A 46,643-nucleotide genomic window follows, 5' to 3' on the forward strand; every position below is an offset into this window, starting at 1 on the left:
ACGTCAAACGTGACTGGGAGATCATCAGCCTGCTGGCCAGCGAAATGGGCTATCCGATGCATTACGACGATAACCAGCAAATCTGGGACGAAATGCGCGAACTGTGCCCGCTGTTCTATGGCGTCACATATGAAAAAATGGGCGATATGAATCACGTACAGTGGCCATGTCCGACGCTCGATCATCCCGGCACGCCATGGCTGTACAAAGGAAACCGCTTTGACACCCCATCGGGGAAAGGCCAGCTGTTTGCCGCACCGTGGCGCGCGCCAGCAGAGACGCCGGATGCCGACTATCCGCTGGTGCTCTGTACCGTGCGCGAAGTCGGTCACTATTCTTGCCGCTCGATGACCGGCAACTGCGCGGCGCTGCAATCCCTTGCCGATGAGCCCGGTCGCGTGCAGATAAACCGCGCCGATGCCGAGCGGCTGGGCATCGCCGATAGGCAGCTGGTGTGGGTGAGCTCACGCCGCGGCAAAGTGATAACCCGCGCGGATATCAGCGACCGTATCAACAGCGGTGCGGTGTACATGACCTACCAGTGGTGGGTCGGCGCCTGCAATGAGCTGACTCAGGACAACCTCGACCCGGTGTCGAAAACGCCGGAAACCAAATATTGCGCGGTGAAGATAGAAGCCATCCAGGACCAGCTCTGGGCAGAGCAGTTTGCCTGGCGCGCCTACAGTGACATGAAAGCACGGCTGAAGGCGGCAGTGAGCGCCTGAATGTAAAGGGAGAGGCGCCGCCTCTCCCTGCCCCTTTGAGGTGGCTGGCAGCCAGGTTTCGCCGCCGGCGTCAGCCGACCGGCAGCAGTTTTTCCACCAGCGCCGTCCACAGCAAAACGCCGTGTTCAATCAGATCGTCGTTAAAATCATAGCCGGCATTATGCAGCGGTTTCGATGGCGTTTCGCCATCGGTGCCAATCCAGAAATAGGCGCCAGGGCAGGCCTCCAGCATGCAGGCAAAATCCTCCGACGCCATCGACGGCGCGATCTGCCCGCTCACCGCCGCCTCTCCCAGTACCGCCACCGCCGCATCGCGCACGTTTCGCGCCTCCGCACAATGGTTTTTGGTCACCGGATAGCCGGGATACCAGAAAATATCCCCCTGCACATCGGAGACCGACGGCTGTGTACTGACATAGTGTTCAATCAGCCCTCTCACCCGTTCGCGCACCCGGTTGCTGAGGCAGCGGAAGGTGCCGCGCAGCACGACTTTGTCCGGTAAAACATTAATCGCTTCACCGCCGCTAATCTGGGTGATGCTGACGACCGCCGACTCCTGCGGCGACAAGCGGCGCGAAGGGATCGTCTGCAAGGCCATAATCAGCTGCGCAGCAGCGACAATCGGATCGGCGCCGCTTTCCGGCATTGCCGCGTGGCAACTTTTGCCGGTCAGGGTGATTTCAAAGGCGTCCAGCGAAGCCATCATCGGCCCGTCGTTAACCGCCACCTGCCCCAGCGGCAGCCCGGGCCAGTTATGCAGGGCGTAGATACCGTCCATCGGGAAGCGGACAAAGAGCCCCTCCTCCACCATTTTGCGCGCACCGCCGAGGTTCTCCTCGGCCGGTTGAAAGACAAAATGCACCGTCCCGCGAAAGCGGCGGGTCTGCGTCAGATGCGCGGCGGCGGCCAACAGCATGGCGGTGTGGCCATCGTGGCCACAGGCGTGCATCACGCCCGGATTACGCGACTTGTAGCTGACGTCACCCAGTTCGGTAATCGGCAGCGCGTCCATATCGGCGCGCAGGCCAATAACCGGCCCGGGGCCGTTCTCCAGGGTGGCCACCACGCCTGTCCCTGCCAGCCCGCTATGCACCTGTAGGCCAAAGGATGTCAATAATTCAGCGACGCGCTGCGAGGTTTTCTGCTCCTGATAGCCCAGCTCCGGGCAGGCATGAAAATCACGACGCCAACGGATGGCCTCGGCGATCGATGAAGGCGATACTGCCATGTGTTACTCCTTTCCTGCACAGCATCAACGCTGAACGAGTATGAAATCGGGATACATTCTATCTATGCATGCGCCCACCGCCGGCGGAATGCCCTCTTCGTTATATCCTTTCACCAGCGCGCTGACAACACTCCCTGGCGACCCGAACACGCGTTTTACCGGGTGCCCGAAGACGAATATCAATATTAATAGTCATTTCAACGGTGACAGCGCGCATCCGATTAATTAATATTCAGGGTCATCGGCACTTTGCCGGATTATCCACCTGTTGACTTCCGTTATCGGGAATAAAATGTTTAACCCAGACCAGAATCGCCTTGCCCCCACGCTGGCGATGATTATGGCCGCGTCATTAGTGGGATTTATCACCGGCTATACGGTGCCTTTAATCAGCCTTGAACTTGCACAGCAACAGACAGACACGGTATATGTCGGCCTGCTGGCCGCGCTGCCGCCGGCAGGCATGATGCTCTCGTCGTTTCTCTCACCGGCGCTGTGCCGGCGTTTTGAGATGGGCACCTTGCTCACGGCCAACTTGATCCTGCTGGCGCTCGCCACCATCGCCTCCTGTCTGACTGTCGATCTGCTGCAGTTACTGCTGCCGCGCTTTCTGACCGGTATCGCCTCCGGGGTGATCATCGTGCTTGGTGAAAGCTGGATAACCGGCGGCGCGGCGGGTAAAAATCGTGCCACCCTGACCGGCATTTACGCCTCGGCGTTCACCGGCTGTCAGTTGGCCGGGCCGCTGCTAATCTCTGCCGGCGCCGATTATCAAATCTGGGTGCTGCTGGCCGTCGTCGGCCTGAGCGCCGCGTGTCTGCTGATGCTGCGCCATCTGCCAGGCGGAAGCCGCGAAAGCCTTTCTGAACGCGCCAGTTGGCGCAGTCTGGGGGCCTTTTTACCGGTTCTGGCGTCCGGCGTCTTCTGCTTCGCCTTCTTTGACGCCAGCATTCTGGCGCTGCTGCCGCTCTACGGTATGGATAAAGGGCTGAACGAAGCGATGGCGGTCCTGCTGGTGACCATTGTGTTAACCGGCGATGCCTTCTTCCAGGCGCCGCTGGGCTGGGTTGCCGACAAATTTGGCATCCGTCGCGTTCATCTGAGTTGCGCGGTAGTGTTTTGCCTCTCCCTGCTGGCGCTGCCTTTCCTGCTGGCATCCCATATACAGCTCATCATCGGGTGTCTGGTCCTTGGCGCGGCGGCAGGGGCGCTGTATACGCTCTCGCTGGTGCGTGCCGGTAAAACCTTCAGCGGGCAGAAGCTCATTATGATCAACGCGCTGCTGGGGTTTTTCTGGTCAGCGGGCAGCGTTGCCGGGCCGGTGGTCAGTAGCCTGCTGATCAGCGTATCCGGCTATGATGGCCTGCTGGTCACCCTGCTGGCCTGCGGGGTGTTGTTCCTGCTGATTCAGTGCCTGGGGAAAACAGAGAGAACGCTGCTGGAAAATGAACACCAGGACCACGACAACGACAATGTGCAGACGGAAACCGCCTGAGAGGCAGCCTTAACCGCGCGGCCAACGGCGCGCGCCATCACGGGCTTGCCCCTGATGGCGCGCCGTCGAAGGGTATTATAACACCTTGCGTAAGCAGGCTGCGGTGCGCGAATTGACCGGGGCGGTAAAGATCTACTCAGGCTTGCCCTCTTCCTGAATAACGCCCTGATCGATGAAGATAACCCGATCAGCCACTTCTCGGGCAAAGCCCGTCTCATGGGTGACGATAACCATCGTTATTCCTTCGCGGGCGAGGTTTTTCATCACTTCCAGTTCGGGGTCCAGCGCACGTCGGTTCATCAAACAGCTCCTGTAACATCGGCGGAGTATTATCGAAACGTTTAATGGAGGTACTGCTTTTACCCAGCACATCAGAGACCACGATATCACCAGTGCTGGCGTTCACTACCCCGACCTTCTCGCTCTTGAGTGTCGCCAGAGAGGTCACTTTGAAATCTGCCGGCTCCACGATGGACTGTGCTCAGCCGGGAACAAAGGAGCAGAAAAATCAACCATCTGCCTGCGTTTATCGGTGATGGTTATCCCGGAGATAATGATGTCGCGGTCACCGGAGCCGGGGGTGGCGAAGATCCCTTACCACGGCGTATTCACCAACTGATATTGAAGTTTTCTGCTTTGGCGTTCGCTTTGAGGATATCGATATCAAAACCTTCCAGCTGCTTCTGGCTGTTTTCATCTTTGAACGGACGGGGTCCCACCAGAACCGACAACGTAGGTTTCCTGTGCCGCCTGCGCGCTGCCCGTCAGAACCACCATCAGACAACTCGCTTTTATCCATTTCCTAATCATGACAACCTCTCTTTATGCATTTATTTTGCATAAAAACACACATCACCACGATTACTCGCAACAGAAAACCTTTCAGTATTTGAACGATCATGTAGTTAACCGCGTTTACCGCCGGACTTCCCAATCGCTTTATGCAGTTCGTTAATCCGCTTCATCGATTTCATAGTCCGCTGCGGCGTGGTCGTCGCCACCGACAGCACCAGCATTTCGAGACACACCAGCACCGTGCCGTGAAGCGGTAACCGGCCGTTATCGCCGCCGCGCGGGATGTCGATCACCACCTGTGACTCCTGGCTGAAACGCGAGTCCACCGCCTGGGTCAACAAAATCGTCGGGATCCCCAGTCGCCGGGCTTCACGCAGCGCGGTCATTCCTTCCCGATGCGGCGATTTCTGTCCCATCATAATCATCACATCGCCACGCTGCAGACTAATCAGCTGCTCGGCAAGGCTGAAACCGGTGCGATTGAGCACGCAGGACGGTAAGCCAATACGGCTGAACAATCTGCCGGTATACTCCGCCAGAATCCCCGATGCCCCGATGCCGAAAATCGCCACCTGCCGCGCCTCGCTGAGTAGCGCCACCGCCTGGGCGATGGCGGCGCGGTTGGCGGGGCGAGAGAGCACTTCACAGACGCGCTGATGGCCCTCCAGCACAAAATCAATACTCGAACTCACATCACAGGAGAGCGAATTCACCGTTGACAGCATTTTCTCCGATGAGGTGATGGAGGGGCCAAACCAGCGCTCCATGGTCTGTTTCAGTTCGCGCAGTCCGGCAAAGCCCAGCGCCTGAATGGCCCGCACGACGGTGGCATCCGAAGTCTGAGTCGCCGCAGCGATCTCCATCGCCGTGCGTTCCAGCACCACTTCACGGTTGTCGTTGATATAGCTGACGACTGCCAGCAGGCGCGGCGAGAGCTGGTGCGCCCGGGCGCGAAAGCGTTCGCCGAACAGGTCGACCCGCCCTTTGTCTCTTTTCACCGGCGTTTTCATTTCAGCCCCTCCGGCAGCGGACGACCGGCAATGTGCGACTGCACCTGTGCCACCATCAGGGTCAGGGCGGCAAACGAGTTGGAGATAACCTCTTCGCGTGGCAGCAGGATATAATGGCCGCTGCGGCAGGCACGCATAAAGTCGCACCAGCCGGGCATCACCCCCTCCATCGCCTGCAACTCCTCCTGCGGTTTACCGCCGGTATCCGAGCGCCAGGTGGCAAAAACAAAATCCGCATCCAGCTCCGGCAGCTGTTCGGCACTGACGTCAATGCGCTGTCCGTCAGGGATTTTGTCGATCAATGGCGGAAAACGGAACCCAGCGTCACGCAGTACCCGTCCCAGCGCGTGGTAGGAGTGGTGAACGGTGATTTTGCCATTGTTGGCCTGAATCACCGACACGGTGATGTTGTGGGTATCCACCAGCGCTTTGAGCTGGGCGATCTGCGCCTGATAGCGGTGCTCAAGAATCGCCAGCCGCGCCCCGGTACCAGTCAGTTGCGCCAGCTTGCTGTAAATTCGCGGCGCACTGCCCTGCAAATGGTCAATGCTGACCGTCGGCGCAATCTTCTCCAGCTGTTCCACGGAGACGTGGCGGCTCGGTTCAGTAATAATCAGATCCGGCTTCGCCACCGCCACCGCTTCCAGGTCAATATCCGCGGTGCCGATAAACTGGATCGTGCTGTTATCAAAATCCACCCCGGTCAGCAGGGCGCTGGAGCGCAGATAGTGGCTACCATCGGGGCGAGTGCGCCCGTGGCTGGCCACCGGCGGCACGCCGAGCTCAATGAGCGGAATCGTAATATCCAGATCGTGCATCGAGACGATACGTTGCGGATGCAGCGGCACCGTCACCACCCGCCCTAAATCATCGGTAAACGTTTGTGTTTGACCCGCAGCGGCGCCGGTAACACCCGCCGCTAACAACAGCAAAGAAATAAGCCAACGCATAGCAACCCTTCAACATTACAGGGCGTCACGACGACGCCACAGCAGCAAGATAAAAAACGGACACCCTACCAGCGCAATAACAATTCCGGCCGGAATTTGCAGCGGCGCGAAGGCCAGACGGCCAAGAGTATCAGTGAACAGCACCAGCAGCGCGCCAATCAACGCGCTGCCGCACAGTAGCGACACCTGGCCACCGCGCAGCAGAAAGCGCGCCATATGTGGCGCCATCAACCCCACAAAGCCAAGGCTACCGACACAGGAGACGCTGGCGGAGGTGAGCAGCACCGGCGCAAAAAAGCGCAGCAGGGTCAGCTGTGGCAGGCGTACCCCGAGCCCCACGGCGGTACGGTCGCCAAGCTGTGCGACATCTGCCGCCCGGACGGTCAGAAACAGAATCAGGGTCCCCGGCAACGCCCACAAAAAAGCCACTGTCAACAGCGACCAGGTTGCCGCATGCAGGCTGCCGGCAAGCCAGATCATCGCCGTTTGCACATCGCGCACATCGGCGGTGGTCATAAAAATGCCGACTGCCGCCGCCAGCGTCCATGAGACGCCGATACCGATCAGAATGAAGCGCGGCCGCGAGCAATCGCGGGCCAGCACCAGCACCAGCAGCGCCACCAGCGCCCCGCCAAGAATGCCCGCCAGCGGCCGCCAGACCAGGCCGACAGCGGGAAAGAACAGAATCAACGCCAGCACCACGACGCTGGCCCCCTCTTTGACGCCAATCAACCCCGGATCCGCCAGCCCGTTTCGGGTGATGCTCTGCATCGCCGCCCCCGCCAGCCCGAGCATAGCGCCGCACAACAGTGCCATCAGCAGCCTGGGAAGGCGAATATCAAACAGGATAAAACGCGGCTGTTCGCCGACATGTTCCGGGGCGAAGAGTGCACGCGCCAGGGTTCCGGCAGGCAGCGGGAAGCTGCCACGCGTCAGGCTAAAGCTTGCCAGAAGCAGAATAGCGATAATCAGCACCGCAGCGGTGCTCAATGCCGCCGGGCGCAGGAGCAGATGGCAGCGCCCCGCACGCAGGGGGCGGAAACCGGCACGGCGTGCCGCGTTATTCATTTAAAAAACCTCGCCGCGATAAAGATAAATACCGGAGCGCCAACCAGCGCGGTCATCGCCCCGGTCGCCAACTCCTGCGGCGCCACCAGAGTGCGGGCGGCGATATCCGCGAACAGCAGTACCAGCGCCCCGACCGGCGCCGCCAGCGGCAGCGCCAGACGAAGATCTTCGCTGACCAGACGACGGATGACGTGCGGCACCACCAGACCGACAAAACCGATCGGCCCGGCTATCGCCACTGCCGCGCCGCACAACAACGCAATGGCGCCCAGCCCCAACAGGCGGGTCTGAACAAGATTCACCCCCAGCCCGAGCGCCACTTTATCGCCCAGCGCCAGAACGTTCAGACGAGGCGCGATAAATAACGCGAGCAGGCCCCCGGCCAGCGCCGGAAGCGCCGCCGCGCGTAAGATTGACCAGTTGAGCCCGGCCAGATCGCCCGCCAGCCATGTGCGCATCGCCAACAGCGTTTGTTCATCCAGTATCAGGATCGCGGCGGTGACCGCCGAGGCAAAGGCAGAGAGTGCGACGCCACAGAGCGTGATGCGTAGCGGCGTCGCCCCACCGCGCCCGGAGGTCGCCAGCAGCATGACGCCACCAAACAGCAGAGCCGCTCCGCCGGCAGCAATCAGCGGGCGACCTGAGGTCATTCCGCTAAGACCCAGCGCCGATGTCCCCACCACCGCCAGAGAAGCGCCGGCATTCAGCCCCAGGATATGCGGCTCTCCCAAGGGGTTACGAATCACCGTTTGCAGCAGCAGACCGGCGACGCCCAACGCCGCGCCGGTCAACAGCGCGGCCACGAGGCGAACCAGACGCAGCTCGACAATAATCCGCTGGTCAAAATTACGCGGGTCATAGTGCAACAGCGCCTGGAGTACCGTCTCCGGTGCGATCCAGCGCGCGCCCAGTCCCAGATGCACCACCGAACCGACAATCAGCAGCAATGTCAGCAGCAAAAGCGCCCGTTTTGGCCGCGCCTGGCGACGGCGGTGCAGCAGCAACAACGAGGAGGCGCTCATTGGGCGTCCCCCTGTCGCGCGCGAAAGGGCATAAAGAAGGGTTTACCCGTCTGCGGGTTGAGCGACATTTGTACCTCAACGTCAAAGACGGTTTTGATAAGCTCCGGGGTGCAACGGGCGTTTTCGTCCACTACGCCAGCAATACGCCCCTGCTTGAGGAACACCAGGATGTCGGCATAGTTCACCGCAAAGTTAAGGTCGTGCAGCACGGTGACCACCGTACGTCCGTGTTCACGGGTCAGGGTTTGCAGCAGTTCGAGGATATCGACCTGATAACGCAAATCGAGCCAGGTGGTCGGTTCGTCCAGCAGGATCGTCGGTGTTTCCTGCGCCAGCGCCATCGCAATCCAGCAGCGCTGGCGTTGGCCACCGGAGAGGCTGTCTACCGGCAGATGGGCGAATTCGGCGGTGCCGGTTAACACCATCGCCTCTTCTACCGCCCGTTCGTCAGCATCAGACCATTGACGCATCAATCCCTGCCAGGGATAGCGCCCGCGAGAAACCAGCTCAAAGACCGTTAATCCTTCGGGAGTGAGCGGAGACTGCGGCAGAATTCCCAGCTGACGCGAAACCGCCCGGGTCGGCATGGAGTGAATCATCTGACCATCCAGACACACGCTGCCGCCAAGCGGTTTCAGCATGCGGGCAATCGTCAACAGCAGCGTGGATTTTCCGGAGCCGTTGGCTCCGGCCAGTACCGTCATTTTACCGTGAGGGATCGTCAAATGGATGTCATTAACAATCAGGGTCTGGCCGTATCCGGCCGACAGGGAATCCAGTACGATTCCCCGCTCTGCAGGCATCACCCGCTGTGGCATAACTCGCTCCTGCGCCGCAACGGCGTGGCATCTGCCAGCACGCTCTGCAGTCAAACAAAAATAAATCTCATTCTCTTTTGATCATGCTGCGGATGAATGTAGTAGTCAATACTCTGTTTCGCCAGACACAAAATACCTTTACCACCCGGATACCCGCCTGAATAAATATATATTTTTAGTATAAAAAACATAATATTATACAAAAAACGCTGGTAATTAACAGCGTCAGAAACGCCGGTATGACGACTGTTGATTTTTTATCTTACATAACATTTACTACTACATCTCCTCGTGATTGAATGATTCTCAATTACATGCCTGAACGCAAATCATCGCGCTCAACAGGCAGATAATATTTTTAAGGGCAATGATTTAATTGGCTTTTTCTGTCTGCAAAGGACAGATTCGTTCACGAGAAACAGATAAATGACGCGATCAACGATCCCTTTCACGACGCTGAAAGGGCGAGCTCTTTTTTCACTAATATTTTTGGGTTCTTTTACCTCACAGGGATTAATTGCAGCAGAAAACAGCGCCAGCAGAGAGAAAAAGGCGGGTGACGAAACCATGACGGTGGTCGCCGGACGTGCCCAGCAAAATGACACCAACGGCTATCAGCCGGTTGCCAGCTCAACGGCGACCTTAACATCAATGCCGTTGCTGGATATTCCGCAGGTTGTGAACACCGTCAGCGACAAGGTGCTGGAAGATCAGCATGCCACCTCCCTTGACGAGGCGCTGTATAACGTTGCCAACGTTGTCCAGACCAACACCCTCGGCGGTACCCAGGATGCCTTTACCCGCCGCGGTTTTGGCGCTAACCGCGACGGCTCAATCATGACCAACGGCCTGCGCACCGTCTTGCCACGCAGCTTTAATGCCGCCACCGACCGCGTGGAGGTGCTGAAAGGCCCGGCCTCCACGTTGTACGGCATTCTCGACCCCGGCGGGTTGATTAACGTGGTCACAAAGCGCCCGGAGAGAACCTTCGGCGGCTCGGTTTCCGCCACTTCCAGCAGTTTTGGCGGCGGCAGTGGCCAGTTTGACGTCACCGGCCCCATCGAAGGCACGCGGATGGCCTACCGAATCATCGGCGAATACCAACGCGAGGATTACTGGCGCAACTTTGGTAAAGAGAAAAGCAGCTTTATCGCCCCTTCCCTGACCTGGTCAGGCGACAGAGCGACGGTGAACGTATCGTACTCCCATCGCAACTACAATACCCCGTTCGATCGCGGCACGATCTTCGATCTCAACACCGGTCACGCAGTCGACGTCGATCGGAAAACGCGTTTTGACGAGCCGTTTAACACGACCGACGGCTATTCCGATCTGGCGCAGTTGAATGGCGAATATCATCTGAACGATGCCTGGACCGCCCGCTTTGACTACAGCTACAGCCAGGATCACTACAACGATAACCAGGCCCGCGTGACAGCCTACGATTCAGCCACCGGCAATCTGACCCGCCGCGTTGACGCCACCCACGGCTCGACGCAGAAGATGCACGCCACCCGCGCAGACCTGCAGGGCGACGTGGTTGTCGGCGGATTTTATAACGAAGTGCTCACCGGCATCGCCTATGAGAATTACGATCTGCTGCGCACCGATATGATTCGCTGCAAGAACGTCAAAGGGTTCAATATTTACAACCCGGTCTACGGCACGATCGGCACATGCAGCACCGTGTCAGCCTCCGATAGCGACCAGCGCATTCAGCAGGAGAGCTACGCCGCCTACGTTCAGGATGCGCTCTATCTGACCGACAAGTGGATTGCCGTCGCCGGGATGCGCTATCAGTACTACACCCAGTACGCCGGAAAAGGACGTCCGTTCAACGTCAACACCGACAGCAGCGACCAGAAATGGACACCGAAATTTGGTCTGGTGTATAAGCTGACGCCAACCGTATCGCTGTTCGGTAACGTTGCGCAGTCGTTTATGCCGCAGTCATCGATCGCCAGCTACATCGGCAATCTGCCGCCAGAAGAGTCCACATCCTATGAAGTGGGCGCTAAATTTGATCTGTTAAGCGGTATCACCGCCAACATTGCGCTGTTTGACATTCATAAACGCAATGTACTGTACACCGAAGCCGTCGGCGATGAAACCGTCGCCAAAACCGCCGGGAAAGTGCGTTCACGCGGCGTCGAGGTGGATCTGGCCGGTTCGATTACCGATAACCTGAGCGTGATTGCCAGCTACGGCTACACCGACGCGAAAGTCCTCGATGATCCTGACTATGCCGGCAAGCCGTTGCCCAACGTACCGAAACACAGCGGTTCACTGTTCCTGAGCTACGACATCCATAACGTCTACGACAGCAATACGCTGACCATCGGCGGCGGCGGACGCGCGTTGAGCAAACGCTCCGGCACCAACGGCGCGGATTACTATCTGCAGGGCTACGCGGTCGCCGATGTCTTCGCCGCCTATAAGATGAAGCTGCAATATCCGGTGACGCTGCAGGTTAACGTGAAGAACCTGTTTGATAAGACTTACTACACCTCATCCATCGCCACCAACAACCTCGGCAACCAGATTGGCAGCCCGCGGGAAGTGCAGTTTACGGTGAAAATGGACTTCTGATGGTATCGCCACGCCCGGACAGCGCCGTCGCGGCCTGTCCGGGCAATTCAGGCCTCGCGCATAATCCACGAGTACTGGAACGTTTTCTGCGCCGGGAAGTGAGTACGCCGCCGGAACGATCCCAGCGACTGAGGCGTACAGTAGGTACAGCTGCCCAGCCATTCAATATGACTTTCCACCACCCCGGCGCGGCGCAACAGCAGTTGGCCAAAGGCCCGCAGATCGAACCACATCGTGTCGTCCCCCGTCGCCCGCGCTTTTTCCGCCGCAGGCTCAGGAACGCGGCGGTGCAGAAACAGCCGATCGCGGTGCTGTCTGACCAGCCCGGCCACGGGCATCGTCAGCAGCGTCTGATAAAATGCCGCCGAAACTTCATAGCAGCAGGTCTGAATATGCGGCCCGATCACCACCACCACCTCGTCCGGCGCTATGCCATGCCGGGCAAAGAGATCGAGGCTATTAGCAATGATTCCGCTCGCCGCGCCGCGCCAGCCCGCGTGTACACTGCAGACAAAGCGCCCGTCGCGGGAGGCCATGAGCATCGGCAGGCAGTCGGCTGTCACCACCCCCACCTTCTGCCCGCTGACGGCGGTAAACATCGCATCGGCGTGGGGTCGCTCCGCCTGCGGTGCCCGATACTCATGCACGATATTGCTGTGAACCAGTTTAACCGGCGCCATTTCGCTATAGGGAAAGGCGGCGGTTTCATGAGCGTCGAGAAAGGCGTAGCGGATACCGGGGATATCGCTCAGTAAGCAAGATGTAAAAGGCATGATACCCGGAAGAATGAATGGATGATAATTTAACGTATGCCAAAGCGGAGGCATGCGCAAGGCGGAGGACAGCGCGCCGGTTCCCCCCTCCCCACTCTCCTCAGGGGGGCAAACATTTAATGACGGTGCATAATTGCCCCGGCTCGCGCTTCGCTTAGCCGGGCTACAAGTCCGATAGCCCGGACAAGACGCGAAAATCCTCAGGCCAGCGCGGCGCGCTTTTGTCGATTCATCAGCCAGAACACCGCCACGCCGGCCAGCAGAATCCCGGGCGCTGAGGCGGCCATCACCCCAACTGTGCCGGTACCCAGCGCCAGCATTTTTCCAGCCAACAGCGGGCCGCTCATCGCCCCGATGCGGCCAATCGCCACGGCGGTTCCCACTCCCGTGGCGCGGATTTCGGTGCGATAAAATAGCGGGGCCAGCGCATAAAGTACGCTCTGCCCGCCGGTAGCAAACAGCCCGGCGACAAAGCCGGAGAAGAGCATTGTGGTAAGCGACGTCGCGGTTCCCAGTGCCAGCAGCGAGGCCAGCATACCGCTGTAGATCAGCAGCGACATCCATAGCGGGCTGAGTTTATCCATCAGAGATCCCAGCAGCAGCGTACCGCAGGCAGCGCCAAACTGCAGGACAAACATCACTCCTGCCGCCTCACTGGGGCTGAATCCCTGACCGACTAACAGCATCGGTAGCCAGTTAATCAGCATGTAAACCACCAGCAGCGTGAAGAAATAACACAACCACAGCAGCAGAGTGGCGGTGGCGTTGCCCGGCGCGAGGAGCATTCGCAGCGGCGCGCCTTGCGCGCTGCGTTGAAAAACCTGCGATTCCGGCAACCAGCGCATCAGGAATGGTACAAGCAACAGCGGAACGATACCGCCGACCCAAAACACCGTTTGCCAGGCCCGGGCCAGACCAAAAAATCCCAGCGCCGCTGCCAGCGCCGCGCCGATAGGCACGCCGCAGTACATCAGGCTTACCGCCCTCCCGCGAAAGCGGGGACCCGCGGCTTCGGAGGTTAAGGCAATCAGATTCGGCAGCGCCGCACCCAGCCCGACGCCGGTTAACAGGCGCGCCAGCAGCAGCGTCGGGTAATTCCATGCCAGGGCGGTGGCGATGGAAAACAAGCCGAACAGCAGCACCGAGCCAAGCAGAATACGTTTGCGCCCATAACGATCCGCCAGAATGCCGCCCACCAACGCCCCGGGCAACAGGCCAAGGATCCCGGCACTGAATATCCAGCCCATCTGCATTTTATCCAGCGCGAACGCCTGCGCCATGCCGACAGCCGCAATGCCCGCAGCCTGCAGATCCAGCCCTTCCATCAGGGCCACCATAAAACAGAGCCCGACAGTTAACATCAGGCGCGAATTGTTTGCAGTAGTTGTCTTGGTCATAGGGTACCTCTGCGATATCCGGACAAACGGAGCAGATGAATGGCGGCTGATTCATTGTCAGCCGCGCGTTTCTTTGATTTATTGATGACGATTAAGCAGGTCCAGCGCGACGTCGACGATCATATCCTCCTGACCGCCCACCATCCGCCGCTTGCCCAGTTCGACGAGAATATCTACTGCGCTCAGGCCGTAGCGCTCGGCAGCCACTTCGCTGTGGCGCAAGAAGCTGGAGTAAACGCCAGCATAACCCAGCGCCAGCGTTTCGCGGTCAACCCGCACCGGGCGGTCCTGTAGCGGGCGTACCAGTTCATCGGCGGCATTCATCAGGGCATAAAGATCGGTGCCGTGGTTCCAGCCGAGCTTGTCGGCGGCAGCGATGAACACCTCCAGCGGCGCGTTGCCCGCACCGGCCCCCATCCCCGCGAGGCTGGCGTCGATACGATCGCAGCCTTCTTCCACCGCGGCGATGGAGTTAGCGACGCCGAGGCTCAGATTATGGTGCGCATGCATCCCGGTGGCGGTTTCCGGCTTGAGCACCGCCTTGAGGGCGCGGAAACGATCGCGAATATCGTACATATTCATCGCCCCGCCGGAATCGACCACGTAAATGCAGGTCGCGCCGTAGGATTCCATCTTCAGCGCCTGCTGTGCCAGCTGTTCCGGGGAGGTCATATGGCTCATCATCAGGAAGCCAACGGTGTCCATTCCCAGTTCGCGGGCAAAGGCGATATGCTGGGCGGAAACATCCGCCTCGGTGCAGTGGGTTGCGACGCGCACCACCCGCGCCCCTGCTTGATACGCGTTTTTTAGATCGTGCAGAGTACCGATGCCAGGTAACAGTAACGTGGCGATTTTCGCCTGGCTGACCGACTCCGCCGCCGCTTCAATCCACTGCAGATCGCTGTGCGCGCCGAAGCCATAGTTAAAGCTGGAACCTTGCAGGCCATCGCCGTGGGCCACTTCTATCGAGTCGACGCCTGCGCTGTCCAGCGCACGGGCAATCTGACGCACATTGTCGAGCGAGTATTGGTGGCGAATCGCGTGCATCCCGTCGCGCAGCGTCACATCCGAGATATAGAGTTTTTTACCGTTCATGCCGCTTCTCCCGCCGCATCGTTCATTGATTGCGCCATTTTTTCCGCCGTCGCCAGCGCCGCCGAAGTCATAATATCGAGGTTGCCCGCGTAGGCTGGCAGATAGTGCGCCGCCCCTTCGACCTCGAGGTACACCGCCGTTTTCAGCCCGGAGAAACGGCCAACGCCCGGCAGATTGACCGGTTTATCATGCGGAATCACGTCAAATTGCACCTGTTGTTTCAGGCGATATCCCGGCACATAGGCCTGTACTGCGGCGGCCATCTCGGCGATCGAAGCTTGTATCTTTTCCTGCGAGGCGTTTTCACTCAGTACATACACCGTGTCGCGCATCATCAGCGGCGGCTCCGCCGGGTTCAACACAATAATCGCTTTGCCTTTCGCCGCCCCGCCAACTTTCTCAATCGCCTGCGAGGTGGTTTCGGTGAATTCGTCGATGTTAGCGCGCGTTCCTGGCCCGGCGGATTTGCTGGCAATCGAGGCGACAATTTCCGCATAGTGCACTTTTGCCACCCGGGACACCGCCGCCACCATCGGGATCGTCGCCTGGCCGCCGCAGGTGACCATATTGACGTTGCCCTGTTGCAGATTGGCCTCCAGGTTAACCACCGGCACACAATATGGGCCGATAGCCGCCGGGGTCAGGTCGATAACGCGGATCCCCGGTTTGGCCTCACGGAGCGCGGCATCGTTTTTCACGTGCGCCCCGGCGCTGGTGGCGTCAAAGACAACATCGATATCGGCGAACTCCGCCATCTGCATCAAGCCGCCCACCCCCTGATGCGTGGTCGCGACGCCCATACGCCGGGCGCGGGCAAGACCGTCGGATTCAGGGTCGATGCCGACCATTACTGCCATCTCCAGATGCTGCCCATGACGCAGAATTTTGATCATTAAATCGGTGCCGATATTGCCGGAGCCGATAATGGCGACTTTGCATTTACTCATGATTGCCTCCCGCTTCGGCGACAAAAGTTGCCGCCACTGAACCTAATCCTTCGATATGGGCTTCAAAACGATCGCCGGCGTTAATCGCCACCATTGGGCCTAACGCTCCGGTCAGCACAATATCGCCCGCGCGCAGCGGCTCGCCGAGGCTGGCCATTTTGCGCGCCAGCCACACCGCAGCGTTGAGCGGATGGCCGAGACATTCGCTGCCCCGCCCGCTGGATACCGCTTCCTGATTACGGGTCATACGCATTGTGCAGTTTTTCAGGTCTAGTCCGGCAGGACGCAGTGCCGGGCTACCCAGTACGTATACGCCGCAGGAGGCGTTATCAGCTACCGTGTCGACAAACCCAATCGACCAGTCGCGGATACGGCTACCGACCACTTCCAGCGCCGGCAGTACCCAGTCAATGGCGGCGTACAGCTCATCAAAGGTGGTATCGGCATGCGGCAGATCGTGTTTCAGCACCAGAGCGATTTCGGCTTCCACTTTCGGCTGCAGCACCCGGGTGAACGGCACGTCGGCGTTATCGCCATAACACATGTCAGCAAACAGAGTGCCGAAGTCCGGCTGGTCAACCCCCAACTGCTGCTGCACTTTCGGATGGGTCAGCCCCACTTTGCGCCCCACCACCCGGCGGCCATTCGCCACGTGGTGCTGGACGTTAATCCGCTGGATGGCGTAGGCCGCCTCCGCGTTATCGACGCCGAGCGTATCGCGCAGCGGTTCAATCGCCTGACCGCGCGTTTCGGCCTCACGCAGCTGCTGCGCAAGTTGTTCAAGAGATAACGTAGTCATCATGGTTCCTCAGTTCCGCGCCAGAAAATCGAGCACCAGTTGGTTGAAGCTCTCCGCGTGTTCCCATTGTGCCCAATGTCCGCAGTCGCGATAGATATGCAGTTCGGAACCGTTAATCCCCGCCAGCAGGCGCAGCCCGGCGTCCATCGGTACAAAACGATCGTTACGCCCCCAGACGATCAGGGTTTGGGCGCGGATTTCGCCGAGACGCGGGCTAAAATCCGGGAACTGTTTCGGGTTGGCTTCCAGACTTTTGACGAAGTTATCCAGATGATCCTGGCGCGCCAGCATATTGTTGAGGCGCGCTTCGAACAGGGCTTCGGTCAGATCTCGGGTGTCGAAGACAAAGATATTCATCATCTTCTTCAGGTTTTCGATAGTCGGTTCGCGGTACAGGCCATTCAGCAGCTTGATGCCTTCTGTCGGCATCGGCGTAAACAGGCTCATGCCGCCGGTCCCGCCGCCCATCAGCACCAGTTTGCCAACCCGTTCCGGCCAGCTCAGGGTGAAGGCCACCGCGCTGTGACCGCCCATCGAGTTGCCCAGCAGATGCACGTTGCTGATATCCAGCTGGTCAACGATGCTTTTCAGCACCCGGGCGTTGAGGTCGGAACGGGAGCCGCGATTGACGATAGAATCACTTTTCCCCCAGCCTGGACAGTCCAGTAGAATCACCCGATAACCCGCCTCGACCAGTGGGTCAATGTTGCGGCTAAAGTTGGCCCAGCCGGTAGCGCCGGGGCCGGAACCGTGCAGCAGGATCACGGTTTCATCCCCCTGGCCGCAGTCATTAAAATGGATACGTAGTGTTTCTCCGCCTTCTTCCACGTTGAGGAAACGGCTGGTGGCGGCTTCGGTTTGCGGTTGGTAGCTCATTATCTTCTCCCGTTAATTCAGTTCTGCGTAGCGGCGCTCAGCGAGCCAAATCCGGCAATCCACTCAGGGACAGGTCGGTAATAACGGCCTTCGCAGCGCCAACGGCCAAATGCGGATAGCGCGGCAAAGGCGGCCACCCAGGTTTTAATTTCGTGTGTTGATTTACCGGCCATTGCCGACAGTTCTTCGTTACTGACGGCATCCAGTTCCGCCAGTCGCCCCTGCTCCAGCAAGCTCATAAAACGGTTGTCCCAGACGGGATTGAGCGGATAGAGCGAGTTCTGGTCCTTGATAAACTGTTTCGCCGCGCTGATGACCCGCTGCTGGCGCAGTTCGCGCTCGTCCGGCGGCAGCTGTTTGCCGCTGCCCAGCAGCCGGTCGCGCATATGGGCATCGGCCTTCGCCAGCTCGGGTACCGGCGGCTGATGCGACAGCCCGCCGGAGCCAAGGATCAATACCCGCTGATTGAGGGTGGTGAGGAAGCGGCCAATGGCTTCGCCCAGCATGCGGGTGCGCTGAAAGCCCGGCAGCGGCGATGCAACGCCGTTGATAAACACCGGCAGAACCGGCAGCGTATCCAACCCACCGAGCAAGAACTCCAGCGGTTGTGCAAAGCCGTGATCCACCTGCATGCAGTAAGACACCGCCAGATCGATGCCGTCCTTCATCACCGCATGGGCGCAGGCCTCCGCCAGCGCCGTCGGCACCGGCAGAACACCACTGGCGCTGCTGAAATCACCGATAGAGGTCGCGCCGATGCCTAAACAGAACGGCGGCATCACATCGTAGAAAAAGCCGTTGTAGTGATCGGGGGCAAACAGCACCACCAGCTGCGGATCGAAGGCTGCAATCCGCGCCCGGGCTTCGGCGATCGTGCGGTTAACCTCGTCCAGTACCGCCTGTTCCGGGTCAACGTAGCCCACCAGCGGTGTATGCGAGAGACAATGTAGATAAGCGTTCATATCAAGCCACCTGTTCAACCGGCGCTGCGGCCTGCGCGGAGGCCAGCTGCATCTTGCTCGCCAACGCGTCGAGCTTAGCACCGAGGGTTTGCGGAATAGCCACCGTGGCCACAAAACGGTCCGGACGCACCACCGCCACGGCGGTCTGATGTTGTGCAAACCAGCTTTTCAGGCGATTTTGCGTATCGCCGATGCGGATGACGCCGGGCACGTTGTCCTGGTCGCAATGAATCTGTACCTCCGGCACCACCTGGATAAACCGTACCCCCACGGCATTCCAGCGGGTCATTTGCTCGTCGTTGAGCCCCCACAGCGGGTTGCATCCCCAGGCGATAATGGCGAAATTCGCGCCAATCACCTCATCCAGCAGTGTGACCTGCCCCCCCTCAAGTGTGACCTTCGGCTGGATAAACATTTTGCCTACCGGGGACGTTTTGCCTTCGCCTTCCGCCAGTAGCGCGCCATCGCGATACTGCGGCATTGGCTTAAAGCGCATTTCAAGGAAGTAGCGTTTAACCGGCGGCAGATAGTTGAGCAACCATGAGATACCGTCGCGTACCGCGCCATGCCAGCGCTTCGCCGGTGCCAGGACGTTACCGGCGGTCACCGACAGGTCAATCATCGCCCTGGCATGATCGCGCCGCTCCTGCTGATAGCTATCCAGCAGCGCTTCTCCGGCTTTGCCGTTCACGACCAGCGCCAGTTTCCACGCCAGGTTGAAGGCATCACGCATGCCACTGTTGTAACCTTGCCCCTGCCAGACCGGCATAATGTGCGCGGCGTCGCCCGCCAGCAGGATGCGCTCTGCGCGAAAACGTTCGGCGATGCGCGCGTTATGGGTGTAGACGCGCTGACGGATCAGCTCGACGTTATCCGGGTCCGGCAACACCTTGCTCAACAGCTGACGCATATTGTGCGGTTCGCTAAGCTGGGCCTCGGTTTCACCGGGCATCACCATAAATTCAAAGCGCCGCACTCCGTGCGGCAGCGCGGCGGAGACATACGGGCGCACCGGGTCGCAACACAGGTAGACGTGCGGGGTGGCGAGCGGGTCGTTAGCGATATCGATAACAATCCACTGATTCGGCGCGGTTTTACCTTCGAAGGGAATATTCAGCGTGCGGCGAATCAGGCTGGCTCCGCCGTCACAGGCCACCAGCCAGTCAGCGCGTACGGTTTCATGTTCACCGTCGCTGCCTTTGAGATTCAACGTGACATTGTCCCCATTTTGGCTAAAGGCTTCGACTTCACGGGAAAACAGGCAACGCACGTGGGGAAAGCGGCTAAGGCCTTCGTACAGTACCCCGTCAACCTGCGGCTGAATAAACGCATTACGCCGCGACCAGCCAAACTCATCGGTCATCGGCTGGATATCGGCGAAGCAGCGCCCTTTCGGCGTCAGAAAGCGCATCGCGTGCCACGGCGTGGTATGCGGGAGAACGTTGTCCACCAGCCCGATGCCCTGTATCGCGCGCAGTGATTCATCGTCGATACCGATGGCGCGCGGGTAATCAATCAGCGCGTCGAGCTTTTCGACAACCAGTACGCTGACGCCCATCTGACCAAGGTAGTTGGCCATCATCAGGCCGACCGGGCCCGCGCCGACGATAGCGACCTGGGCGGTGTGCTGTACAGCGGGTTGAATATCCGGATTCGATGTTGTCATTTCAGAACCTCACGACTCAGACAAGGTGTCGGGCGTGGCAAACTGACACCTGGCACCTTGTTAATTAGATGTGAATATTTTTTTATAGTGAGGTCAGTATAGGGTCGGCAGTATGCGCTACAATCAAAACATCACCGAATGTGCACCAGGTGCACATCATTGTTTATCTGGATATTTGTTGGGGTAATATGCGCGAAAACAGGCAGGCGGATTACAAAACAGTCCGCGGATTGAGCCGGGGGTTATTGTTACTTAATTTGTTAAATAAATTCGATGGCGGGGCCACGGTTGGCACGCTGGCTGAGTTTAGCGGCCTGCATCGCACCACCGTCAGACGGCTGCTGGAGACGCTACAGGAAGAGGGTTATGTTCGCCGCAGTCAATCTGATGACAGCTTCCGTTTAACCCTCAAAATCCGTCAGCTGAGTGAGGGATTTCGTGACGAACATTGGATTTCTGCCCTCGCCACACCGTTGCTGGGGGAGCTGTTGCGCGAAGTTCTGTGGCCGACGGATATCTCCACGCTGGATGTTGACGCCATGGTGGTACGTGAAACCACGCACCGCTTCAGCCGTCTGTCGTTTCATCGCGCGATGGTCGGCCGTCGGCTCCCGCTGCTGCTGACCGCCTCGGGACTCACCTGGCTGGCCTTCGCCGCAGATCATGAGCGCCAGGCGATGATCGAGCTCCTCGCAGCGCGTCCGGAAGAGGAGTATCAGCTGGCGCGGGAGCCGGAAAAGCTGGCGGCCATTCTTGAGCGCACCCGACGCCAGGGCTACGGCGAGAATTTTCGCGGCTGGCAGCAAGAGGAGAAAATCGCCTCCATCGCCGTGCCGATCCGCCGCCAGCAGCGGGTCATTGGCTGCCTGAATCTGGTTTATATGGCGAAAGCGATGAGTCTCGAGCAAGCGGCGCAGAAATATCTGGCGCCGTTACAAAAAGTGGCCACGCAGATCGAGTCAAGAATGACCGAAGAAGAGGTTTTTTACGAGTAAACTTGTCCTGAATGGGTAGACAGGCCGGTATGCATTGCTTCTGCCAACGCTATATATTTTAATATATAGCGATTCTTCTCACATAGCCGAGTCCTCTCATGTCAAAACGACCCCGTTGCTTACCGGGGCTGACGCTGGTCAGCGCCTGCCTGTTTGCCGGTCATGCCTTTGCCGACCGTACCGTCACCGACCAACTTGGCCGCGAGGTGACGCTTCCTGATCACATTACCCGCGCCGTCGTTCTCCAGCATCAGACCCTTAACTTGCTGGTGCAGCTTAATGCTGCCGATGAGATTGTCGGCGTGATGAGCAGTTGGAAAAAACAGCTCGGCCCGGCTTTCGCCCGCTTTATGCCGGGGATTGAACAGCTGCCGACGCCAGGAGATTTAACCCAGGTGAATATCGAAAGCCTGCTGGCGCTGCATCCGCAGGTGGTGTTTGTCGCCAACTATGCGCCGCAGGCGATGATTCAGCAGATTCAGAATGCCGGGATCCTGGTGGTGGCTATCTCATTACGCCAGGACGCCGCGGGTGAAAAAAACAAGATGAACCCGTCGATGGCCGACGAAGAGCAGGCTTATGACGAAGGGTTAAAGCAGGGTATTCGTCTGATTGGCGAGGTGGTCGATCGTAAAAACCAGGCGGAAACGCTGATTCGCGCCGCATTTGCGGCCCGTAAAGAGGCCAACGCGCCGGTCGCCGATATCCCCGACGATCAGCGAGTACGCGTCTATATGGCCAACCCGGATCTCAACACCTACGGCTCCGGCAAATACACCGGCCTGATGATGAAACATGCCGGCGCACTGAACGTCGCGGCGGCCTCGGTCAAGGGCGCACGCCAGGTATCACTGGAGCAAGTTTTACAGTGGGATCCGCAGGTGATCTTTGTCCAGGACCGTTATCCGCAGGTGGTCAAACAGATCGAATCCGACCCGCAATGGCAAGGAATTGATGCGGTCAAACACCACCGCGTCTGGCTGATGCCGGAGTATGCCAAAGCCTGGGGTTACCCGATGCCGGAAGCGTTGGCCCTCGGCGAACTGTGGATGGCCAAAAAGCTTTATCCTTCCCGCTATAACGGCGTGGATGTGGATGGCAAAGCGCAGGAATACTACCAGCGATTTTATCGCGTGAAGTGGACGCCGGATGCTCAGTAATCGTCACCCGGTGCTGTTGCAAGGCGGGCTGGCGCTGGCAACCTTGTTGATTGCTGTCGCCTCACTCTGCGCTGGCCAGTATCACCTGAGCCTGTGCGAAGTGTTCAGCCAACTGGGGCATCTGTCGCCCGCTGATGGCATAGCCGGGCAAATCGTCTGGTCGGTGCGCCTGCCGCGCGTGCTCATGGCGCTGCTGGCCGGCGGCGCGCTCGGTCTGTGTGGCGCCACGTTGCAGGGCGTGTTCCAGAACCCGCTGGTGGATCCCCATATCATTGGCGTCACCTCCGGCTCCGCGTTTGGCGGCACGCTGGCTATCCTGCTGGGGATGGACAACGTGCTGATGATGACCTCCACTTTCGGTTTTGGCCTGCTGGCCTTAATGCTGGTGTACCTGATTGCGGCGCTGCAGGGGCGGGAGAACACGCTGGTGCTGATTCTTTCCGGGATCATTCTCAGCGGTTTTTTCGCCGCTCTCGTCAGCCTGATGCAATATCTGGCCGACACCGAAGAGACGCTGCCGAATATCGTCTTCTGGTTGCTGGGCAGCTTCGCCACCGCCAACTGGCACAAAGTGGCGCTGATGGCGCTGCCGATACTGGTCAGCACCGCGCTGCTGATCGCGCTGCGCTGGCGGATTAACCTGCTGGCGCTGGAGGAGAAAGACGCGCGCGGGCTCGGCGTCTCAGTTACCGCGCTACGCCGCGGCGTGCTGTTATGCTGCGCGGTGCTGGTGGCCGCCCAGGTGGCGGTCAGCGGCAGCATCGCCTGGGTGGGGCTGGTGATCCCGCACCTGGCGCGACTGCTGGTCGGCGCCGACCACCGCCGTCTGCTGCCCACCGCCTTCTGGCTCGGCGGCGGATTTATGATCGCGGTCGACGATCTGGCCCGCTCGCTGACCCAAGCGGAGATCCCCGTCGGCATTATTACCGCGTTGCTCGGCGCTCCGCTGTTCAGCGGGCTGCTGATCCACGCATGTCGTCGGGGAGCGGTCTGATGACCATGTCGCTTCGCCTGTCAGCACTGCGCTACGGCCACCGTCAGCCGCTCTTCCAACCGCTCAGTCTGCAGTGCCTGTCCGGCGAAACCTGGGCGGTGCTCGGTGCCAACGGGCGCGGGAAAAGCACCCTGCTCGACACCCTCAGCGGTGTGCTGCCGCCGCTTGGCGGGAGTGTCCACAGTGAAGGCGGCATCGCGATTGTGCCGCAATCGTTCCGCCCGGCCTTCAACTGGCAGGTACGTGAGGTGGTGTTGATGGGCCGCGCCCGGCAGGTCAATCTGTTTGCCCAACCGGACATTGAGGATGAGCGACGGGTCGAGGAGGCTTTACGTCAGTTGAGCATTGCCGATCTCGCAAACCGCGCGTTTCGTTCACTCTCCGGTGGCCAGCAACAGCTGGTACTGATTGCCCGTGCGTTGGTAGGCGCCAGCCAGAATATTCTGCTCGATGAGCCCTGCTCGGCGCTGGACCTTTGCAATCAGCAGGTGGTGCTGCAGCTTATCAGCGACCTGGCCCATCGCCAGTCGCGCACCGTGATGTTCACCACTCATGACCCCACCCATGCCCTGCAGATCGCCAGCCATACGCTGCTGCTGTTGCCCGACGGCGAGTGGCTGGCGGGACGCTCCGGGGATGTGCTGAGCGAGGCTCATCTGCAACGGGCTTACGGCCTGGTGGTGCATAAAATTGAACACCCCGGTTCAGATATACCGCTGCTGGCGCCGCAGTTTACGATTCGGCGTTAGCCGGCAAAAAACCCGTAGCCTGCAGAGAGTGCTGGCCTTCAGCGCCGAGAATGAAGCGACACAGCCGCTGTGCCCCGGCGCTCTCGTCGAGCGTCGTCAGCAGGTAATCGGCCTGGATATTCCACGGCGACGGAATCGCTACCGTCCGCAGATCGTTAGCCATGACCATCTGACTGGCGTAATGCGCATAGCCGATAAACAGGTCGGTTAACCCTTCGCGGATAAGCCAGGCTCCCGCCGTCTCGCCAGGCGGGACGCTGAGTGACTGCCGTCCCCCGACCAGCGGCTGAGCACGGGCCATCATGGCGCTGCCGACGCCGGGGAAGCGGGCTTCAATCCGCTCAAATAGTTGCCAGGCATAGTCGCCGGAAGGGTCGCAGCCCGGCGTTGATGTTGCCAGACGCAGCCGCGGGTTAGTGAGGAGCGCGAGCCAGTCGGCCATCTCATCGGAGACGGCGCGACGGGCAGTCAACATCAGTTGATTGCGGGCAAACAAATGACATTCCCCCGCTCTCCCGGCCTGGCGCAACGCCTGGGGATGCTGACGGTTGGCAGAGGCGAATACCGAACACGCCGCCCCGGCTTCAATTTGCTCACGCAGCAAACCTGCGGGACCAAAATGGGCCTCGACCAGAATACCGGTACGCTGATGGAAACGTGCCAGCAGCGGGATAAAAGCCCCTTTCAGGCTCCCCGCCGCCAGCAGCACGACTGCGGTGGTCATCGTGATTACTCGCTAAACACCCGGAAACAGAGCGATATAGTAACCTCACCACCGCCGATTCAGTAGCGAATTTCCGCCAGCTCGCGCAGCTGTTCCGGGGTCGCTACCGGCAGGTTGAAGAAACGCAGATAGGCTGGGATCATTTCAAACAACATGTCAGTGCCGCGCTGAACCGGACAACCGCGCGCCTCCGCGGCCTGCAGCAGCGGCGTAACGGCCTGAGTCATCACCACTTCCCCCACCCAGGTGCCGGGCGTCAAGCGCTGAGGGTCCAGCGGCAGCGGATCCCCCGCCTTCATCCCCAGCGGCGTGGCGTTCACCACCAGATCGTGCCCCTGCGGATCGCGCTGCATCAGGCTGATATCCAGCAGCGGATAGTGTTGCCGCAGACGGCTCGCCAGCGCATGCGCAGCATCGGCACGGCTATCGTAAAGCGTAAGTGCGCGCACCCCAGCCGCTGCCAGTGAAGCGGCGATCGCCGACCCCACACCGCCACAGCCGACCACCAGCGCCCGCGCGCCCTCAGGCTGAAAGCCTTTACGCCGGATGCCGAGCACAAAACCGTCGCCATCAAACATATCGCCGCTCAGCGTGCCGTCGGCCTCGCGGCGGATGGCGTTGCAGGCGCCGGCGATAGTCGCCGTGGGGCTGAGGCGCTGCACCAGCCCGCAGGTGGCAATCTTGTGCGGCATCGTGACCAGCGCACCGATAATGTTGGTCAGCGTAAACAGCGCCGGAACCACCGTCGCCAGCGCCTCCGGCTTCACCCCTGTGGGCACCACTTTGACATCCACCTGCTGTCGGGCGAACCACGGGTTATAGATCATCGGCGCCTTAAAGCCGCCGGTCGGATAGCCCAGATGCGCGATCAGCTGCGTATTGCCACTAATTATCATCCTCTGCTCCTTTACTGCGATAGTTCGATGCGTTTGACATCGCCAAGAATAAACACATACGCCACGACACCAAGCATCGCCGCGCCGCCGACATAGATCAGCGCATAGAAGAAGTCGCCGGAAGCCGCGACGATAAAGCCAATCACCAGCGGCGTGAGGATCCCCGCAAGGTTAGTGCAGAAGTTAAACAGGCCACCGGTCAGACCGCCCAGCCCTTTCGGTGCGATATCGGAGATCAACGTCCAGCCCAGGCCGACCATTCCCTGACCAAAGAAGGCGAATGACATCATCAGAATCACCGCCAGATCGCTGCTCAGCCAGTTGGCGGAAATAATGCTGCTGGCCATCAGCAGACCGGCGACGATCGGCAGCTTACGCGCGATGTTGGCCGAGCCGGTGGCTTTCAGCAGCTTGTCGGAGATCCAGCCGCCGAACATCACGCCGCCAGCAGCAGCAAGGAACGGCAGAATGGCGAAGAATCCCACCTTCAGCCACGGCATATGACGCACGGTGGCCAGATAGGTCGGGAACCAGGTGAGGAAAAACACCAGCACCGTATTTCCGGCAAACTGGCCGATGCTGGCGCCCAGAATTTGCCGTTTCCCCACCAGCTGACGCACCAGCGGCCAGCTGAAAGCTGTTTGTTGGTCCCTCGCCGTCACGAGGCCGCCACCGTTGACAATATGGTCTCGCTCCTGCTGGCTGAGGTGCTTGTCTTCATGCGGTTCGCGGTAGCAGCGCCACCACACCAGCGCAAACAGCACGCCGACAGCGCCGACGCTGATAAACAGCGCCCGCCAGCCGAAACTGCCCATAATCCAGAACAGCAGCGGTGAGAAGCAGGCCAGCCCGAGGTACTCCCCGACGGTATAGACTGCCGTTGCCTTAGCCCTCTCCTGTTGCGGGAACCACGCGCTAACCACCCGGCTGTTTACCGGGAAACAGGGCGCCTCGCTGACTCCCAGCCCAAAGCGGCACAGCAGCAGGGTTTTCAGCCCTATTGCCATGCCGTGAAACAACGTAAACAGCGACCACAGCGCCAGCGCCAGGCAGTAGGTCACTTTGTTGCCGAAACGGTCGAGGAACAGGCCGCCGGGAATCTGCGCCAGCGCGTAGGTCCAGGCGAAGGCGGAAAAGACGATCCCCATCACCGCCGGATCAATCCCCAGTTCGGAAGTTAAACTGGGGGCCGCGATCCCCAGCACAGTCCGGTCGAGGTAGTTAATCATCGTGCCGATAGCCAGCAGCGCAAGAATTCCAATCCGCCGCCGGGATCGCGGCACGGCGGTTGCAGCTTGTGCCGCTGCCGTGTGGTTATAGCTGTACGCGTTCATAGTCGTTTTCCTGTCATAGGGTGCAGATGAATGTTGTTATTGTATTGACGATGTTGTACTCAACGAACCATTTGATACATTACTAACTGTATTGCATCGCCGACAGACGAACGGCGGCATTGGCCGCACCGTACAGGGCATAGCCATCGCGTCTTTCGGTCAATTCGAAGAAAAAGCGCCCCGCCGAGAACGGACGGGTATAGAGGTGGAAGAACTCCCCGCCGCGCGGATCGCGGTCATAGAGAATGTGCAGACGTTGCAGCGTCGCTACGTCCACCGACTCGCCATAGCGCGCCAGCAGATCATCATAGTAATTAGCCGGAATCGGCAGCGCGTGAGCGCAGGCCTGCGGCAGGTCGTCAAGGGTCCCCGCCAGGTGACGGCAGGCAAAAGCCGCGTGCTGCAAACCCGCGCCCTGGTAGCAGGCCACCGACCGGGCAATCTGCGTGGCGCGGCTCTGGGAGATATTCAACGCCAGGCGAATATTGCCCTGTGGGCTGTGAACCGCCAGACTGCGCACCAGACCATATGGGTCCGGCAGCGTCTGTTCATGTTCGAGGGTGAAACCGAAGACGGTGCGGAAAAAGATAATCCAGTTATCACGACTCTCCGCCTCCATCCCCAGCGCCAGATGATCGATGCCGCTGTAGTCATCGCGTAGCGCCGGCGCATCATGCAGATGAAAATCGCGGGTGTAGATATCGTCACCGGCTTCGATTAAATAGATCAGGCTGCCATCGGGGGCGCAAATGGCCGGAATCGGGCTTTCATTAGGCCCGGCATCGCCTTGCCAGGTGGCGTAGCCATAAGCGCGGGCGCGCTCAACAATCGCCGCACTGCGGCTGACGCACAGTGCCATCGCACACAGCGAGACCCCGTGGCGCTGGTGAAAATGGTCGGCCCAACTGTGCGGCTGGTAGTTCACAATCGCTCGCGCGCCACCGTTGCGCCACAGCGCCACCTGTTTCGAACGGTGGCAGCCTTCCTGACAGAACCCCAACTGCGACAGACGCTGGCCGAGGGCCTGCGCTTCCGATGGGCTGGCGGCAAATTCGATAAATTCCAGTCCGAGATAGTCCGGCAGTGTCGCGGCGTGAAACAGCGACGTACCGCTGCCTTCCAGCCGTTGGCGGGTCTGCTCTTCCAGCCATTGTAGCGAGCGGTAGCCATCTTTCGCCGTTGCGCCGTTCGGCGAAGCGCGGAAGCCGTCATTAAAAATCTCCAGCGACCACGGGCCGCGGTAACCGCAGCGGGTCAGGTCGCGGGCAAAGTCCACCAGCGGCAGCTGTCCTTGCCCTGGAAAACAGCGGAAATGGCGGCTCCATTCGAGGACATCCATCTTCATCAGCGGCGCATCCGCCAGCTGCAGGAAGGTGATTTTGTTCACCGGAACTTCATGCAACCGCCGTAAATTATCGCCGCGAGCCAGAATATGAAAGCTATCCAGGACAATCCCCAACGCCGGGCTGTTCACGCTTTTCACCCGTTCCCAGGCCTGATACCAGCGGTTGACGTGTGTTCCCCAGGCCAGCGCTTCGTAGCCGATGACGATCTTTTCCTGCTCTGCCAGCGCGGCGAGCGCGGCGAGATCCGCGACCTGCAGCGCAACATCGGCGGAACAGTCCGGCTGCACATTGCTGCACAGGAGCAATGTGTCGCAGCCCAGCTCATGCATCAGCGCGAATTTCCACTTCGCCCGTTCCATATTCGCCGCGAACTGGCTACGGCTGGCGCCTTCAAAATCGCGAAAGGGTTGAAAAAGCGTGATTTTTAGCCCTAAATCAGCCGCCAGATTGCGAATATCCGCCGGCGTGCCGGTATAATAAAGCAGATCGTTTTCAAAGATTTCGACGCCTTGATAACCCGCAGCCGCAATAGCATGGAGCTTTTCGGGCAAGGTGCCGGAAATCGAAACGGTGGCAATGGAGCGCAGCATAGGTCCTCGTGTCATCAACAGACGTGAGCCCTGAATATGAATCATTTGGTTCACTTGTGCCACGCAAGGTTGCTAATTTGTGATCATTATGTGTATTTTTTGTCTCTCGGAAAAAAGGAGTGGTTATGTCTGTCGTGGCTCATGATGAAGCGCAGTCCCTGAAGAAGCGGATTTTCACCGCCGCAATCGTCGTCTTTGCCGAACACGGGCTGTCCGGGGCGCGCATGGAACAAATTGCCACCGAGGCGCAGACAACCAAACGCATGGTGGTTTACTACTTCAAAACGAAGGAGCTGCTGTACCAGGAGGTACTGCAGCATGTCTATGCGCGCATTCGCGAAACCGAACAGCAGCTCGGGCTGGAACAGCTTCCGCCGGTTGAAGCGCTAGTGCAACTGGTGCGCTGGAGTGTGCGTTATCACGCCACCCATGCAGACTTTATGCGGGTAATTTGCATGGAGAATATGCAGCGCGGTAAATGGTTGCAGTCATCAGGGCAGTTGAAACCGCTGAACCGAACCGCCCTGTCGATTCTGCAGGATATTCTGCAACGCGGGCAGCAGCAGGGTATTTTTCAGGAAGGTCTACAGGCGCGGGACGTCCACCGGCTGATCAGCAGCTTTAGCTTTTATCAGGTGTCGAACTTTTACACCTTCAACAGTCTCTTCCTCGACGACCCGCTACCGGCTATCGACGATACAGAGATGGTCGCCCACCACTGCGATATTGCGGTGAAAGCGGTATTGCGTTTTGTGATTTCCTGAGCCTGTGCAATCCACAGCAGGAAGGCTAATCGTGACCAGACAAGGCGTGGATCACCTTCGCCATCGCTTCTTTGGTCAGTTCTGAGCGGGTGATTTTCGGGTTGGCCAGCGAGGTACGCACCACCCCGGCAATCACGATATGTTTTGGCTCTTGACCGAGATCGCGCATTTCAAGCACCACTTTACCTACCACCCGGCACATTTCCTGGTACAACTCGTCGTCTCTGGCTTTATTTCCCATTCTTTACGGCTCACAAATTATCATTATCAATCAAATCATTATTGATATGTTTTCGTGATAAATCAAACCAGCGCACTCTTTTTACACCAGAGCGCTATTTCCAGGGGATAACCGCGAGTAAATCGGCACAATAGGGGGGGTTATTGCTGGCGACTGATGAAAAAATATGTTGCGAAGAAGATTTGAAATGGTTTGGGTTTTGTTACATTTTTATGGGAGATAATGAAACGTCGTTTTCATTTTCCTTTTTTGTTTCGGCGGCGTATAATGCCCCCGATTCTTTCTTGAATGGTTTCAGCGCATTGGACTGCACAACTAAACGCATAAAATACTGCCTCTTTTCATGGGCTGAACCGCCAGCACACTTTCTTCTGCACGCTCTTTTGTTGTCACCTATTCTTAGAGCGTGGCAGAGCAACTTTCGCAATACAGGTTTGACTCCATGGCCGTGCGCCTACGGAGCGAGATTTCCATATCCTTCACAACTTAAAGACTAAAACTTTCATGAAAAAGACCAAAATTGTTTGCACCATCGGTCCGAAAACCGAATCCGAAGAGATGCTGTCCAAAATGCTGGACGCGGGCATGAACGTCATGCGTCTGAACTTCTCTCACGGTGACTATGCAGAACACGGTCAACGCATCAAGAACCTGCGTAACGTGCTGAGCAAAACCGGTAAGACAGCGGCTATCCTGCTGGATACTAAAGGTCCGGAAATTCGTACCATCAAGCTGGAAGGCGGCAATGACGTCTCCCTGAAAGCGGGTCAGACATTCACCTTCACCACCGATAAATCCGTCGTCGGCAATAACGAAATCGTCGCCGTAACCTATGAAGGTTTCACTGCCGACCTGTCCGTCGGCAACACCGTTCTGGTTGACGATGGTTTGATCGGCATGGAAGTCACTGCCATCGAAGGTAAGAACGTCATCTGTAAAGTGCTGAACAACGGCGACCTGGGCGAAAACAAAGGTGTTAACCTGCCGGGCGTATCTATTGCTCTGCCGGCGCTGGCTGAAAAAGATAAGCAGGACCTGATCTTTGGTTGCGAGCAAGGTGTTGATTTTGTTGCTGCTTCCTTTATCCGTAAGCGTTCTGACGTGGTCGAAATCCGCGAGCATCTGAAAGCCCACGGCGGCGAAAACATCCAGATCATCTCCAAAATTGAAAACCAGGAAGGCCTGAACAACTTCGACGAGATTCTCGAAGCGTCTGACGGCATCATGGTTGCTCGTGGCGACATGGGCGTTGAAATCCCGGTTGAAGAAGTTATCTTCGCCCAGAAAATGATCATCGAAAAATGTATCCGTGCGCGTAAAGTGGTTATCACCGCAACGCAGATGCTGGATTCCATGATCAAAAACCCGCGTCCGACCCGCGCAGAAGCCGGCGACGTAGCGAACGCCATCCTCGACGGTACCGATGCGGTAATGCTGTCTGGCGAATCCGCCAAAGGGAAATACCCGCTGGAAGCTGTCACCATCATGGCCACCATCTGCGAACGTACCGATCGCGTGATGACCAGCCGTCTGGATTTCAACAACGACAACCGTAAACTGCGGATCACCGAAGCCGTGTGTCGTGGTGCGGTCGAAACGGCAGAAAAACTGGAAGCTCCGCTGATTGTTGTCGCAACCCAGGGCGGTAAATCTGCGCGCGCCGTGCGTAAATACTTCCCGGATGCCACTATCCTGGCGTTGACCACCAATGAAACCACCGCCCGCCAGCTGGTGCTGACCAAAGGCGTGGTGCCGCTGCTGGTTGACCAGCTCTCCTCCACCGATGATTTCTACATCCTGGGCAAAGAACTGGCGCTGCAGAGCGGACTGGCGCGTAAAGGCGACGTGGTTGTCATGGTCTCTGGCGCATTGGTCCCGAGCGGAACCACCAATACGGCATCCGTGCACGTGCTGTAATCATTTACAGGTTAATTCGTTTTAAAAAGCGCCTCTCGCAGGCGCTTTTTTTTATTCATTCAATAGCTACTCTTAATAAAAATGCAAATCGGAATTTACTATTTAATAAGAGATTATCTAAGATGAATCCGATGGAAGCGTGCTGTTTTCACAAAGATTTTTAAACTAATCCGCCAGATTCGATGTTTCTTTGAGCGAACGATCAAAAATAAGCGTATTACCGTAAAAAAATATTCTCATCCCAAAAAAGTTTGTGTAATACTTGTAACGCTACATGGAGATTAACTCAATCTAGAGGGTATTAATAATGAATCGTACTAAACTGGTACTGGGCGCGGTAATCCTGGGTTCTACTCTGCTGGCTGGTTGCTCCAGCAATGCTAAAATCGATCAACTGTCTTCTGACGTTCAGACTCTGAACGCTAAAGTTGACCAGCTGAGCAACGACGTGAACGCAATCCGTTCTGACGTCCAGGCTGCTAAAGACGACGCAGCACGCGCTAACCAGCGTCTGGACAACCAGGCTACTAAATACCGTAAGTAATAGTACCTGTGTAATAAAAATGGCGCACACTGTGCGCCATTTTTTTGTCCGCTCTTCCCTTGCCCCCGCACTACTGCACTCTTTTCGCTTCGTCCACCGGTGCATTCTGCACAGACATCGTCGTCAGCGCTCCGCTGTTCGCCGCCTCGTTGCCTGCAGAGATCACCACCGGATAGCCCGCGCGTCGGGACAGCGCTTTCTTAAGCTGCGCATCGTCTACGGCCTTATCTCCGGCAAACTGATGGAAGGCCGCTGGCAGCGTGTACGGAAGCGTACGAGTATTGCCCGCTTCATCCTGCGTCAGAGGCCGATGAACTTCGACATAGCGCTTACCGTCCGGCTCAATCGCAAATTTCACCGGCTGGTTGATAACGCGCACCGGCGTCCCCGTTTTTACCTGACTGAACAGCGCCTGGATGTCCGCGGCGTTCATCCGCATACAGCCCGAACTGACCCGCAGGCCAACGCTATCCGGGGCACTGGTACCATGGATAAGGTATTCGCCGTTGCCATACGCCAGACGCAGCGCATAGCGCCCTAACGGGTTATTTGGCCCCGCCGGCACCACTGGCGGCAACTTGATACCTTTCTCCAGCGAACGCGCACGGATGCCCGCTGTCGGCGTCCAGGTCGGATTGGGGATCTTCTGCCCGACGCGCGTGATCATCTCCGGCGTCTCCAGACCTTGCTGACCAATACCCAACGGATAAACCTGAACCAGGTTCTGTCCCGGTGGGAAGTAGTACAGCCGCAGTTCCGCCAGGTTCACGACAATACCTTCCCGAGGAACATCCGGCAGCAGCATCTGTGAGGGAATTAATACCTCAGTCCCGGGTTTGGGTTCCACTGGCGCAAGAGTGTCGTTGGCTTCGAGAATCAGCATCGCCGCCGTATCGAAATGGCGGGCAATCGCCTGCAGATTGCGATCCCCTTCCTGTACCGTCCACCATTGATTCTGGCCAATGAGCCGACTGTTAGCCGGGGGAAGTGGGTAATCTACCGCCCAGGCGCCGTGTAAGACGCTGAGAGCTGTCAGAAGGGCTACGGTGATAAGAGACGCGCGTTTCATACTGAGATTCCTTCTTTCGCTGATAAAACGCCAGGATCTGCTGTCAGGCAGGCATCACATCCGGCCTGACGTAACAGAATGAAATCTACCTGTTTATTCTAGCTAAGATTTTCAGCTTTCGCGCGAATTGCACGAATCATGGCTTCCAGGCCCTGAGATCGTGACGGGGTAAGATGCTGGGTGAGCGCCATTTTTTCAAACCACGGTCGGACATCAAAATCGGTGATATCTTTGGCCGTCATCTGGTTATAAAGGATAAAGACCACGGCAATAAGCCCTTTGACGATCGCCGCATCGCTATCGCCGCGCAACGATAGCCCCCCGCCTTCCCCTTGTTCTACCACGATCCACACCTGGCTCTGGCAGCCCTGAATAATATTTTGCGCAGTATGCTCCTCGTCACTCAGCGGTGCCAGCCGCTGGCCGAGTTCGATAATATAGAGGTACTTCTCTTCCCAGTTCGCGCAACGACTAAAGTTGCGCAGCAATTTGTCTTTATCCGGTAATGCCGCCATGATTGCTTCCTTTAACCCAATAGCGTGTGGATACGCTGCAGCCCTGCGACCAGGCGATCCACCTCTTCCGTGGTATTGTACATCGCTAACGAAGCCCGACACATGGCCGGTACGTTGTAAAATGCCATCAGCGGCATCGCGCAATGGTGACCGGTGCGTATGGCAATACCGTAATTATCCAGGAAGCTGCCCACGTCGTAGGCATGATGCGTGCCAAGATTAAAGGCGATCACCCCCAGACGCTCGTCAGAGCCATACAGGGTCAAATCAGGCACCGCCTTCAGCGCCTGCAAGGCATAACGCATTAGCGTCTGCTCATATTCGCCAATCTGCGCCAGCCCCAGTGAGCTGACGTACTCCAGCGCGGCGCCAAGGCCGATAATCCCGCCGGTATTCGGGGTGCCTGCTTCGAAGCGCCACGGCGCTTTCGCCCATGTCGTCCCTTCGGTCAGGCTGACGCTGGCGATCATTGACCCTCCCCCCTCCCACGGCGGCATCGCCTGCAACAACGCCGCTTTGACATACAGAATGCCAATCCCGGTCGGGCCGTACAGCTTATGCCCGGAGAAAACATAAAAATCGCAGTCCAGCGCTTGCACATCCACCGCATGGTGCATCACCGCCTGCGCCCCGTCCACCAGCACTTTTGCCCCATGCTGCCGGGCAAGCGCAATCAAGGCCGCCAGCGGGTTTTCCGTCCCCAGTACGTTGGATACCTGGGTAATGGCCAGCAGGCGGGTCCGTTCATCAAACAGCGCCGGAATGGCATCCAGCTGCAGAGTGCCGTCCGGAGTGAGCGGTATAACCCGCAGTTCTGCCCCCACCCGGGCGCAGAGCATCTGCCAGGGAACGATATTCGCGTGATGCTCCATGGCGCTGATGATGATGTTATCGCCGGCGCCGACGTTCACGTTCCCCCAACTGTTGGCCACCAGATTAATGCCTTCGGTGGTCCCACGGACGAACACCAACTCTTCCGCTGAGCGGGCATTCAGGAACTTCGCCGCCTGCTGGCGCACCTGTTCCATCCGCGCCGTCGCCTCTGCGCTCAGCGTATGAATACCGCGATGGACGGCGGCATAGCCGTGGCGATAAAACTCCGCCTCAGCGCGAATCACCACCTCTGGTTTTTGCGCGCTGGCGGCACTGTCGAGATAGACCAGCGGTTGACCGTTGACCTCCCGGCTAAACAACGGAAAATCCGCGCGTATCCGTTCAACAGAAAATGTCATGCTTTTTCTCCCGGTAGACGTTGACCAATTCGCGCCAGAATCTGCGCCCTGAGCGCGTCATCGCCAATCGCTTCCGTCAACTCGGCGGCGAAAGCGTACAGGATCATATGCTGTGCCGCCTGGTGGGTAATGCCGCGCGAACGGAGATAGAACAGCTGTTCATTGTCAATGCGCCCGATGGTGGCGCCGTGGCTACACTTGACGTCGTCGGCATAAATTTCCAGCTGCGGCCGGGTATCCACTTCCGCCAGACGCCCCAACAGCAAATTATTGTTCGTCATCTGACCATCGGTTTTAATCGCGTGCTTCGCGACATTAATCAGACCGTTAAACACCGCCCGCCCTTTATCGCTGACGATGGTTTTATGCAACTGGCGGCTATTACAGTAGCCAACGCGATGATCGAGCCAGGTTCGGCTGTCACAGACCTCATTGTTGACCGGCATCGCCAGGGAGTTGATCCGCAGGGTGCCGTTCTCCCCCAGCAGTTGGGTGCTGGTGTGGTGGCGCAATACCGCACCGCCGAGCAAAAAGCTGCTGCTGAAGGCCGAAGCATCACGTCCCAGCAAGAGATCGTTGTGGGCAAAGTGGTTGCTCTGCGCATTTTCAAATGCCAGTTTGATATGCTGCAGATGGGCATTATCCGCCACCGACATCGTCAGACGCGCGCCGGTAAAGTGGCGCTGTTCATCCAGGCTCAGATAGTGCTCGATAATCGTGGCCCCGGCGCCGGTTTCCAGTTCAAGATGATGGCGATAGTGGGCAGTGTTCACCTCGTCGCCCGTCCCCCCACGCGTTACATGCATGAGCAGCAGCGGCCTGGACGGCCGCTGATGACGTTTTACGCGGATTCGGGTCACGGTCTGTGCAAGGCTCTCCGTGAGATGCAGGAAAACTTCCGGCTGCACCGGGTCAGGCAACCCCTGCCGATCGGCCTCCACGCTGACGTCGTAACCGCTGTCGGCCAGGTTGTCGCTTAACGTCTCGCTGAGCAACCCATCGATGAAGACCAGCCGCCATGCGTCCACCGACAGCGCCCGGAGATCCCGCTCTGTCGCCGTTAAAGTACCCGGCTGAAGCGCGACAAACCTGCCTTTGCTCAGCGTATCCAGCGGCGTATATTTCCAGTCTTCATGTTTGCGCGTCGGCAGACCGAGGCGCAGTACCTGCTGGAGATGCTGGCGGGCTTCGGGCGTTCGCCGCTCTCCCAGCGCCTCAAACAGATGATGCCACTGCTGCAACGCGTTACTGCTGTTCGGTAAGCCAGCCATAGCCCTGCTCCTCCAGTTGTTTGACAAGGGTAAAATCGCCGGATTTGACGATTCGCCCCTGATAGAGCACATGGACGTAATCAGGCTTGATATAGTCGAGAATACGCTGATAGTGGGTAACGATAATAAATGCGCGCTTGCCGTCGCGTAACGCATTAACGCCATCAGAGACGATCTTCAGGGCGTCGATATCCAGCCCAGAATCCGATTCATCAAGAATGCACAGGTCCGGCTCCAGCACGGCCATTTGCAGGATATCGTTGCGCTTCTTTTCACCGCCGGAGAAGCCCACGTTCACCGAACGAGTCAGTAAATCTTCCGGCATCTTCAGCAGTTTAATTTTCTCTTCCATGAGATCCTGAAAGTCGAAACGGTCTAACTCATCCTGGCCGCGATAGCCACGGACCGAGTTGAGTGCCGTTTGCAGGAAAAACTGGTTGCTGACGCCAGGAATCTCGACCGGGTATTGGAAGGCCATAAAAATGCCTTCGCCAGCGCGGTCTTCTGGCGCGAGGCTGAGCAAATCTTTACCTTTAAAATCCACGCTACCGCCGACCACCTCATAGTCTTCACGTCCGGCCAGCGTCGCAGAAAGGGTACTTTTACCGGAGCCGTTCGGCCCCATAATGGCGTGCACTTCGCCAGGACGGATTTCCAGATTTAATCCGCGCAGGATCTCTTTGTCTTCAACGGCGACCTGCAAATTTTTGATACTTAACATCTCGTTTCCCTTAATTCGTAAAGCCTGGCGCTTAGCCGACGCTGTGTTCCAGACTGATAGCCAGCAGTTTTTGCGCTTCGACGGCAAACTCCAGCGGCAGTTCTGAGAAGACATCTTTACAGAAGCCGTTGACAATCATCGAGATAGCATTGTCTTCGCTGATGCCACGCTGCAGACAGTAGAACAACTGGTCTTCGCCGATCCGCGAGGTGGTGGCTTCATGCTCCAGCTGCGCGCTGTCGTTGCGACACTCCACGTACGGGAAAGTATGCGCCCCGCAGTCCGGCCCAATCAGCATCGAGTCACATTGGGTGAAATTACGCGCATTGGTGGCGGTCGGCATAATTTTGACCAACCCACGGTAGCTGTTCTGGCTTTTCCCGGCGGAAATCCCTTTCGAGATAATCGTCGAACGGGTGTTTTTGCCGATGTGGATCATCTTGGTGCCGGTGTCTGCCTGCTGATGCCCGCTGGTCAACGCCACGGAGAAAAATTCGCCGATGGAGTTATCGCCGCGCAGAATGCAGCTCGGATACTTCCAGGTGATGGCGGACCCCGTTTCTGACTGCGTCCATGACATCTTGCTGTTTTCGCCTTCGCACAGCGCGCGTTTGGTGACAAAGTTCAAAATCCCGCCGGTGTTGTTATCTCCGGGGAACCAGTTTTGCACCGTGGAATATTTCACCTCGGCGTCTTTGTGAATAATCACCTCGACCACCGCCGCATGCAGTTGGTAGCTGTCCCGCACCGGGGCGGAACACCCTTCGATATAGCTGACGTAGCTGCCTTCATCAGCCACCAGAATGGTGCGTTCGAACTGGCCGGTTTTTTCGGCATTAATGCGGAAATAGGTCGACAGTTCCATCGGGCAACGCACCCCTTTTGGTACGTAGATAAAGGTGCCGTCAGAGGCCACCGCCGCATTCAGGGCGGCAAAAAAGTTGTCATTTCCCGGCACCACGGTGCCGAGATATTGCTTCACCAGCTCCGGGTGATCGTGGATCGCTTCACCAAACGAACAGAAGATAATCCCCTGTTCCGCCAGTTTTTCCCGGTAGGTTGTCGCGACCGAAACGGAGTCGAAAATCGCGTCAACCGCGACTTCGCGCCCTTCGCGTACCGGCACACCCAGCAGGTTAAAAGCCTCTTCGACTTCCTGAGTCAGATAGGCGCCGGGTCCGGTTTGCTGCACGGCGCCTGGCTCTGAAGCGCAGGTATCATCGCAGTTGCCGCAGGACGGCGCCGAATAATAGCTGTAATCCTGGTAGTTGAGCTTTTCATAGTGCGCTTTCAACCAGTGTGGCTCTTCCATCTCCAGCCAGGCGTGGTACGCATTTAGACGGAACGCGAGCATCCACTCAGGCTCATTCCGGCGGGCGGAAATGGCGCGCACCACCTCTTCGTTGATGCCTTTCGCCAGCTCGTCGGTCTTTAAGCGGGTAAAAAAGCCTTCTTTATAATTGAGCGGCCCGTCGGACCAGGTTTTGACATCGTCAGTTGCTTCAGTATTACGAGACATAGTTACTCCGCCTGAACCCCAAAGCTTTCGCCGCAGCCACATTCATGCTGCGCTTTCGGGTTATGAAACTTAAAGATTTCATTTAATCCTTCCCGAACATAATCCAGCTCCGTTCCGTCAATAAACGGCATGGCCTGCAGCGGCGCCCACAGTTTCGCCCCGTCGAGCTCAAACAGCAGGTCGTCTTCTGCCGGCTCGGCAATCAGCTCGAGTACGTAAGCAAAACCGGCGCAGCCGCTGGTTTTTACCCCCAGACGCAGCCCCTGCTTGTCGGGCTGTTGACTCACCAGGCCGCGAACATGAGCGGCTGCCGCAGAGGTCATCGTCAGACCACGCCAGCTAAATTCATCGGGATTGAAGGTTCCTGTCTCTAATTCCATCGCTCTACCTCATTGGTTAGCGCCATAAGGGCATACGACCATGTTAATGATAACGATTATCACTTCAACCCAGCCGGAGAAGGGATATTCCCCTTGCACACCCTTTTATCTCGCTTTTTATAAGCATAGACCCTCGTCTGCAGGTTATCAGGCGACTATTTTGTAATTTAATATATTGATAAATAATAAGTTATTTAGCTTTTTGTGGAGAGATGACGGGCAATGAGAAAGGTGCATCGGAAATACCTATTTTTGAAATCGAAAACAGTCCATTCAACATGATGAGCACTGACAGTCAAATCAATAGCTTGTTCTATGTGCCATTCGACGACAAGGCGCCATTTGAGCTGTTCTTTTAGAATTATCTATAAGTATCCTTCTGGATGGCTATTTGTTATCTGGTAAAGCCGAGCGGTTATCATGTTAAATTCGGACAAAAACCAGGAATAAAGGTTTTTTCTCTACCGGTAAATTGATGTACAATTCCTGCTTAAATTTCCTACAGTTTTCGGCCCTGAGTCGGAGGCAGTGCTTACCTGGAGTTTGTCTGTACAGGATGATAGATATCAGTATTATGTCGATGTGCATGGTGGTACTGCTGGTGATGAGCGTATTGCTGAACTAGGCCAGCCCCTCCCACTGCTTCCCACATCGGAGCTTCACATTCGTTATGAAATGAGGAGTTTTAGAGGATTCGCCCCCAGTGGGATTGTTCATCAATTACGTTGCCTCTAAGATTCCAGCCATATTCCAGCGAGGTAACGAAGATGAAAAGAACAATCATTGCTCTGTTAGCCACCGTGTCAATTGTTGCAGCCAGCGCATTTGCGGCAGATAAAAATGACGACCCTGTTCCCGCCGGAAATCAGGCTGGACAGCCGATGATGGATATGCCGCCAGGACGTGGCCCAATGCCCATGCACCTACCGCCACCATTCCCTCCGGGAAAACCGGTATTATTCTCAGCAACGGTTGCCACCGATACCCCGGCAGAGACTATTACTAAGCTGGCCGCGCTGATTCCGACAAGTAGCGCTAAACATTACGAAGTACGCGTGGAAGTCGTTCCCGTACCCGATCTGCCCTGAGTTATCCCGGCACCATATGCCGGTATCATTGACCGGCAATGTCAGTGACATAAAAAAAGCTGCCAGTTAACGTGGCAGCTTTTTTGCTATTTTGCGTCGGATTTGGCGCTCAATGTCTATATCTTCTTCGCCGACGGCGATGAGGATACCTGTGTGATGACGGTATATTAACTCTTAATCTTTCTGTAGATAAACAGGACGACTAATGCACCGATTACCGCCACGACAAAGCTGCCAAAATTAAATCCATCTACCTTACCGTAGCCAAAGAATGTGCTGATCCAACCACCTACAACCGCACCAATGACCCCCAGAATGATAGTGACGATAAACCCGCCGCCGTCTTTACCTGGCATAATCCACTTCGCCAAAATACCGGCAATAAGCCCAAAAATGATCCAGGAAATGATACCCATAGTTAACTCCGTCCTCTTCGTTACTCACAAGTATTTCGTACTTAAAATAGTAGCATATGTAGCGTTAATAATTCATGAATTATATTTTTAACGCCGATAACTTGCTGCACTGGCCGCTATGGTCTACATATCATGGGGTCGGTGCTAATGCGCAAGGAGTTAAGAATGGGCTATTACGTGATTAAAAAATCTGAGAAAAGCGTTTCACAGCCATGGTATTTCCTGCTAAAAGCGGATAACCATGAAACCATCGCCACCAGTGAAATGTATTCTTCGAAGGAGGCGGCGAAAAAAGGAATTGCCTCAGTACAAAAGAATGGTCCCAGCGAAACAATCAAAGATGAAACGCAATAAAATCTGCTGAATATAAGGGGGAATATATTCCCCCTTATATTTGAACGAGAATAGCCTCAGCCCGCTGCGGCTATCTCAGATTACCGCCGTGGTCAGACGCGAGGAGCAGCATAAACGCCCCTGTTCATCAAAGATTTCAATCTGCCACACCTGATGACGCGATCCGACATGCAACGCTTTACAGACCCCCCTGACCCGACCACTGCGCACCGAGCGAATGTGGTTGGCATTCACCTCCAGCCCTACCACCTTCTGCGCGCCTTCACTGCACAAATAGCCGGCAACCGAGCCCAGCGTTTCTGCCAGTACCACGGATGCTCCGCCATGTAGCAGACCAAACGGCTGATGCGTGCGACTATCCACTGGCATGGTGGCTTCGATGGTATCATCGGTGACACTGGCAAAATGAATATCCAGCAGTCCGACCATATTGCCGTCACCCATGCGGTTAAGCTGTTCCAGCGTTGTCTGACGTTTCCAAATCATCCAATAATCTCCAGCAGCGCCTGCAGCGGATGACGAACACCGCTGCCTTCAATACGCTTCACCTGACTGCGACAGGAGTATCCGGTCACCAGGCAACGGTTGCGCGGTAACCGCTGGATCGCCTGTTGCCAAGAAAGCGCATAGATATCCAGCGAGTTGGCATGGTTTTTTACCTCGTGACCGTAGGTTCCGGCCATCCCACAACAGCCCACGCTGACGTTCTCCAGTTTCGCACCGAAGCGCGCAAAAATTTCTGCCCACTGCTTCGGTGCTGCGGGTAGCGCCGTGACTTCCGTACAGTGACCAAACAGATACCAGGCTTCGCCACCATTCTCCTGTTCACGAGCTTCCGGCAGCGCCTGCGGCAGCCACTCGTGCACCAGCATCACGCGGAAATCACCTCGTTTGTCACCCAGTACCTGGTTGTACTCATCGCGATAGCACAGCACCAGCGCCGGATCGACCCCAACCATCGGCATGCCTAGCTGCGCCACACGGTTGAGAAAGTCTGCGGTTTTCTGCGCCGTACGCGCAAAGCGCGAGAGGAACCCTTTGATATGCTGCGCCTTACCATTTGGTGAGAACGGCAACAGTACCGGCTGGTAGCCCACTTTTTCAACCAGACGGACAAAATCGGCCACCACCTGCGCATCGTAATAGCTGGTGAACGGATCCTGCACCACCAGCACCATTTTGGCTTTCTGCACGGCGCTGAGCGTTTCCAACTGCTCCAGCGTCATGTTTGCCGAGCGATGTCCCACCATTCTCTGCTTCAGTGATGGAGTTGAGAGCAGCGGCAGATCCACCATCCCGATGTGTTTCTCTGACAGCTTGCGCATCCACGGCTGGTTAATAAAGAAATTGAATGTCTTCGGCGCCTGAGCCATCAGCGGCGCATAGGATTCCACCGTCGCCACCAGATGATCGCGAACCGGCCGCAAATAGCGGCTGTGGTAAAGTTGCAGGAAGCGCGAGCGGAATTCCGGAACATCAATTTTAATCGGACATTGGGTAGAGCACGCTTTACAGGCCAGACAGCCGGACATCGCCTCTTTGACCTCATGGGAGAAATCATACTCCCCCTTACGGGCATGCCAACTGTTGCGGGTCCGTGCCACCAGAGTACGCAGGCTGGCGCGTTTTTCCGGCAGATCTTTTTCCAGCTGATTGGGGTCGATACCACGATCCGCCAGCAGACGCAGCCACTCGCGCACCAGCGTTGCGCGCCCTTTCGGCGAGTGGATGCGGTGATTGCTGACCTTCATCGACGGACACATCGGGCTTTTAACATCAAAGTTGAAGCACAGGCCGTTACCGTTACACTCCATCGCGCCGCGCCATGCGCTGCGCACCGCGATCGGGATCTGGCGATCCCAGGTGCCGCGTTTCACGGCGTCCACTTTCATCATCGGAGCATCTACGCCTTCCGGCGGACAGATTTTCCCCGGGTTTAGACGGTTGTGCGGATCGAACGCTGCTTTGACTTTTCGCAGCTCTCCGTAAAGCTCTTCGCCAAAGAATGCCGGACTGTACTCGGCACGGAAGCCTTTTCCGTGTTCACCCCATAGCAGGCCGCCGTATTTCGCGGTCAGCGCCACGACCTCGTCGGAGATCTGTTTCATCAGCACTTCTTGCTGCGGATCGCACATATCCAGCGCCGGACGCACGTGCAGGACGCCGGCGTCAACGTGGCCAAACATGCCGTAGCTCAGACCGTGACTGTCGAGCAGCGCACGAAACTCGACGATGTAATCGGCAAGGTGTTCTGGCGGCACGCAGGTATCTTCTGCAAAAGGAATCGGCTTGGCGGCGCCTTTGGCATTCCCCAGCAGCCCCACCGCTTTTTTGCGCATCGCGTAGATGCGCTCAACACCGTCCAGTTCGTTGCAGACCTGCCAGCCGATGACGCCCGCTTCGTTGGTGGCAATCAGCTCATCAAGGCGCTGGCACAGCGTGATCACTTGGTTGTCGATAAGCGCGGCGTCATCGCCGGCAAATTCGACGATGTTCAGCCCCAACATCTCTTTATTCGGGACATCGGTAATCAGCTCGCTGACCGAATGCCAGACGATATCTTCGCGCGCCAGGTTCAGGACTTTTGAATCGACAGTCTCCACCGACAGCGCTTTCGCCTCGACCATAAACGGCGCGTTGCGCAGCGCGGAGTCAAACGAATCGTATTTGATATTCACCAGTCGGCGGACTTTCGGCAGACGAGTAATATCGAGACGCGCTTCGGTGATAAAGGCCAGTGTCCCTTCCGAACCGGTGAGAATACGGGTCAGATCGAACTCGCTCATGTCATCATTAAAGACATGGCGCAGGTCATATCCGGTCAGGAAGCGATTAAGTTTCGGAAATTTGTCGACGATAAGCTGACGTTGTGCTTTGCAACGCTGAAATACCGTTCGGTAAATCCGTCCAATCGCCGACTGTTCCCGGCTCAGCGTCTCCGCCAGGGCAACAGGCATCGCCTGTGTATCAAGAATATCACCGCCCATCAGCACCGAACGAACGCCCAGGACGTGGTCTGAGGTTTTACCATAGACCAATGACCCCTGGCCGGAGGCATCGGTATTGATCATCCCGCCCAGGGTAGCGCGGTTACTGGTGGAAAGCTCCGGGGCAAAAAAGTATCCGTACGGTTTAAGATACTGGTTCAGTTGATCCTTAATCACGCCCGCTTCGACACGCACCCATCCCTCTTCCGGGTTGATTTCGAGTATGCGGTTCATATGGCGGGACATATCGACGATGATTCCCCCATTCAGCGCCTGGCCGTTGGTCCCGGTGCCGCCGCCGCGCGGGGTAAAGACCAACGATTTGAAGCGCTCTTCGGCGGCGAGCCGCGCCAGCAAGACGACATCCGCCGTCGAGCGGGGAAATAAGATCGCATCCGGCAACAGCTGATAAACGCTGTTATCTGTCGCCATTGTTAGCCTGTCGGCATAGCTGGTGGCGGTATCGCCGGTAAATCCTTGTTGCTCCAGTACCTGCAAAAAAGTCAATACCAGTTGAACAACACCTGGTGCTTGAGAAATTTGTGGGATCATAATGCTTGACCCTGCCTGACTATGTTGTGTTGTAGAGATGTCATCCTTCAGACTGCCTCTTGTTGGCGCATTTGCTGCCGAATCCTTGCGTGAAGCTGACCCGTTACCACGCCGGACAAAAATAGCCTGAGAGCCGGGAGTCGACCGCCGCCTCGATGCGTCCGGAGGATTTTGTGTATGGATAACTAAACGATTGCGTGGCGCAGTCAACTTTTTATCACATTTTTTTCATATGCGCCCACGAGATTTATGTGCAAAATCAGGCCCGTGAAATTACTGATATTATTATCAGTATTGGATCTACGCGGCGCCAGCATTTTGACGCGACTGGAAAGGTAAAATATCTTTATGATTAACGCTCGCCAACCCCGGGATATACCGCAAATTCTGCTGTCGGTACTATTCTTAGCCTTGATAATTATCTCCTGTCTGTGGGTGGTGCAACCCTTTATTCTGTCTTTCGCCTGGGCAGGCACCGTCGTCATTGCCACCTGGCCCGTTCTGCTGCGACTGCAACGTTTGCTGCTCGGTAAGCGCGCCCTCGCCGTGCTGGTTATGACCCTCTTGCTATTTTTACTGTTTGTCATCCCCATTGCACTACTGGTGAATAGCCTGGTAGATAACAGCATTCCGCTGATAAAACTCATCTCCGCCGGGAATGTCACGCTGCCGGATTTAGCGTGGCTCAATAGCGTTCCGCTGATTGGCGACAAGCTGTACGCTGCCTGGCACGGTCTGCTGGATATGGGCGGTGCGGCCATTATGGCCAAAATTCGTCCCTATATCGGTACCACCACCACCTGGTTCGTCGGTCAGGCGGCGCATATTGGCAAACTGCTGGTCTACTGCGGTCTGATGCTGTTGTTCAGCGCCCTGCTGTACTGGCAAGGTGAGAAAGTCGCCTATGGATTCCGTTATTTCGCAACGCGTCTGGCGGCAAAACGCGGCGATGCGGCGGTGCTGTTGGCTGGTCAGGCAATTCGCGCGGTGGCGCTGGGCGTCGTGGTGACTGCGCTGGTTCAGGCGGTGCTCGGAGGGATTGGTCTGGCAATTAGCGGCGTCCCTTACGCCGCGCTGCTGACCGTGGTCATGATCTTCACCTGTCTGGTACAGCTGGGACCACTGATTGTCTTAATCCCCTCGATTATCTGGCTCTACTGGAGCGGAGATACCACCTGGGGTACGGTGCTGCTGGTGTGGAGCTGCGTGGTGGGCACCATGGATAATGTTATTCGCCCGATGCTGATTCGTATGGGCGCAGACCTGCCGATGATCCTGATTCTCTCCGGCGTTATCGGTGGGCTGATCGCCTTCGGGATGATTGGCTTGTTTATCGGTCCGGTGCTGCTCGCCGTCTCCTGGCGCCTGTTTGATGCCTGGCTGCAGGAGGTTCCACCGCCGCCGAAAGATCCCGCTCAGGTACTGGCGGAACTTGAAGCGTTAAACGTCAGTAATACCAGCAGCGAAAAGTAAAAAAGAAGGCGGGGAAACTCGCCTTAATCATAAGAAAAACTGATAAAAATAATTCCGTTCTCCCTCGTTTCCCCCTCTCCGAGGTTAAGCCATCGGCATAATCTTCACATCTGTTTAACTATTGAGATGAATCTGATCGACGCAAAAAAAGGCTGTGTCTACTATTAGGGTACGGTTATAGATCAACATCTTGATTTATAAGCATGGAAATCCCCTGAGTGAAACAACGAATTGCTGTGTGTAGTCTTTGCCCATCTCCCACGATGGGCTTTTTTTTACGTCGAATGCGTGAGCCGCCGCGGCGCTATTTTTGCGGTTTGCAGGTATGGCTGTCACTGGCGGACGGCAAGCGCCGAAAGTAAATAATCCACCTGCGTAGCAGGTGGCTTTGACACAGCCCCCCTAAAAGGGGGCTTAAACACTCCCCTTCCAGTCCGGGCTGTATTTGTCTCTCTTCTTCCTCTTTGGCAACCTTGTCCTGGTACCGGACATATCGTCGCATTATTTCTTCGTTTGCCCCTACCGAGTCCACAAAATACCCTCTTTGCCAGAAGTGATTTCCCCAAAGCTTGTGCTTCCTGAGATAAGGATACTTCG

Annotated in this window: 43 protein-coding genes, 1 other RNA gene and 2 pseudogenes; 15 read left to right on the forward strand and 31 right to left on the reverse strand. The window is 57.3% G+C overall.

What is annotated here, in order from left to right:
• A partial coding sequence (locus tag ACZAHD_RS06505) for a molybdopterin oxidoreductase family protein (protein WP_462456046.1) occupies window positions 1-725 on the forward strand: 725 nt, incomplete at its 5' end.
• 70 nt (window positions 726-795) lie between these two features.
• On the opposite strand, the gene ACZAHD_RS06510 is transcribed toward ACZAHD_RS06505, so the two are convergent.
• Window positions 796-1,953, reverse strand: a complete 1,158-nt coding sequence (locus ACZAHD_RS06510) for a M20 aminoacylase family protein (protein WP_462456047.1) — start codon at window positions 1,951-1,953, stop codon at window positions 796-798.
• A gap of 292 nt (window positions 1,954-2,245) precedes the next feature.
• Between ACZAHD_RS06510 and ACZAHD_RS06515 the strand changes: the two genes are divergently transcribed.
• A complete protein-coding gene (locus ACZAHD_RS06515) occupies window positions 2,246-3,448 on the forward strand; it encodes an MFS transporter (protein WP_462456048.1) in 1,203 nt (400 codons plus the stop codon).
• Between the two features lie 132 nt (window positions 3,449-3,580).
• Here ACZAHD_RS06515 and ACZAHD_RS06520 read toward each other — a convergent pair.
• The 6 genes and pseudogenes from ACZAHD_RS06520 to ACZAHD_RS06545 all read right to left on the reverse strand — a co-directional run bounded on the left by ACZAHD_RS06520 (window position 3,581) and on the right by ACZAHD_RS06545 (window position 9,111).
• Window positions 3,581-4,258 (reverse strand): annotated as a pseudogene (locus ACZAHD_RS06520) (transporter substrate-binding domain-containing protein).
• 95 nt (window positions 4,259-4,353) lie between these two features.
• Window positions 4,354-5,253, reverse strand: a complete 900-nt coding sequence (locus ACZAHD_RS06525; RefSeq protein ID WP_462456049.1) for a MurR/RpiR family transcriptional regulator — start codon at window positions 5,251-5,253, stop codon at window positions 4,354-4,356.
• On the reverse strand, window positions 5,250-6,203 hold the full coding sequence (locus ACZAHD_RS06530; RefSeq protein WP_462456050.1) for an iron-siderophore ABC transporter substrate-binding protein: 954 nt from the start codon (window positions 6,201-6,203) through the stop codon (window positions 5,250-5,252). Before ACZAHD_RS06530 ends, ACZAHD_RS06525 begins: the two co-directional genes overlap by 4 nt.
• Window positions 6,204-6,218: 15 nt before the next feature.
• Window positions 6,219-7,271 (reverse strand): FecCD family ABC transporter permease, encoded by a 1,053-nt coding sequence (locus tag ACZAHD_RS06535; RefSeq protein ID WP_462456051.1) that lies wholly within the window; start codon window positions 7,269-7,271, stop codon window positions 6,219-6,221.
• Complete coding sequence (locus ACZAHD_RS06540; RefSeq protein WP_462456052.1) at window positions 7,268-8,293, reverse strand: FecCD family ABC transporter permease; 1,026 nt, start codon at window positions 8,291-8,293, stop codon at window positions 7,268-7,270. Before ACZAHD_RS06540 ends, ACZAHD_RS06535 begins: the two co-directional genes overlap by 4 nt.
• Window positions 8,290-9,111 carry an ABC transporter ATP-binding protein gene (locus tag ACZAHD_RS06545; RefSeq protein ID WP_462456053.1) on the reverse strand — a complete coding sequence of 274 codons (822 nt, stop codon included), beginning with the start codon at window positions 9,109-9,111 and terminating at the stop codon, window positions 8,290-8,292. The genes ACZAHD_RS06540 and ACZAHD_RS06545 overlap by 4 nt, the downstream gene beginning before the upstream one ends.
• Before the next feature lie 567 nt (window positions 9,112-9,678).
• Here ACZAHD_RS06545 and ACZAHD_RS06550 point away from each other — a divergent pair.
• A complete protein-coding gene (locus ACZAHD_RS06550) occupies window positions 9,679-11,700 on the forward strand; it encodes a TonB-dependent siderophore receptor (protein ID WP_462456054.1) in 2,022 nt (673 codons plus the stop codon).
• 47 nt (window positions 11,701-11,747) lie between these two features.
• On the opposite strand, the gene ACZAHD_RS06555 is transcribed toward ACZAHD_RS06550, so the two are convergent.
• From ACZAHD_RS06555 to ACZAHD_RS06590, 8 genes are all read right to left on the reverse strand, one after another.
• Entirely contained in the window at window positions 11,748-12,473 is a 726-nt protein-coding gene (locus tag ACZAHD_RS06555) for a purine nucleoside phosphorylase YfiH/LACC1 family protein (protein ID WP_462456055.1), read from the reverse strand.
• A gap of 200 nt (window positions 12,474-12,673) precedes the next feature.
• Complete coding sequence (gene mhpT / locus ACZAHD_RS06560; protein ID WP_462456056.1) at window positions 12,674-13,870, reverse strand: 3-(3-hydroxy-phenyl)propionate transporter MhpT; 1,197 nt, start codon at window positions 13,868-13,870, stop codon at window positions 12,674-12,676.
• Between the two features lie 78 nt (window positions 13,871-13,948).
• Window positions 13,949-14,965, reverse strand: coding sequence for a 4-hydroxy-2-oxovalerate aldolase (gene mhpE / locus ACZAHD_RS06565; RefSeq protein ID WP_462456057.1), 1,017 nt, complete (start codon window positions 14,963-14,965; stop codon window positions 13,949-13,951).
• Entirely contained in the window at window positions 14,962-15,912 is a 951-nt protein-coding gene (mhpF, locus tag ACZAHD_RS06570) for an acetaldehyde dehydrogenase (protein ID WP_462456058.1), read from the reverse strand. The genes mhpE and mhpF overlap by 4 nt, the downstream gene beginning before the upstream one ends.
• Window positions 15,905-16,711, reverse strand: a complete 807-nt coding sequence (mhpD, locus tag ACZAHD_RS06575) for a 2-keto-4-pentenoate hydratase (protein WP_462456084.1) — start codon at window positions 16,709-16,711, stop codon at window positions 15,905-15,907. Before mhpD ends, mhpF begins: the two co-directional genes overlap by 8 nt.
• A gap of 9 nt (window positions 16,712-16,720) precedes the next feature.
• Window positions 16,721-17,587: a 2-hydroxy-6-oxonona-2,4-dienedioate hydrolase gene (gene mhpC / locus ACZAHD_RS06580; RefSeq protein ID WP_462456059.1), complete on the reverse strand. Its 867-nt coding sequence runs from the start codon at window positions 17,585-17,587 to the stop codon at window positions 16,721-16,723.
• Between the two features lie 17 nt (window positions 17,588-17,604).
• Complete coding sequence (gene mhpB, locus ACZAHD_RS06585) at window positions 17,605-18,549, reverse strand: 2,3-dihydroxyphenylpropionate/2,3-dihydroxicinnamic acid 1,2-dioxygenase (RefSeq protein ID WP_462456060.1); 945 nt, start codon at window positions 18,547-18,549, stop codon at window positions 17,605-17,607.
• Window position 18,550: 1 nt separating this feature from the next.
• The gene (locus tag ACZAHD_RS06590) at window positions 18,551-20,215 is read right to left on the reverse strand and encodes a bifunctional 3-(3-hydroxy-phenyl)propionate/3-hydroxycinnamic acid hydroxylase (protein ID WP_462456061.1); all 1,665 of its coding nucleotides are present in this window, start codon (window positions 20,213-20,215) and stop codon (window positions 18,551-18,553) included.
• 188 nt (window positions 20,216-20,403) lie between these two features.
• Here ACZAHD_RS06590 and ACZAHD_RS06595 point away from each other — a divergent pair, with 188 nt between their 5' ends.
• The 4 genes from ACZAHD_RS06595 to ACZAHD_RS06610 all read left to right on the forward strand — a co-directional run bounded on the left by ACZAHD_RS06595 (window position 20,404) and on the right by ACZAHD_RS06610 (window position 24,113).
• Window positions 20,404-21,210 carry a DNA-binding transcriptional regulator gene (locus ACZAHD_RS06595; protein WP_462456085.1) on the forward strand — a complete coding sequence of 269 codons (807 nt, stop codon included), beginning with the start codon at window positions 20,404-20,406 and terminating at the stop codon, window positions 21,208-21,210.
• Window positions 21,211-21,308: 98 nt separating this feature from the next.
• Window positions 21,309-22,370, forward strand: coding sequence for an ABC transporter substrate-binding protein (locus ACZAHD_RS06600; protein ID WP_462456062.1), 1,062 nt, complete (start codon window positions 21,309-21,311; stop codon window positions 22,368-22,370).
• On the forward strand, window positions 22,360-23,364 hold the full coding sequence (locus tag ACZAHD_RS06605; protein WP_462456063.1) for a FecCD family ABC transporter permease: 1,005 nt from the start codon (window positions 22,360-22,362) through the stop codon (window positions 23,362-23,364). The genes ACZAHD_RS06600 and ACZAHD_RS06605 overlap by 11 nt, the downstream gene beginning before the upstream one ends.
• Window positions 23,364-24,113 carry an ABC transporter ATP-binding protein gene (locus ACZAHD_RS06610; RefSeq protein WP_462456064.1) on the forward strand — a complete coding sequence of 250 codons (750 nt, stop codon included), beginning with the start codon at window positions 23,364-23,366 and terminating at the stop codon, window positions 24,111-24,113. The genes ACZAHD_RS06605 and ACZAHD_RS06610 overlap by 1 nt, the downstream gene beginning before the upstream one ends.
• On the opposite strand, the gene ACZAHD_RS06615 is transcribed toward ACZAHD_RS06610, so the two are convergent.
• The 4 genes from ACZAHD_RS06615 to ACZAHD_RS06630 all read right to left on the reverse strand — a co-directional run bounded on the left by ACZAHD_RS06615 (window position 24,097) and on the right by ACZAHD_RS06630 (window position 29,003).
• On the reverse strand, window positions 24,097-24,837 hold the full coding sequence (locus ACZAHD_RS06615) for a substrate-binding domain-containing protein (protein ID WP_462456065.1): 741 nt from the start codon (window positions 24,835-24,837) through the stop codon (window positions 24,097-24,099). The two genes, ACZAHD_RS06610 and ACZAHD_RS06615, sit on opposite strands and share 17 nt — an antisense overlap.
• Before the next feature lie 59 nt (window positions 24,838-24,896).
• On the reverse strand, window positions 24,897-25,733 hold the full coding sequence (locus ACZAHD_RS06620) for a shikimate dehydrogenase family protein (protein ID WP_462456066.1): 837 nt from the start codon (window positions 25,731-25,733) through the stop codon (window positions 24,897-24,899).
• Window positions 25,734-25,744: 11 nt separating this feature from the next.
• Window positions 25,745-27,067, reverse strand: a complete 1,323-nt coding sequence (locus ACZAHD_RS06625) for an MFS transporter (protein WP_462456067.1) — start codon at window positions 27,065-27,067, stop codon at window positions 25,745-25,747.
• A gap of 82 nt (window positions 27,068-27,149) precedes the next feature.
• Window positions 27,150-29,003, reverse strand: coding sequence for a bifunctional sugar phosphate isomerase/epimerase/4-hydroxyphenylpyruvate dioxygenase family protein (locus tag ACZAHD_RS06630; RefSeq protein ID WP_462456068.1), 1,854 nt, complete (start codon window positions 29,001-29,003; stop codon window positions 27,150-27,152).
• 125 nt (window positions 29,004-29,128) lie between these two features.
• On the opposite strand from ACZAHD_RS06630, the gene ACZAHD_RS06635 reads away from it, so the two are divergent.
• Entirely contained in the window at window positions 29,129-29,767 is a 639-nt protein-coding gene (locus ACZAHD_RS06635) for a TetR family transcriptional regulator (protein WP_462456069.1), read from the forward strand.
• A 25-nt stretch (window positions 29,768-29,792) separates the two neighbouring features.
• Here the strand turns inward: ACZAHD_RS06635 and fumD are convergent, their stop codons facing one another.
• On the reverse strand, window positions 29,793-30,008 hold the full coding sequence (fumD, locus tag ACZAHD_RS06640; RefSeq protein WP_462456070.1) for a fumarate hydratase FumD: 216 nt from the start codon (window positions 30,006-30,008) through the stop codon (window positions 29,793-29,795).
• 212 nt (window positions 30,009-30,220) lie between these two features.
• Between fumD and ynhH the strand changes: the two genes are divergently transcribed.
• From ynhH to lpp, 3 genes are all read left to right on the forward strand, one after another.
• Window positions 30,221-30,505 carry a protein YnhH gene (gene ynhH, locus ACZAHD_RS06645; RefSeq protein ID WP_462456086.1) on the forward strand — a complete coding sequence of 95 codons (285 nt, stop codon included), beginning with the start codon at window positions 30,221-30,223 and terminating at the stop codon, window positions 30,503-30,505.
• 7 nt (window positions 30,506-30,512) lie between these two features.
• A complete protein-coding gene (gene pykF, locus ACZAHD_RS06650) occupies window positions 30,513-31,925 on the forward strand; it encodes a pyruvate kinase PykF (RefSeq protein WP_462456071.1) in 1,413 nt (470 codons plus the stop codon).
• 307 nt (window positions 31,926-32,232) lie between these two features.
• The gene (lpp, locus tag ACZAHD_RS06655; protein ID WP_010430241.1) at window positions 32,233-32,469 is read left to right on the forward strand and encodes a murein lipoprotein Lpp; all 237 of its coding nucleotides are present in this window, start codon (window positions 32,233-32,235) and stop codon (window positions 32,467-32,469) included.
• Window positions 32,470-32,539: 70 nt separating this feature from the next.
• Here the strand turns inward: lpp and ldtE are convergent, their stop codons facing one another.
• The 7 genes from ldtE to sufA form a co-directional block, all read right to left on the reverse strand.
• Complete coding sequence (gene ldtE, locus ACZAHD_RS06660) at window positions 32,540-33,538, reverse strand: L,D-transpeptidase LdtE (RefSeq protein ID WP_462456072.1); 999 nt, start codon at window positions 33,536-33,538, stop codon at window positions 32,540-32,542.
• Between the two features lie 98 nt (window positions 33,539-33,636).
• Window positions 33,637-34,053 carry a cysteine desulfuration protein SufE gene (gene sufE, locus ACZAHD_RS06665; protein WP_462456073.1) on the reverse strand — a complete coding sequence of 139 codons (417 nt, stop codon included), beginning with the start codon at window positions 34,051-34,053 and terminating at the stop codon, window positions 33,637-33,639.
• Window positions 34,054-34,064: 11 nt separating this feature from the next.
• Window positions 34,065-35,285: a cysteine desulfurase SufS gene (gene sufS / locus ACZAHD_RS06670; RefSeq protein ID WP_462456074.1), complete on the reverse strand. Its 1,221-nt coding sequence runs from the start codon at window positions 35,283-35,285 to the stop codon at window positions 34,065-34,067.
• Window positions 35,282-36,556, reverse strand: a complete 1,275-nt coding sequence (gene sufD, locus ACZAHD_RS06675) for a Fe-S cluster assembly protein SufD (protein WP_462456075.1) — start codon at window positions 36,554-36,556, stop codon at window positions 35,282-35,284. The genes sufS and sufD overlap by 4 nt, the downstream gene beginning before the upstream one ends.
• Window positions 36,531-37,277, reverse strand: a complete 747-nt coding sequence (gene sufC / locus ACZAHD_RS06680) for a Fe-S cluster assembly ATPase SufC (RefSeq protein WP_462456076.1) — start codon at window positions 37,275-37,277, stop codon at window positions 36,531-36,533. Before sufC ends, sufD begins: the two co-directional genes overlap by 26 nt.
• Before the next feature lie 31 nt (window positions 37,278-37,308).
• A complete protein-coding gene (gene sufB, locus ACZAHD_RS06685) occupies window positions 37,309-38,796 on the reverse strand; it encodes a Fe-S cluster assembly protein SufB (RefSeq protein WP_462456077.1) in 1,488 nt (495 codons plus the stop codon).
• A 2-nt stretch (window positions 38,797-38,798) separates the two neighbouring features.
• A complete protein-coding gene (gene sufA, locus ACZAHD_RS06690) occupies window positions 38,799-39,176 on the reverse strand; it encodes a Fe-S cluster assembly scaffold SufA (RefSeq protein WP_462456078.1) in 378 nt (125 codons plus the stop codon).
• A 767-nt stretch (window positions 39,177-39,943) separates the two neighbouring features.
• On the opposite strand from sufA, the gene ACZAHD_RS06695 reads away from it, so the two are divergent.
• Window positions 39,944-40,264: a hypothetical protein gene (locus tag ACZAHD_RS06695; RefSeq protein WP_462456079.1), complete on the forward strand. Its 321-nt coding sequence runs from the start codon at window positions 39,944-39,946 to the stop codon at window positions 40,262-40,264.
• 167 nt (window positions 40,265-40,431) lie between these two features.
• Here ACZAHD_RS06695 and ACZAHD_RS06700 read toward each other — a convergent pair whose 3' ends face one another.
• Complete coding sequence (locus ACZAHD_RS06700) at window positions 40,432-40,680, reverse strand: GlsB/YeaQ/YmgE family stress response membrane protein (protein WP_462456080.1); 249 nt, start codon at window positions 40,678-40,680, stop codon at window positions 40,432-40,434.
• A 165-nt stretch (window positions 40,681-40,845) separates the two neighbouring features.
• Between ACZAHD_RS06700 and ACZAHD_RS06705 the strand changes: the two genes are divergently transcribed.
• Window positions 40,846-41,034 (forward strand): YegP family protein, encoded by a 189-nt coding sequence (locus ACZAHD_RS06705; RefSeq protein WP_004863298.1) that lies wholly within the window; start codon window positions 40,846-40,848, stop codon window positions 41,032-41,034.
• 75 nt (window positions 41,035-41,109) lie between these two features.
• On the opposite strand, the gene menI is transcribed toward ACZAHD_RS06705, so the two are convergent.
• The gene (menI, locus tag ACZAHD_RS06710; RefSeq protein ID WP_462456081.1) at window positions 41,110-41,520 is read right to left on the reverse strand and encodes a 1,4-dihydroxy-2-naphthoyl-CoA hydrolase; all 411 of its coding nucleotides are present in this window, start codon (window positions 41,518-41,520) and stop codon (window positions 41,110-41,112) included.
• Window positions 41,517-44,573, reverse strand: coding sequence for a D-2-hydroxyglutarate dehydrogenase YdiJ (ydiJ, locus tag ACZAHD_RS06715; protein ID WP_462456082.1), 3,057 nt, complete (start codon window positions 44,571-44,573; stop codon window positions 41,517-41,519). The genes menI and ydiJ overlap by 4 nt, the downstream gene beginning before the upstream one ends.
• Window positions 44,574-44,921: 348 nt before the next feature.
• Between ydiJ and ydiK the strand changes: the two genes are divergently transcribed.
• Window positions 44,922-46,046, forward strand: a complete 1,125-nt coding sequence (gene ydiK, locus ACZAHD_RS06720; RefSeq protein WP_462456083.1) for an AI-2E family transporter YdiK — start codon at window positions 44,922-44,924, stop codon at window positions 46,044-46,046.
• Between the two features lie 171 nt (window positions 46,047-46,217).
• Window positions 46,218-46,325, forward strand: an RNA gene (gene rprA, locus ACZAHD_RS06725) — antisense sRNA RprA.
• A 175-nt stretch (window positions 46,326-46,500) separates the two neighbouring features.
• Here rprA and ACZAHD_RS06730 read toward each other — a convergent pair.
• Window positions 46,501-46,643: pseudogene (locus tag ACZAHD_RS06730) on the reverse strand (transposase); the annotation flags it as partial.

Source organism: Raoultella sp. (assembly GCF_039594335.1).
Taxonomy (GTDB): domain Bacteria; phylum Pseudomonadota; class Gammaproteobacteria; order Enterobacterales; family Enterobacteriaceae; genus Klebsiella.

Excerpts from the sequence above, each read along its gene's own strand:
- ACZAHD_RS06510 (WP_462456047.1), bottom strand. The coding sequence starts at position 1,953 with ATGGCAGTATCGCCTTCATCGATCGCCGAGGCCATCCGTTGGCGTCGT.
- ACZAHD_RS06515 (WP_462456048.1), top strand. The coding sequence starts at position 2,246 with ATGTTTAACCCAGACCAGAATCGCCTTGCCCCCACGCTGGCGATGATT.
- ACZAHD_RS06525 (WP_462456049.1), bottom strand. The coding sequence starts at position 5,253 with ATGAAAACGCCGGTGAAAAGAGACAAAGGGCGGGTCGACCTGTTCGGC.
- ACZAHD_RS06530 (WP_462456050.1), bottom strand. The coding sequence starts at position 6,203 with ATGCGTTGGCTTATTTCTTTGCTGTTGTTAGCGGCGGGTGTTACCGGC.
- ACZAHD_RS06535 (WP_462456051.1), bottom strand. The coding sequence starts at position 7,271 with ATGAATAACGCGGCACGCCGTGCCGGTTTCCGCCCCCTGCGTGCGGGG.
- ACZAHD_RS06540 (WP_462456052.1), bottom strand. The coding sequence starts at position 8,293 with ATGAGCGCCTCCTCGTTGTTGCTGCTGCACCGCCGTCGCCAGGCGCGG.
- ACZAHD_RS06545 (WP_462456053.1), bottom strand. The coding sequence starts at position 9,111 with ATGCCACAGCGGGTGATGCCTGCAGAGCGGGGAATCGTACTGGATTCC.
- ACZAHD_RS06550 (WP_462456054.1), top strand. The coding sequence starts at position 9,679 with ATGACGGTGGTCGCCGGACGTGCCCAGCAAAATGACACCAACGGCTAT.
- ACZAHD_RS06555 (WP_462456055.1), bottom strand. The coding sequence starts at position 12,473 with ATGCCTTTTACATCTTGCTTACTGAGCGATATCCCCGGTATCCGCTAC.
- mhpT (WP_462456056.1), bottom strand. The coding sequence starts at position 13,870 with ATGACCAAGACAACTACTGCAAACAATTCGCGCCTGATGTTAACTGTC.
- mhpE (WP_462456057.1), bottom strand. The coding sequence starts at position 14,965 with ATGAACGGTAAAAAACTCTATATCTCGGATGTGACGCTGCGCGACGGG.
- mhpF (WP_462456058.1), bottom strand. The coding sequence starts at position 15,912 with ATGAGTAAATGCAAAGTCGCCATTATCGGCTCCGGCAATATCGGCACC.
- mhpD (WP_462456084.1), bottom strand. The coding sequence starts at position 16,711 with ATGACTACGTTATCTCTTGAACAACTTGCGCAGCAGCTGCGTGAGGCC.
- mhpC (WP_462456059.1), bottom strand. The coding sequence starts at position 17,587 with ATGAGCTACCAACCGCAAACCGAAGCCGCCACCAGCCGTTTCCTCAAC.
- mhpB (WP_462456060.1), bottom strand. The coding sequence starts at position 18,549 with ATGAACGCTTATCTACATTGTCTCTCGCATACACCGCTGGTGGGCTAC.
- ACZAHD_RS06590 (WP_462456061.1), bottom strand. The coding sequence starts at position 20,215 with ATGACAACATCGAATCCGGATATTCAACCCGCTGTACAGCACACCGCC.
- ACZAHD_RS06595 (WP_462456085.1), top strand. The coding sequence starts at position 20,404 with ATGCGCGAAAACAGGCAGGCGGATTACAAAACAGTCCGCGGATTGAGC.
- ACZAHD_RS06600 (WP_462456062.1), top strand. The coding sequence starts at position 21,309 with ATGTCAAAACGACCCCGTTGCTTACCGGGGCTGACGCTGGTCAGCGCC.
- ACZAHD_RS06605 (WP_462456063.1), top strand. The coding sequence starts at position 22,360 with ATGCTCAGTAATCGTCACCCGGTGCTGTTGCAAGGCGGGCTGGCGCTG.
- ACZAHD_RS06610 (WP_462456064.1), top strand. The coding sequence starts at position 23,364 with ATGACCATGTCGCTTCGCCTGTCAGCACTGCGCTACGGCCACCGTCAG.
- ACZAHD_RS06615 (WP_462456065.1), bottom strand. The coding sequence starts at position 24,837 with ATGACCACCGCAGTCGTGCTGCTGGCGGCGGGGAGCCTGAAAGGGGCT.
- ACZAHD_RS06620 (WP_462456066.1), bottom strand. The coding sequence starts at position 25,733 with ATGATAATTAGTGGCAATACGCAGCTGATCGCGCATCTGGGCTATCCG.
- ACZAHD_RS06625 (WP_462456067.1), bottom strand. The coding sequence starts at position 27,067 with ATGAACGCGTACAGCTATAACCACACGGCAGCGGCACAAGCTGCAACC.
- ACZAHD_RS06630 (WP_462456068.1), bottom strand. The coding sequence starts at position 29,003 with ATGCTGCGCTCCATTGCCACCGTTTCGATTTCCGGCACCTTGCCCGAA.
- ACZAHD_RS06635 (WP_462456069.1), top strand. The coding sequence starts at position 29,129 with ATGTCTGTCGTGGCTCATGATGAAGCGCAGTCCCTGAAGAAGCGGATT.
- fumD (WP_462456070.1), bottom strand. The coding sequence starts at position 30,008 with ATGGGAAATAAAGCCAGAGACGACGAGTTGTACCAGGAAATGTGCCGG.
- ynhH (WP_462456086.1), top strand. The coding sequence starts at position 30,221 with ATGGGAGATAATGAAACGTCGTTTTCATTTTCCTTTTTTGTTTCGGCG.
- pykF (WP_462456071.1), top strand. The coding sequence starts at position 30,513 with ATGAAAAAGACCAAAATTGTTTGCACCATCGGTCCGAAAACCGAATCC.
- lpp (WP_010430241.1), top strand. The coding sequence starts at position 32,233 with ATGAATCGTACTAAACTGGTACTGGGCGCGGTAATCCTGGGTTCTACT.
- ldtE (WP_462456072.1), bottom strand. The coding sequence starts at position 33,538 with ATGAAACGCGCGTCTCTTATCACCGTAGCCCTTCTGACAGCTCTCAGC.
- sufE (WP_462456073.1), bottom strand. The coding sequence starts at position 34,053 with ATGGCGGCATTACCGGATAAAGACAAATTGCTGCGCAACTTTAGTCGT.
- sufS (WP_462456074.1), bottom strand. The coding sequence starts at position 35,285 with ATGACATTTTCTGTTGAACGGATACGCGCGGATTTTCCGTTGTTTAGC.
- sufD (WP_462456075.1), bottom strand. The coding sequence starts at position 36,556 with ATGGCTGGCTTACCGAACAGCAGTAACGCGTTGCAGCAGTGGCATCAT.
- sufC (WP_462456076.1), bottom strand. The coding sequence starts at position 37,277 with ATGTTAAGTATCAAAAATTTGCAGGTCGCCGTTGAAGACAAAGAGATC.
- sufB (WP_462456077.1), bottom strand. The coding sequence starts at position 38,796 with ATGTCTCGTAATACTGAAGCAACTGACGATGTCAAAACCTGGTCCGAC.
- sufA (WP_462456078.1), bottom strand. The coding sequence starts at position 39,176 with ATGGAATTAGAGACAGGAACCTTCAATCCCGATGAATTTAGCTGGCGT.
- ACZAHD_RS06695 (WP_462456079.1), top strand. The coding sequence starts at position 39,944 with ATGAAAAGAACAATCATTGCTCTGTTAGCCACCGTGTCAATTGTTGCA.
- ACZAHD_RS06700 (WP_462456080.1), bottom strand. The coding sequence starts at position 40,680 with ATGGGTATCATTTCCTGGATCATTTTTGGGCTTATTGCCGGTATTTTG.
- ACZAHD_RS06705 (WP_004863298.1), top strand. The coding sequence starts at position 40,846 with ATGGGCTATTACGTGATTAAAAAATCTGAGAAAAGCGTTTCACAGCCA.
- menI (WP_462456081.1), bottom strand. The coding sequence starts at position 41,520 with ATGATTTGGAAACGTCAGACAACGCTGGAACAGCTTAACCGCATGGGT.
- ydiJ (WP_462456082.1), bottom strand. The coding sequence starts at position 44,573 with ATGATCCCACAAATTTCTCAAGCACCAGGTGTTGTTCAACTGGTATTG.
- ydiK (WP_462456083.1), top strand. The coding sequence starts at position 44,922 with ATGATTAACGCTCGCCAACCCCGGGATATACCGCAAATTCTGCTGTCG.